The organism is Leptospira weilii (genome assembly GCF_006874765.1).
Classification (GTDB): Bacteria; Spirochaetota; Leptospiria; order Leptospirales; family Leptospiraceae; genus Leptospira; species Leptospira weilii.
Map to the genome: position 1 here is coordinate 2,557,501 of NZ_CP040840.1, position 57,671 is coordinate 2,615,171.

Annotated in this window: 38 protein-coding genes and 1 pseudogene (1 of these 39 running past the window's edge); 15 read left to right on the forward strand and 24 right to left on the reverse strand. The window is 40.0% G+C overall.

Annotated features, from left to right (window positions below; translation table 11 throughout):
- Positions 1–143: 143 nt before the first annotated feature.
- The 3 genes from FHG67_RS12375 to FHG67_RS12395 all read right to left on the reverse strand — a co-directional run bounded on the left by FHG67_RS12375 (position 144) and on the right by FHG67_RS12395 (position 6,056).
- Entirely contained in the window at positions 144–1,148 is a 1,005-nt protein-coding gene (locus tag FHG67_RS12375; protein WP_004495719.1) for an LA_2444/LA_4059 family outer membrane protein, read from the reverse strand.
- A 1,361-nt stretch (positions 1,149–2,509) separates the two neighbouring features.
- On the reverse strand, positions 2,510–4,594 hold the full coding sequence (locus FHG67_RS12385) for an enterotoxin A family protein (RefSeq protein WP_061231011.1): 2,085 nt from the start codon (positions 4,592–4,594) through the stop codon (positions 2,510–2,512).
- A gap of 1,177 nt (positions 4,595–5,771) precedes the next feature.
- On the reverse strand, positions 5,772–6,056 hold the full coding sequence (locus tag FHG67_RS12395; protein ID WP_004499860.1) for a hypothetical protein: 285 nt from the start codon (positions 6,054–6,056) through the stop codon (positions 5,772–5,774).
- 610 nt (positions 6,057–6,666) lie between these two features.
- Between FHG67_RS12395 and FHG67_RS12400 the strand changes: the two genes are divergently transcribed.
- Together FHG67_RS12400 and FHG67_RS12405 are read left to right on the forward strand one after the other, a co-directional pair.
- Entirely contained in the window at positions 6,667–9,078 is a 2,412-nt protein-coding gene (locus FHG67_RS12400; protein ID WP_036060142.1) for a TonB-dependent receptor, read from the forward strand.
- Positions 9,079–9,108: 30 nt separating this feature from the next.
- Positions 9,109–9,675, forward strand: coding sequence for an LIC_11695 family lipoprotein (locus FHG67_RS12405; protein WP_004495720.1), 567 nt, complete (start codon positions 9,109–9,111; stop codon positions 9,673–9,675).
- 1,614 nt (positions 9,676–11,289) lie between these two features.
- On the opposite strand, the gene FHG67_RS12410 is transcribed toward FHG67_RS12405, so the two are convergent.
- On the reverse strand, positions 11,290–12,486 hold the full coding sequence (locus tag FHG67_RS12410; RefSeq protein ID WP_002629657.1) for a polysaccharide deacetylase family protein: 1,197 nt from the start codon (positions 12,484–12,486) through the stop codon (positions 11,290–11,292).
- Between the two features lie 45 nt (positions 12,487–12,531).
- Positions 12,532–13,749 (reverse strand): tyrosine--tRNA ligase, encoded by a 1,218-nt coding sequence (gene tyrS, locus FHG67_RS12415; protein WP_004499930.1) that lies wholly within the window; start codon positions 13,747–13,749, stop codon positions 12,532–12,534.
- 33 nt (positions 13,750–13,782) lie between these two features.
- Here tyrS and FHG67_RS12420 point away from each other — a divergent pair, with 33 nt between their 5' ends.
- Complete coding sequence (locus FHG67_RS12420) at positions 13,783–15,435, forward strand: glycerol-3-phosphate dehydrogenase/oxidase (protein ID WP_004498041.1); 1,653 nt, start codon at positions 13,783–13,785, stop codon at positions 15,433–15,435.
- 120 nt (positions 15,436–15,555) lie between these two features.
- Here FHG67_RS12420 and FHG67_RS12425 read toward each other — a convergent pair.
- The 7 genes and pseudogenes from FHG67_RS12425 to FHG67_RS12460 form a co-directional block, all read right to left on the reverse strand.
- Positions 15,556–16,454 (reverse strand): annotated as a pseudogene (locus FHG67_RS12425) (DUF6714 family protein).
- A 267-nt stretch (positions 16,455–16,721) separates the two neighbouring features.
- A complete protein-coding gene (gene rpoD, locus FHG67_RS12430; protein WP_004498056.1) occupies positions 16,722–18,479 on the reverse strand; it encodes an RNA polymerase sigma factor RpoD in 1,758 nt (585 codons plus the stop codon).
- Between the two features lie 15 nt (positions 18,480–18,494).
- Positions 18,495–20,288 (reverse strand): DNA primase, encoded by a 1,794-nt coding sequence (gene dnaG / locus FHG67_RS12435; protein WP_004498061.1) that lies wholly within the window; start codon positions 20,286–20,288, stop codon positions 18,495–18,497.
- 18 nt (positions 20,289–20,306) lie between these two features.
- A complete protein-coding gene (locus FHG67_RS12440; RefSeq protein WP_002633990.1) occupies positions 20,307–20,753 on the reverse strand; it encodes a GatB/YqeY domain-containing protein in 447 nt (148 codons plus the stop codon).
- A gap of 59 nt (positions 20,754–20,812) precedes the next feature.
- Positions 20,813–21,022, reverse strand: coding sequence for a 30S ribosomal protein S21 (rpsU, locus tag FHG67_RS12445; RefSeq protein WP_000232823.1), 210 nt, complete (start codon positions 21,020–21,022; stop codon positions 20,813–20,815).
- 193 nt (positions 21,023–21,215) lie between these two features.
- Complete coding sequence (locus tag FHG67_RS12450) at positions 21,216–21,428, reverse strand: hypothetical protein (RefSeq protein WP_004504856.1); 213 nt, start codon at positions 21,426–21,428, stop codon at positions 21,216–21,218.
- 382 nt (positions 21,429–21,810) lie between these two features.
- Positions 21,811–22,254, reverse strand: a complete 444-nt coding sequence (locus FHG67_RS12460) for a hypothetical protein (protein WP_026054474.1) — start codon at positions 22,252–22,254, stop codon at positions 21,811–21,813.
- A gap of 157 nt (positions 22,255–22,411) precedes the next feature.
- Between FHG67_RS12460 and fbp the strand changes: the two genes are divergently transcribed.
- A complete protein-coding gene (gene fbp, locus FHG67_RS12465; RefSeq protein ID WP_004501452.1) occupies positions 22,412–23,440 on the forward strand; it encodes a class 1 fructose-bisphosphatase in 1,029 nt (342 codons plus the stop codon).
- Positions 23,441–23,746: 306 nt separating this feature from the next.
- On the opposite strand, the gene lvrB is transcribed toward fbp, so the two are convergent.
- The 4 genes from lvrB to mgtE form a co-directional block, all read right to left on the reverse strand.
- Positions 23,747–24,895, reverse strand: coding sequence for a hybrid histidine kinase/response regulator LvrB (gene lvrB / locus FHG67_RS12470; RefSeq protein WP_004498076.1), 1,149 nt, complete (start codon positions 24,893–24,895; stop codon positions 23,747–23,749).
- 16 nt (positions 24,896–24,911) lie between these two features.
- Positions 24,912–27,431 (reverse strand): hybrid histidine kinase/response regulator LvrA, encoded by a 2,520-nt coding sequence (gene lvrA / locus FHG67_RS12475; RefSeq protein ID WP_004499917.1) that lies wholly within the window; start codon positions 27,429–27,431, stop codon positions 24,912–24,914.
- 760 nt (positions 27,432–28,191) lie between these two features.
- Positions 28,192–28,872 carry an LA_2219 family laminin/E-cadherin/plasminogen-binding protein gene (locus tag FHG67_RS12480; RefSeq protein WP_004498044.1) on the reverse strand — a complete coding sequence of 227 codons (681 nt, stop codon included), beginning with the start codon at positions 28,870–28,872 and terminating at the stop codon, positions 28,192–28,194.
- 37 nt (positions 28,873–28,909) lie between these two features.
- Complete coding sequence (gene mgtE / locus FHG67_RS12485; RefSeq protein ID WP_004498051.1) at positions 28,910–30,301, reverse strand: magnesium transporter; 1,392 nt, start codon at positions 30,299–30,301, stop codon at positions 28,910–28,912.
- Between the two features lie 138 nt (positions 30,302–30,439).
- Here mgtE and FHG67_RS12495 point away from each other — a divergent pair, with 138 nt between their 5' ends.
- Both FHG67_RS12495 and FHG67_RS12500 read left to right on the forward strand, forming a co-directional pair.
- Entirely contained in the window at positions 30,440–31,462 is a 1,023-nt protein-coding gene (locus FHG67_RS12495) for an OmpA family protein (protein ID WP_004499945.1), read from the forward strand.
- Entirely contained in the window at positions 31,462–32,424 is a 963-nt protein-coding gene (locus FHG67_RS12500) for a cation diffusion facilitator family transporter (RefSeq protein ID WP_002631529.1), read from the forward strand. Before FHG67_RS12495 ends, FHG67_RS12500 begins: the two co-directional genes overlap by 1 nt.
- A gap of 40 nt (positions 32,425–32,464) precedes the next feature.
- Here FHG67_RS12500 and FHG67_RS12505 read toward each other — a convergent pair whose 3' ends face one another.
- Complete coding sequence (locus tag FHG67_RS12505) at positions 32,465–32,797, reverse strand: hypothetical protein (RefSeq protein ID WP_002631531.1); 333 nt, start codon at positions 32,795–32,797, stop codon at positions 32,465–32,467.
- Positions 32,798–32,951: 154 nt separating this feature from the next.
- On the opposite strand from FHG67_RS12505, the gene FHG67_RS12510 reads away from it, so the two are divergent.
- Entirely contained in the window at positions 32,952–34,463 is a 1,512-nt protein-coding gene (locus tag FHG67_RS12510) for a 2-isopropylmalate synthase (protein ID WP_002631495.1), read from the forward strand.
- Positions 34,464–34,508: 45 nt separating this feature from the next.
- On the opposite strand, the gene FHG67_RS12515 is transcribed toward FHG67_RS12510, so the two are convergent.
- Entirely contained in the window at positions 34,509–35,075 is a 567-nt protein-coding gene (locus FHG67_RS12515) for a peptidoglycan recognition protein family protein (protein ID WP_004498046.1), read from the reverse strand.
- 837 nt (positions 35,076–35,912) lie between these two features.
- Here FHG67_RS12515 and FHG67_RS12525 point away from each other — a divergent pair.
- The 8 genes from FHG67_RS12525 to FHG67_RS12560 all read left to right on the forward strand — a co-directional run bounded on the left by FHG67_RS12525 (position 35,913) and on the right by FHG67_RS12560 (position 45,514).
- Positions 35,913–37,922 (forward strand): oxidoreductase, encoded by a 2,010-nt coding sequence (locus FHG67_RS12525; RefSeq protein ID WP_061230734.1) that lies wholly within the window; start codon positions 35,913–35,915, stop codon positions 37,920–37,922.
- 83 nt (positions 37,923–38,005) lie between these two features.
- A complete protein-coding gene (locus FHG67_RS12530) occupies positions 38,006–40,384 on the forward strand; it encodes a SpoIIE family protein phosphatase (protein WP_061230733.1) in 2,379 nt (792 codons plus the stop codon).
- 252 nt (positions 40,385–40,636) lie between these two features.
- A complete protein-coding gene (locus FHG67_RS12535) occupies positions 40,637–40,996 on the forward strand; it encodes an LIC14007 family protein (RefSeq protein ID WP_004498077.1) in 360 nt (119 codons plus the stop codon).
- A gap of 110 nt (positions 40,997–41,106) precedes the next feature.
- Entirely contained in the window at positions 41,107–41,580 is a 474-nt protein-coding gene (locus tag FHG67_RS12540) for an FKBP-type peptidyl-prolyl cis-trans isomerase (RefSeq protein ID WP_002631490.1), read from the forward strand.
- A gap of 19 nt (positions 41,581–41,599) precedes the next feature.
- Positions 41,600–43,597 carry an ATP-dependent helicase gene (locus FHG67_RS12545; protein WP_004499920.1) on the forward strand — a complete coding sequence of 666 codons (1,998 nt, stop codon included), beginning with the start codon at positions 41,600–41,602 and terminating at the stop codon, positions 43,595–43,597.
- Between the two features lie 5 nt (positions 43,598–43,602).
- Positions 43,603–44,352: a SprT family zinc-dependent metalloprotease gene (locus FHG67_RS12550; RefSeq protein ID WP_004499932.1), complete on the forward strand. Its 750-nt coding sequence runs from the start codon at positions 43,603–43,605 to the stop codon at positions 44,350–44,352.
- Between the two features lie 39 nt (positions 44,353–44,391).
- Entirely contained in the window at positions 44,392–44,580 is a 189-nt protein-coding gene (locus FHG67_RS12555; RefSeq protein ID WP_002631496.1) for a hypothetical protein, read from the forward strand.
- 10 nt (positions 44,581–44,590) lie between these two features.
- Positions 44,591–45,514, forward strand: a complete 924-nt coding sequence (locus FHG67_RS12560) for a ketopantoate reductase family protein (protein ID WP_004499916.1) — start codon at positions 44,591–44,593, stop codon at positions 45,512–45,514.
- 420 nt (positions 45,515–45,934) lie between these two features.
- Here FHG67_RS12560 and FHG67_RS12565 read toward each other — a convergent pair whose 3' ends face one another.
- From FHG67_RS12565 to FHG67_RS12590, 6 genes are all read right to left on the reverse strand, one after another.
- Positions 45,935–47,128 carry a hypothetical protein gene (locus tag FHG67_RS12565; RefSeq protein ID WP_004499918.1) on the reverse strand — a complete coding sequence of 398 codons (1,194 nt, stop codon included), beginning with the start codon at positions 47,126–47,128 and terminating at the stop codon, positions 45,935–45,937.
- 1 nt (position 47,129) lies between these two features.
- Positions 47,130–47,927 (reverse strand): AAA family ATPase, encoded by a 798-nt coding sequence (locus tag FHG67_RS12570; RefSeq protein WP_004498043.1) that lies wholly within the window; start codon positions 47,925–47,927, stop codon positions 47,130–47,132.
- A 60-nt stretch (positions 47,928–47,987) separates the two neighbouring features.
- Positions 47,988–50,069 (reverse strand): penicillin-binding protein 1C, encoded by a 2,082-nt coding sequence (gene pbpC, locus FHG67_RS12575; protein ID WP_004499881.1) that lies wholly within the window; start codon positions 50,067–50,069, stop codon positions 47,988–47,990.
- A gap of 7 nt (positions 50,070–50,076) precedes the next feature.
- Positions 50,077–55,737 carry an alpha-2-macroglobulin family protein gene (locus FHG67_RS12580; protein ID WP_376767578.1) on the reverse strand — a complete coding sequence of 1,887 codons (5,661 nt, stop codon included), beginning with the start codon at positions 55,735–55,737 and terminating at the stop codon, positions 50,077–50,079.
- 451 nt (positions 55,738–56,188) lie between these two features.
- Positions 56,189–57,523, reverse strand: a complete 1,335-nt coding sequence (locus tag FHG67_RS12585; protein ID WP_061231119.1) for a TldD/PmbA family protein — start codon at positions 57,521–57,523, stop codon at positions 56,189–56,191.
- Positions 57,520–57,671: the final stretch of a TldD/PmbA family protein gene (locus FHG67_RS12590; protein WP_004499856.1), read on the reverse strand. Its footprint extends 1,234 nt past the window's final position; only the last 152 of its 1,386 coding nucleotides appear in the window; its start codon lies beyond the right edge, outside the window; it ends in the stop codon at positions 57,520–57,522. The genes FHG67_RS12585 and FHG67_RS12590 overlap by 4 nt, the downstream gene beginning before the upstream one ends.

Here is a 57,671-nt window from a genome sequence, read left to right on the forward strand (position 1 = left end):
AGAATCTAAACTTCGGTTGAATCATAAAAGTTAAAATTGATTTTTCTCTAATTTCTACTCGTGGTGGATCAAGTCATTTTTCAACGAGATTATTTGTCGGAATAAATAAAAGAAAATAATTGCCGGAACAACGTCCTCTCATTCTAAAATCCCACCGAAACTCCAAAATAAAATCCCTGCAAAATATCATGATTTCCCGAACGAATGGGACGAGTCATAAAAGGGACATCATTTGTATGCATTTGAATCGGAGATACTTGAGAATTCCCCAATACAAAATCAGTTTGATTGAATCCAAGATAACTGAAATAAGAATAGATATAATTGTAACCGACGTAGAGTTTTACCGTTTCAAAAATTTTATAACCCAAAGAAAGATCCAATTCATAACCTCTGTAAATTCCTCTTACACCCACGGTTCCGTTCGAGATCGTCACGGAATCCAATGAGACCGTCTTCGGTTTATAAAAACGATTGCCTTCCGTATAAAAAAGATCCGCCGCAAAACTCAGAGAAAAATTCTCCATAAATCGATAGTCCGTCCTAAAGACGAACTGAGGACCATAGGTATAAAAATATTCCTGATAAGCGCCTTCCTGTAAAAAATACCCGTATTTATATTTATTGATGTTTCGAATTCCCACACCTGCGAACAGATCCCAATTTTCGCTTAAGTTTAGAATTTTATAATAATTGAATTCCGCCTCGGACCGGATCATCGGATTAAAATAGTGTCTTTGAATCTCAATCCCTCCGCCTCCCGCCTTGGTCACGATCGCATTCGGATTCGCCAACTCTATTTCATACGCGGAAAGTTCGATTCTGTATTTTTTATCGTGACGATCGTATCGAAATGCGAGTGGAACCAATACCTTCTGATTTTGTTTTACAGAATCCGTTTTGTTCGAACTTTCCAAGGGAGAATGTTCCGAAAAGGAGGTATAATCGTAAGGAGTCCATCGGTAGGTCTGACGTTTAATCCAGAACTCAAAAACAGACTTTTTCTTTTCTCCTTCTTGATTTTTCTCTTTCTGCTGCGAAAACGTCGGATCCGTTTGCAAAGAATAGATACAAAGAAAAATCCAAATTCCAAAATAACGTTTCCGAAAAAGGAAACAGAGTAAATTTTCTCTCATCTTTTCCCCCATCGTTTGATTTCCTCGAAAAAAGCTGCGAGCGCCGTTACGAGAAAAATTCAATATTAGAGTTGTTGAAAAATTAATTCTCCATTTGTTTTTGTTTCACTGAAATAGAAGCAGTTTTGTTGATCCTCACAATTGAATTTTTCAACAACTCTATTAATAATTTCTTGAGGATTTTGGAAATCATTTATTGAGTTTGTATAGGCGCCCGGCTCTTTTTCTCATTTTTTCGTGAAAGAAACAATTAAAAAGAAGGGTATATTTTTTTTGAAAGCTGAGCGGAATTACATAATTGGATTCTCCAAATCAGAAGTATATTTTGATTGTGGATAGGATCGAAAATTCGAACAACTTCTTTTTAACTTGAATTCTATCAGGGAAGATGTCCAAAAGCCTTTTTCGATTCAAGAACCTTTCGCATTTTCGAATCAAACAGATCGTAACGTTTTGAGGAAGCAATTACTTTCTTACTTCGAAAATCAACTTTGCATTTTGAAAGAAAATTTGGAATCCTTTCTTGTTTCTTGGGTGAGATAGAATTCGGGCCCAAAAATAAGGTTTGTAAATTCTTGAATTGTCCGATTTCCTTAAAAAGAATTGTGAATTGGCTATTACGCGAATACAAAATTCAAGTTCTTGTTAGGCTTTTATAAGATCCAACTTCAGCTTCTTATGTACAAACGCAAAAGAAAAAAGTAAAATGAAGATTTTGATTTTATGTAAATAATTGTGAGTTAAGCGAAATTCAATTTCACATTCTCCGCAATATCCTTATTCCACTCAGAATTATATAATAGAGTGTTCAATAATTCGTGATTCTATCACCGACCTAAATTTTCACATTTTCAAAAATTCGATAACTCATAGAAAAATCGGTTTCCTTCCATAAATATATTCGTATCCGAACCTTTACAACAACTTCATTTTACCCGTTATGATTCCGATAAAAAAACGCCACATCGGATCCCAAGGGACCCGAAAATACGAAGAGCCAAAATCCCCTTATATTAAAGTTTTAGAAAGAAAAAGTTTTGAAAATTACAAAGAAGGAATTGATTTCTTTCTATTCGTTCTTACATATTATAGAACTCAAAGAAACGATCAACTCCCTAAACACAGATCGTTCGTTCGGCTGAACCTATCGGAAATTCGATCGAAAAGTTAAAATCCAAAAAAAGAATTATTCATACCATCCCTTTGGAAAATAGAATACCATTAATTTGAGCACAAAGTTTAGACGCAGGATTTTGGACACTCTATTATGCAGAGATGAATAAAAGCTACTTACTCTGATCTAGTTCTTGCACAAACGTAATCTGTAAGAATGAATTTCTAAGTAGGTTCTAGCATAATAACATTAGGAACTACTAATAACCCCACTTGTAACAAATTCCATTTTTATTAAAACATCTGTCTTTATTATTTAACGCCAAACATTCATTTTTTCCTTGAAAATTCTCCAATCCTGTAAGACCACTTTTAAGGGTTTTCACAGATCTTGTATGAGCTTGTACCACACGTTGGCAAGTCGGACCATCCTGATTGAGTGGAATACATTTTACATCATTCGCTCCGATCGTACAAAACAAACTTCTTCCGTTGGAATAAACGATTTTTGTCTGCTTTTCATTCAAAATATTGTGATAATCTTCAAAGTCCACCGTCGAAAAAACGGGAGTAAATCCAAGATTGGATTTAGCAGAACCTTTTGAAACGCAGGAAAGCCTCATCGTTTTTCCTGGATTTCTGACTTCAGTAGCACAAAGAGAATAACCATCCTTTCTCATCAGGCCCTTAGCCTCCATGAGTCGGGTCACATAATTAAATCCAGTCGATGATTCGTATTGTTTCTGACTTGGAAAATTGTAACACCGAACGGAACTCTTGAGCTGATTCTTAGGAAGGTAACAAAAATCTTGTATCAAAGGATTCATAATTCTTATACTAGCGATTACGTCGCTGTTGCTATTCCCCATCAGATCTGTTATTTGTACATGATTAGAAAATTGCTGATTACCCAAAGACCACCAGCAATTCAAATCAAATTTATCATATCTCTGATTCGTAATACGGCACCAATCTGGAACACCATCCTGATTAGAATCCGTAAAGATACTAAATTGTTTCGCTAAATTAAAATAATAATGTTTCCCTTTTGTTATTCCGGATTGTCCTAAAGTAAAAATAACCTCACTTCCGTTGCGCTTTTGAACCAACTCCGTACAAGCTATCTCATATCCATCTATAATCCGGCAAAAAAAAGACCTTCCGGAAATTCCTTTAACAATCATACGCTTGTTAGCCGCTCCACCGGATGACCAGCCGCCATCCACGGATCCAAAATTAACTTCAGTGGGAAAATTTCCTTCCCCATTGCCTAGATTACACTTTAATAAAGGATATTTATCTGTCCCGACCACTAAACGACAAAAATCGTCTTTCCGATCGTTATTAATATCCGCAAACATATACGAATCCTCATAACCAGTATCGCTCATTGTAGTTTCTGCGACGAAACCAAGTTTTCCATTGTTCAGTATAGGCCTACATTCCATTTTACTTTTCGATGTAACATAGCATAGACCGCCCACATAGTCCGATAAACTCACAAAAGTTCCATTACTAGACGCAGCTTGAGAGATGAGAGTTTTAAAAGGTGGAAGAATCGGTATTTTACTTTTCTTTCGACTTACATTGGAAATTTTTTGAGCGGTATTTAAAAATGCCTGCTTCAAATAACATCTTCCATTATTAAGTCTACGCAAAGGCGCATCACACCCTGCGACATGTACAAAAAATTCATTCCCCCATCTAGGATCGCCTTGAGGAAATCCAGCTAACTCCGGAAGTCCGGGCGAAGAAGTGGCATTCGCAAACGTCTCTCGATCGAATATAGGATTATGTTCGAATAAACCGGGGTCATCTAAACTAAAATTAAAATTACTCGAAAAGCGAGTCCACCCATAAACTTGATTCCAATAAATTCGATTCAACGCAACAGACTCTGCTGTCGAATTAGAAGGAGTATAAGGACCGAGAGAACCTTGTACATCCACAATATTAAATCCTCCGGCAATCTGATAAATGTAATAATCTCCAGAAATATTCGATTGTGCAGAAATAAGTGCGTGTATAAAATTCCTGAACAAGCTAATATAACCTGATCTTTCGCTATTAACTCGGGGAGTAACGTGGTTTAACAATGAAAAGTCTATATTTGTAGAATCGATAGATGCTCCAGCCGACCAAAATCCATCCGAAGCGCTTACTTGCTCAGGAGTTAAAGCAGTAGCCAGATAAAAAACCTCCGCAGGAGGCGTAGCGACCTGATTTTCGTGCGCTCCCTCAACAATATTGACCGGATCAGGAAGAGGTCTTTCCCGATTTGCATACAGATTTTTTAAAGTCCCTAATAAAAAGGAAACGATTAGAATCATTAAAATTTTTTGCATAATTTTTCACCTTTTATCATTCTTTTAACTTCCCAATGAAAATAGAATTCTCATTGATCTTGGGATTATAACGTGCTTAAATTATAATCTACTTATTTTTAAGATATATAAGGTTAAGATTCTAAGGATCAAATTTCCGCACGAAATCATCGTGTTCTGACCGTCATCAAATCAAAAATGATTTGATATGAAGTTTCCATAAGATATATATAATCTAAGCTTTTACTACTCGGACGTGTGAAAATGATACTCGAAAATAACTATTCCTTACGTTCGAGTGGTAGCAATTCTTCATACCATGAGTCTTGAATACTCGGAAGGCTTATTCCCAAATGCGGTTGATTCATAAATAACCTGAGTTTGGCGTAAGAAATCCATGATTCATTTTTCTGAAAAGAATCGGAATTTGAACTTTGTAAATCTATTCTTAAAATGCAGGAATCACCACAAATCACGATCTTACAAACAAATTCTGAAATTGTAGGAATTTCTACTTTTAGAAAATTCTTTCTTATTTTCTCCAGGAACTCACGTTAATCTATTACTAATCCCTATAAAATAGAGTACCGTTAATTTGAGTATAAATCCCGCGTTTAGACACAGAATTTTAGACACTCTATTACGTAGAGATGAGTAAGTGGGTTAATTGCATATTCCTTTTTTCCAAAAAAACCTTCTTTGAATTTGAAATCCAAATACAATTTACAACTTCTACTTTCTCCCTTACGCCGAACTCACGTTAAATAGAAAATTTTTCTAATTACAGAATTGAAATTTTACAATTTATCAATAGAGTTTTTGAAAAATTAATTCTCCACTTGCTTCCGTTTCATTGAAATAGACCATTGAAACGGTTTTGTTAAACTTCATCATTGAATTTTTCAATAACTCTAATGTACAAAATATTTTACAATTACATGGTTTATATATGAATCAGCTAATGTTTTAAAAGAAATTCGTGAAAAAGAAGGCTGCTTAGAAGGAATTGCCTACAGTAATCGTATAGAATTGATCCCGATAGGAATCTATACCGGTACTCAGTACCATGAATTTTGAGACAAACCTCCCATTTAAAGACCGAATTTTGGTACTTTTATAGTTCCGAATAAGAAATTTAAAAGGGTTTTAAGCGAAATGGAATTAAAACGTATAACCATTCACCAAAATTTAAAAATGTTTAATAATACTGACCGAGAGTAATTGTAACGATAGTCTTATTATTGTCTTTTTTATTAATGCACTCACACTTGATTTGGGCAGATTGAGTGTAATATCCTTGATGAGCTGAAAATCCCGGAGCCGCTTTACAACTTTTGTATATTCCCTCGTTTACTAGACGATTACAAGCTTCTTGAATTGCAGCGGCAGCATCGTTTGCCTGAGAAAATATTTTTCCTGGAATTAAAATTCCCGCTAAAATTAAACTCCCAAAAAACACTGTTTGAAACCATTTTTGAATCACGGAAATTCCTCACTTATGAAGAGAAAATAAATATCCCATCTGTTCAAAATTTCAAGAGATAATTTTCGGAATTATTAATTTAACGCAAGTTCGGCGTAAAGGGAAAGGATTTTCTAAAAGTAGGAGTTCCTACTTTTAGAATTTGTTCGTAAAATCGCGATTTCTTGTAATTTCCACATTTTAAAAATAGATTTACAAAATTCAAATTCCAACAGAAAAATGAATTGCCGAACTTATGTTAACTTACTAAGCGGTTTAGTTGTATTTTCCTTTTTTCCAAAAAAACCTTTTTTGAATTTAAGATCCAAAAACAATTTCCAACTTTGGCTTTTTCATTAACCCGAACTCACGTTAAAATACAAATAAGAGCTTTAATTTTCGCCACCAAAGATAATCAAATTGTAAAATGAAATATCTGGTGTGATTTTTGAAACGCATATAAAAAAACAATTAATGCGAACAATAGAATGTTATTTAAACAACAATTTCATCATTTCAATTCTCTCCTCTTGAAAGCGTTTCATTCCGACTAATTTTTTTCATAATTGATTCTGAGTCCTGAAATCAATTACACCTTTACAAAATACAAACCCTAATTCTAATATGCTCTATGAGATATGAGCCCTTTATTTCGCCTTGTTTCATAAGTAATATAGTTGAATTTCTTTTTTCAAATCGAGAATCGCTGAAGCATAAAATTCAAAGTAGAATTTCCCATACATGCTTCACAAATTTCGAAACCTTCTCCCACCTCTGCAAATTCTTTATTAGAATTTTATTCTTAATGGCAACATCGATTCTCTATGCACAAGGGTCTTCACGTTCCATACCTACCGAAACAAACAGGGAAACTTCAAACAAAAAAAGCGAAATTACCGTTCAAGGTAAAAAAGATCGAAGAGACTATGAAATATTCAAAACCCCAAGTAGCATTTCCAGATTGAATGAACAGGATATTTTAGATACCGGCATATCCAGAGCAAACGATATAGACAAGCAGGTTCCAAACTTTGCAATTATAGATTCCGGTGCCCGTAATTTCACATATTATAATATTCGAGGAATGAGAAGCACGTTATTCAGTGACCCCTCCGTCGGAATGATTGTGGATGGGGTTCCTCTTGCAGATAATGTCGCATTAAATACAGAACTATTTGCTTTGGAAAGCATAGAAGTATATAGAGGTTCCCAAGCCACTGTCTTTGGAAAAAATTTTCAAGGCGGCGTAATTGAAATTAACACTAAAAAACCGAATAACATGCCTCAAGGAAGAGTTACGGTCGATTTGGGGAACTATAAAAAGAAGGAATATTCTTTTTTTTACAATACACCCCTGATCAAAAACAAACTTTACATAGGTGTTTCTGGAAAATCGACCCAAAGGAGCGGGTACTTAAACAATATAATGGGATTCAATTATCCTAATAATCTCACTTCAGACATACCTATCGAAATTCGTAAAACTCATCCCGATAGAAGGAGGGGGAAATCCGGAAGATTCAGACTGTATTGGACGCCTACAAAAAATCTTGAAATCGATCTGCAGGCAAACGCCGAAAGTTTTGACGACGGTTCTTTGAATATAGTCAATTATCTTGCCTCTAAATCAGAAAGAAAAAAAAGTTTAATAAAAGGATGCGCTGTAAGTCCCGAGAGCTGCGAAAAAAATTTTCGAACTTATCTCAATCGTACAAAATCGGTTCGAAAAGTATATTGGGATTACGAAGGAGTCTCAAACACAACTGGAAAAACATATTCCAGTAATACCATCTATAAATTGCCTAAAGCCGTTTTTAAAACAACATCTAGCATTAGAAAAATGGAAATCGACCCTCTAATTGTGGACGGGGACTTTACTATAAGTGCATTCTCTAAATCCGAATATATCGAACATTCCACTACAAGGACTCATGAGGCAAGCCTCGAATCCAAAAACCAAAGAGAACCTTTCCAATTTAAGATCGGAACACTGTTGTATCATAAAATATCCGACAAGGAATTTACTCAAGAGCATTTAACACAAACATACACGTATAGCGTTCTTAAAGGGTTAAATGCTCCCGCAAGAGAAACACACCATTCAAAAATTGAAGATAAATCCTTTAGCTTTTTCACCCACAATAGCTACACGTTTTTTGAAAAATTCACGATTACATTAGGAGCCAGAATCGAAACCCAAAGAATCGGTATAGGCCATAGCCGAGATGCAAAGGGAACTCTATTAGATAATCCTTATGGAGACGTGAGGCTTCTGTCTCCCCACTATGTTCGAAACAATTCCTATCGTTACAATGTTTCTAGATTCATTTTCGATTATAAACCTATCGAATCATTAATGATTTTTACAGGTATAAATCGCGGTTATAAAAACGCCGGATATAGTACAGTGGTGAATCAAGCATCCTTAGCGGCTTTTAAGCCAGAAATCAATGACACTATCGAAGTAGGAATCAAATCGAAACATTTCAAAGACTCTCTCGGAATCAATCTCACCTATTTTTACACGGAGGCGACCGATTTTCATGTAATCAGAGCCATTTCCATCGCCGAAGCTGTAAATTTGAATGCGGAAAAAGTTACAATTCGAGGTGCCGAAATCGAATCCTATATGAAACCGTGGAAATACTTAAGACTCGGTTTTTCCGCCGGTTATACAGAAGGAAGATTCAATAAATTTTATGATCGAGTTCTAGATACAAACTTTGACGGAAAGCATGTACATTTTATACCACAATACGATGTCGTAAGTTATCTGCAATATCGTTCCCTACTCGGCTTATTTTTCAGGTGTGAATTTCAGGTCGTAGGGAAAATGTACTTTGCTGCAGATAATACGATCTACAGCGCCCCTTATACTGTGACGAATTTGAAAATCGGATACGAAGAGGAACGCTTATCTGCTTACCTATATTGCAATAACTTGAATAACGAATATTACTTTACTTCCTATATAGACGGAACCTTCCAAGCCGTTCCCGGAGCCCCACGAACTTTCGGATTCATTATAAATTACAAAATATAAGAATCAAATTTTAAAGATATGGAGAAAAAAATGATAAAAATAATAAAAATGGGGCTGGTTGCTTTGGTAATTTTCACCCTATTACCCTTTTGCAAAAACGAAGAAAAAGTGGATATGAACGAGATTCTTGGAATTTTGCTTTTGAAAAAAAATTCGGAAAGCGAAGGGGAAAGTTTGGGACTTAAGATTGCATTTAGCACCAGATTTAAAAAGTCAAGCGGGGAAATTCTTTCCTGTCATGAATGGACCGCCGCCTTTTTGGATAAAAAAGCGCTTTGGAACCAATCGGGACAAACTTTTGTAGATAGAATGAAGGCGATATACGGGTATGATATGGCTTACGATATCATCGATGGTCCTTGCGTGGTTCCGAATAAGGTTGTGGCTTGTAATTACGAAGGTTTTATGGGTATCAATGAGCCGGTACCAAACGTATATTCTTACGACGGAGAAAGAGATTATTTTGTTCCTATATGGCGCTCCTACGATGGCTTTGCGGATGTCAAAAATGGAAAGGATCTTTGCAACAAACTTGGTAGATACGGACATGCGACTCATTACAAATGTTTCGCTCCGGGAAAGTGCTGGGAAAATTGAAGACTTCTCTCAAATGATCTTGTCTTAAAACAAGATCTCACGATAAAAATATTTTCGAGATGAGGTCTAATTAACGTGAGCTCGATATAACAAATGCGAAGTCGATCCTATGTTTCGGACCTGAATGCCGATCCATAGAGAGGCATTCGCTGAGTTTAGCCGATCCATAGAGAGGCATTCGCTGAGTTTAGCCGATCCATAGAGAGGCATTCGCTGAGTTTAGCCGATCCATAGAGAGGCATTCGCTGAGTTTAGCCGATCCATAGAGAGGCATTCGCTGAGTTTAGCCGATCCATAGAGAGGCATTCGCTGAGTTTAGCCGATCCATAGAGAGGCATTCGCTGAGTTTAGCCGATCCATAGAGAGGCATTCGCTGAGTTTAGCCGATCCATAGAGAGGCATTCGCTGAGTTTAGCCGATCCATAGAGAGGCATCCAGGGAGTCGTTGGACTTTAGTTTCTTATTCGCCCAATTTTTCTTACGCCGAACTCACGTTAATTATAATTTAATTTTTAAGGGATCTTATCAATGATAAAAATACGAAATTATTGCGTGTTACTCATCTCTACGTAATAGAGTGTCTAAAATTCTGCATCTAAAGGTGGGATTTATGCTCAAATTAACGGTATTTTATTGTATAGGGATGAGTAATTTCAATGAAACTTCCAATAAATGGTATTTTTGGATTTAATAAGATCTCTTAATTTTAAAAATCCTGATTCAAAATATATTTTATTTTTTGAATATTTAAATTGTGGATTTCATCCTGTTTTTTTCGTTATCTCTGTTTTTCTAAAAGCTTCCCAAGTGTTTTGAGATGTTCCTTCTAATTGAATTTCTTTAAAAAATACGAAGAAACTGAGCTGTTTTACGAACAAATTTAGAAAATCTCTTCTCCGAGAACTTTACTACTCGGACATGTGAAAATGATACTCGAAAATAAGCGGGCGGTTTTGTAAAAGTACAGCAGTTCTCAAAAATTAAGTCAAATCGGGAAATCCCAACTTTTTAAAGGAATATTCCAATATTCTAATTTTCGAAATAAGTTTGTCATAGTATTCTATTCTTACGTTCGAGTAGCAACAAAGCTGCTCGTTCTTAAACGCCACTCTTTAGAATCTGCTCTAAAATTTAAGAAAAAATAGAAATTTCTAAAAACACTTTATTTCCGTTTAGAATACCGAGTTCCGACCATTTTAAGATATTTTCGAAATAAATTATATTAAAATAACGTGAGTTCGGTGTAACAAAATGCGAAAGCGATTGTAGCGGAAATTCCGAAGGAATTGGAGCATTATGTTGCGACCATAGGCAGCAACATTGAGTTAAGCGCGGTCGCGAGCAATTTTATCTATGAAACTCCTGAGCGATTCGCCCAAACTTTCAACCGTCGAACTCACGTTAAAATATGCAAAAATTCAAACAGAACCGTTCTTTGGAGCGCTTATAAACTTTCTAATAGACTTTATTATTGTCAAATCCTCGCGAGAATTAGCCTAAGACTTGGGAACAAAGTCTTGATACGTTCAATTTGATTATATATATTAGTATATTATAATTTATATAAGTTTTTGGAAAAAGAAGCGCCTATGATTGTAATTCTTTCAAAGGAAATCAATCCTGGTGATCGTTGATAATTTCAGGAACCGTCACAAAACTATAGCCCTTGGAAAGCATTTCCTGGATGAAATCTGGAAGAATATAGATGAGCTTTTCCGATTGCCTTGGGGAACCTAAATGCATCAAAATGATGGCTCCGTTCATACCATCCTTATCCGCCTCTTCCCAACGATAAAGAAAATCAAGCGCTTCGGCTCTCGTCTTATAATTCGGATTCGGCATAATCCTCGTTTTGCCCGTTCTGGGATCTTTTCTATAAATAAATTTCTTATATACGAAATCAGGAATATCCAAAGAACCGATCGAATTATTGCTCCAAAAAATATGATGCGTATAGCCGAGTTTTCCGAAGGTTTGAATCACCAGGGGGTCAAAACCTCCGTAAGGAAGACGATAGTATTTAGTCAATTGTTTACCGGTAATAGATTCGAATTTTTCTTCCACCATTTTCATTTCTTGTTGGAGAAAATTGGCGTCCGGAATTTCATCAGAAACGTAACTAAGCAAAATTCTTTTACGTAAAGAAGTTTCGTATAAACTTCTTGGAATATTATAATGACTCCAAGTATGGTTTCCAAAAACGACTCGGTCTCCGAGTTCGGAAAGTTTTCTCAAGTAGCGTAGATTCGTGTTACTGAAAAACGACCCGTTTTTAAGCGCCGGGTTTTCGTTTGAAACAAACAACGTGATTTTGATGGGAAACCGTGAAAGATATTCGTAAATCAATTTGAGATCCTCCCCGGTACCCAAATCGAAAGTTAAAGCGATTTCTTTGAAACGAACATCTCCCCGATTGATGTTTTTACCTACGTCGGAACCTGCAAGAACTTCCAAGCTTATCTTATTTTCAGAAACCTGGTCGGATAAATCTCCGTCGGGAACCGCGTCATAAAGATCCGATTTGAACTTGAGAAGCTCTTCTTCCTGTTGTTGTTCCTCGAGACGAAGCGAGGTTAAACTCTCTTCGAGATTGGTGATATGAACCGTTTGTTTTTCTACAGTCGCTTCCAATTTAAAAATTCTATGCGCTAACGTAAGAACGGAGGCCACACTTAAGAACGTAAAAAAGCCGACGGAAAAAAGGATACGAAGAGTCCTAAATCTTCGTTCGATCACTTCGGATTGGATCCCACTTTTTTTGATTTCAGAAATTGTCTTGGAAAGTTCCGACGATTCTTCTTCGCTTAACATGAGGATTTGATTGAAATAAAAAATTTCAAAAGCTTCAAATCATTTTTAGGAAAGAATTTTTAAAAATTTTCCCTTTTTGCCTTGTCTCACTAAATATTCCTTACCTTTCTGTATCGCAAATTTTTCGTCGGTGATTTTATCTTCGAAGAGGTACAACCCTCCGGCTTTGATGAGTCTCCTTCCTTCGGAAACAGAAGGAACGAAAGAAAGTTTACTTAAGACCCAGACAAGCAAGGGTTCCGGAGTTTCCGAAAAGAATTCTTCTCCAAGTTGCACTTCTCTGATATCGTCCGGAACGGCTCTCGACTTTGGATTATGAATTTTTTTCCATTCTTCGATTGCTTCTTCGTTTTCGGAAGAAGAAGAGAGTTGATCCATAATGAATTTTGCAAGTTCTATCTTCACTTCTTTCGGATGAAGTTCTTTGCTTTTCATTCCGTTCTTGCGAGCTTCAATTTCAGACAACGGAAGATCGGTCAAGAGTTCGAAATAATTCCACATCAGATCATCACTGATCGACATGAGTTTTCCGAACATGTCGATCGGAACCTCGGCGATTCCCACGTAGTTACCGAGGGATTTGGACATCTTTTTATTTCCGTCAAGTCCCACAAGTAACGGAAGAGTCAGAACACACTGAGCTTCCTTTCCGTATTCTCTCTGTAGGTCTCTTCCCACGAGAAGATTAAATTTCTGATCTGTCCCTCCGAGTTCCACGTCACATTCCATCGCTACGGAATCGTAACCCTGTATGAGCGGGTACAAAAATTCGATCATGGAAATCGGCTGACCGGCTTTGTAGCGTTTGCTGAAATCGTCCCTTTCGAGCATTCTTGCGACGTTGTATTTGGAACTGAGAACCAAAACGTCCTCGAAATTCATTTCGGAACACCAACTTGAATTGTAGACGATTCTTGTTTTAACGGGATCTAAGACCTTAAAGACTTGGCTTTGATAAGTCTTGGAGTTTTCCAAAACTTCTTCTTTCGAAAGTCTCTTTCTGGTTTCGGATTTCCCGGTAGGATCTCCGATCATCGCCGTAAAATCCCCCAGTAGAAAAAAAACTTCATGACCTAAGTCTTGGAAATGTTTTAGTTTTTTAAGTTGGACGAAATGTCCGAGATGAAGATCCGGGGCCGTAGGATCAAAGCCCGCCTTGATTTTAAGTGCTTTCTTTTTTTGAAGCTTGGATTTTAATTCGTCTTCGCTGATTAGATCAACGGTACCACGACGGATGATTTCTATTTGCTTTTGAATGTCCATGAAAGAAAAATCCGGATTGGATTGTGAAACTTAATGCAAATTTGTAGGGAGAAAGAAACCTGTAAAGCAGGAAGAGTTTTCAAAATGGAAAAACAAAACCGAACCGAACAAATTTTGAAATTACAAAAAGAATCCCTGGATATTCTCATAATCGGAGGCGGATCCACCGGAACCGGAGCCGCTTTCGACGCCGCGAAAAGAGGCTATAAAACAGCCCTTATAGAAAAGAAAGATTTTGCCTCGGGAACTTCTTCCCGTTCTACAAAACTAATTCATGGAGGAGTTCGTTATCTGGCTCAGTTCCATTTCAAATTGATCCACGAAGCTCTGACAGAAAGGCAAAGACTTTTGGAAAACGCACCTCACCTGGTGAAGCCTCTTAAATTTTTGCTTCCTGCGTACCGTTTTTACGAAAGGCCTTATTACGGAATCGGGCTCACTCTCTATGATATACTCGCTTCTAAGGGAAAACTCCCCTCTCATAAAGCCGTTTCCAAATCCGAAGCCGTTTCTGAATTTGCAGCGATCAAAAAAGAAGGTCTCTTCGGAGGAATCACGTACTACGACGCTCAATTCAACGACGCCCGTTTGAACGTTCTTCTTGCAAGATCCGCTAAAAAAGAAGGAGCCATTGTCGCCAATCGAGTCGAACTCGTTTCCTTCATCAAGGAGAATGGAAAGCTCATCGGCGCCAATCTCAAAGACTTGGAGACCGGAAAGAATTTTCCAGTCTATGCAAAGGTAATTGCTAATACGACGGGAATTTGGGTGGATCGCGTTCGTAAGCTCGATGATCCAAGAGCATTTAACGTTCTTTCTCCGAGCCAGGGAATCCATCTTGTCTTTTCTAAAAAAAAGATTCCCTGTCAATCGGCGATAATCATTCCAAAAACAAAGGACGGAAGAGTCGTCTTTATCATTCCTTGGGAAGATCACGTGATTTTAGGAACAACGGATACTCCGATTGAAAATCCGGGAGACGAACCTCTTCCGATCGGAAACGAGGTTCAATTCCTACTCGATACCGGAAACGAATATCTGGAAAATCCAGTCGCCGAAAAAGATATTCTTTCCGTGTTTGTGGGGATTCGTCCTTTGATTTCTCCGGAAGGAAATCAGGACACGAAAAATATTTCGAGAGAGGAAGTTATTCTCGTTTCCGATTCGGGGCTTGTCACTATGGGCGGGGGAAAATGGTCTACTTACAGAAAGATGGCCGAAGATCTAGTAGATAAACTAATCCAAGTCGGCAATTTAGAAACCAGGAAAGAATGTTCAACGAAATCTTATTTGTATCCCGGAGCCGAGGGTTATTCGGAATCTCTCTATCAAGAAATTGAAAAATCGTATCAGATTGATATACAATTCGCCAAACGGTTGCAGAACTATTACGGGACGGAAGTTTTTGAGATCTTAGGTAAAAAACCGAAACTTTTAGGCAAAGGTATCCCTTACTTTGAAGAGGAGGTTTTATTCGCCGCAAAGGAAGAATTTGCGTTAGGCGTCACAGATATTCTCGCGAGAAGATTTAGAATTCTTTTCGTGGATTTGGAACTTGCCAAAAAGATGGTCGGTCCCGTTTCCGCGATTTTGGCAAAGCAGCTCAAGTGGAAAGACAAAACGAAAAAAGCGGAAGAATCTGCGGCGATCGAGTTGATCGAAAGTTTAAAAAAGTCGTATGCTTGAGTCAAAAGTGTTGGCTGGAAATTTAGAGTCGTCCCAAAACTCAAAGTAATCACAACGATTCATGAGATTCTGATAATCGGATGGTTTTGGAACAAGCTCATGCCGTTCTTGTTCTTCGGTTCAGTCCGAACCGGCTAAGGTCCGCCACTTACACATTGCTGGATATTGATCTTCATCTACACCCTCCTCTGCTTCGATAGCCATATAACAAGCGAATCGATAACAGGAAATGATTTGTGCTTGTGTCAAGTTGAGATTATTTGCGAAGGCGGCAACATCGAACCTTTCACCGTAACCTTTGCCGGCATTGCGAGGAGCTATATTCGGTAAAAGAATCCAATAAGCGCGCTCGGATGTCCAATCTTTGCGATGATTGAAATTCAACGCAAAGATCATGACTGCAGGTAAATAATAACGAAGCCCTTCGAAATCGAGATAAGTCAAGAATTCCGGATGATTTGCAAGATGCTCCGACGGCAATCGCGCCAGTGAAGTTCCGTGTCCTCTTTTCGAGCGGCAAGGACCTCCTCCTCGCTCAAATAATCGTCTTTTGCCACTGCCTCGTGAAGTGTGGTACCGTTTCCTCGAACAACAGTTTCGAATGCGGAATCGATTAGGATACGCAACTCTTCGACAGGGATTAAGTCCTTTCGAAACTCATCGCGAAAATCGAGATCGGTATGGATAAAAAATTGATTGAGTTCTTGCAACGCCTCGGATCGATTGCCTTTGTCAAAAGCTTCCGTTACGCGTGTTTCGACGATTTTTTTAAAATCATTTTGTGAAATAGCATCGCTTATTACCAAATAGCCGCGTTTCCCTTCTAAGGGAATGTCGAGTCGATTTGCGCCTTCTTCGGAAATAATATTCATCTTGAAAAAAGCACAATGTCCCTTTCCTTTCGGAATATCAGGAAAGCAAAGTGAAAAAACATTATGGATCTCTTTCTCAGCGTTCAGATGTTCTCTCGAATCCGATAATTCCTCTAGATAAAGCCATCCGATTTGATATTGAATCATTGCTAAATTTACCTTCTTGTATATCAGAAAATTATAACTCTTGCTGAGAGATTTGAATGCAACAATTCTCTAATGTACGAACCCCTTCGCAGCGTTTCCCTTTTTTGTAGGAACTCCAACAAATTTGGCTCTCTATGAATTGCTTATTTCAGCTACGCTGAAAAACAACGACGACGTTTCACTGCCTTTTGTTTGCGTCGCTCTCTATGAATCGCTCCGCATGTAGGAACTCCCACAAATTCACCTTTTTCGAAAGGACAACAAAACTCAACCGTCGATATAGTCCTTCAACTTTTTAGAACGAGACGGATGTCTGAGTCTTCGAAGCGCTTTTGCTTCGATCTGACGAATTCTTTCCCTAGTTACCTTAAATTGATAACCGACTTCTTCCAAAGTTTGCGGATAACCGTCGTCCAAACCGAAACGCATTCGAATTACTTTTTGTTCGCGCGCAGGCAAAGTATGAAGCACCTGACGGATCTGTTCCGCGAGGATACTAGACGCAGCGGCATTCACAGGAGTTTCGACTTCCGTATCCGGGATAAAATCTCCGAGTTCGGAATCTTCTTCCGAGCCCACAGGAATTTCGAGAGAAATGGGTTCCCTGGCAACATTTTTGACCATTTTGACTTTTTGAACCGGCCAACCGAGTCTTTCCGCAATTTCCTCATTGTTTGGGTCGCGTCCGAATTCTTGGATGAATAACCTGGTTTCACGAATCACCTTATTGACTTGTTCGATCATATGAACCGGAACGCGAATCGTTCTAGCCTGATCGGAAATAGCCCTTGTGATCGCTTGACGGATCCACCAAGTCGCGTACGTGGAAAATTTATAACCTTTCTTATACTCGAACTTATCTACAGCTTTAATAAGGCCTATGTTTCCTTCCTGAATCAGATCGAAGAAGTGCATTCCGCGATTCGCATAACGTTTCGCAATGGAAACCACGAGCCGCAAATTTGCCTTGACGAGTTCCTTTTTAGCCTGGGAGATTTCCCTTTCGCCCTTGATGATCTTTTCGCCCCAATCCTTGATTTCTTGAACCGTGGAGCCCGCTTCCTGTTCCATACGACGAAGTTTTCTTTCGTTGTTTCGAATGTCTTTGATGACCTCTCGAACTTCGTCGATATTGACTCCCATCTTGACTTCGATGTCGTCTAACTTCTCGTTCTTTTCGATAAATCTGTTAAATGCTTTGATATCCCGAACGTCTTGGCCGTATTGAGCCTTGATTTTCAAAAAGTGGCGATCGATTTCCTTGATTCTAAAAACCATGGATTTGATCTTTTGGGAAATTTTTTGAATTTCTTTTTGGGAAACTCCGAGTTCTTGGATCGCATTATGAATGATTTCCGTGGAAGCGTCTATTTTCTCTTTAAACTCTTTGTATTTTTTGGAAGTTTCAGAATACTTTCGAATTTTGGAAACGGCTTCCTGAAGAACCTTTTCCTGTTCTTGGATCACTAGAATATTTTTGAAAAATAACTCTTCGAGTTTATGAGCTTCCTCCGCATTTAAAGCGTACATTTTATCGACGCGAATCAGATCGTAGACCTTAATCTTTTTGCTTCGAATTTTTGGTAAAAGCTTTATATAATTCGCTCTGAGAATGGAAGAACTAAGAATCGTCTCTTCGATGATTTTCTCACCCTTTTCGATTCTTTTCGCAAGAAAGACCTCGGTCTCACCCGAAATTAAACTCACTTTACCGATTTCTCTCAAATACAGTTTGATCGGATCTTCGGAACCGCTCGTAGAAGCGGAGGACTCTTTTTTCTTTCTTACTGGTTTGGAATCATCTTTAGGAACAAGGGTGGAAGCGGGTTCCAGAGTATTTCTGGTATATTCTTCCACGATTTCGATTCCCATTTCGTGCAATAGGGTAAAAAAATCGTCTATCTTTTCTGAGTTCAGAATTTTGTCGGGAAGTATCTCGTTGATATCATCATAAGAAACTTCTCCATTTGCCTTTCCAAGAGATATAATCTTCTGAACCTCAGGCATGCTTTGCAGATTTTCCATTCCATTCCCTCTAAATTATGTGGTAGCCGATTGATTCCGGATATGCTCCAGAATCTTTTCTTTTTCTTTACGATAGAAACTCAGTTCCGTAAAAATTTCGGGTGTAAAAAAACGTTCTCTTTTTTGATCAAGTTCCCGAATTTTTTCCTCAATTCGAAACTTCTTCTGTTGTAAAAGAAGAATTCTAAAAACCTTATGTAATTCTTCCGGATCTCCTTTTTCGTATTCTTCCAAAAGATACGGAGCAAGGATTTGTTTCAGATCCTCGGGAAGTTCCGAGGATAAAATCTGTACGGGAGAAATCTCACCTTCTCCCGTATAGACTGTATACAAATAATCCCAAAGATAGGAACTCGTTATATCCATGAATTCCATCGAAGAGATTTCCTCCGCGTACGAAAAAAGTCCCGTATGTTTGACCAGCATAGAGATAATTTTTCTCTCACAGTCAAGCGCAGGAGCTGAAATCTCTTGAACTTCCTTTACGTTAGAACTAGTATCGGCATTTGCAGGCCCATTCTTTGCCGTTCCGCCTTTAAAATCCCGAAGAACCGCATCCATACTAATTCCGAGTTTGTTAGCACCAAGCCCCAGAAAGAACTGCTTATCCGTTTCCCGATTTAAAGTTTGGGTAAAAGAATAAAGATTTTGAAGAGCTTTTCGCTTTCTTTCAGGCAAAGTTCTTGAATCCGCGCTTTCCAGCAATTCTCCTACTACAAATTCAGAACCTTGAATTTGTTCCGACAAAAGTTTGTTCAGTTGAGATCTGCTCAAGGATTTTGCCAAGTCGAATGGATCTTTTCCTTCGGGAAGTAGAACGATGGAACATTCCATTCCCTCCTTAAGGCAGATTTCAGCCGCTCTGAGAGCGCCTTTCTTTCCTGCCAGGTCCCCGTCCAAAACGAAGGTAACACGTTCTGCAAATTTTTTAAGAGTTCGAATATGATTTTCCGTAATAGCGGTTCCCATAGAGGCGATTACGTTTTGATAATCTCTTCTTACAAGCCCGATCACATCCAAATATCCTTCGACGAGCATAGCCTCGCCGGTCTTACGAACCCCTTCCCTAGCTCTGAAAAAATTATAAAAAGTACGACTCTTATCAAAGATTACGGAAGCAGGACTGTTGATGTATTTTGCTTCCTTTCCAGAACCTAAAATTCTTCCGGAAAATGCGATCGTTCTTCCAGAAAGATCCAAAACCGGAAACATGATTCGATCCCGAAAAAAATCATACGGACGTCCGTTACCCGCTTCTTTTTCCCGAAGAAGTCCCAACTGAATTGCTCCGGCGATTTCATCTTTGGTTTTTAAAACTTCTTTCGTAAGTGTTTCAAATCCTTCCGGCGCATAACCGAGACCGAAAATGCGGATTTCGGAATCTTCGATTTCTCTGGATTTTAAATAATCGAAAGCATTCTTTCCGATCGGAGTATGCAACAAATGTTGGTAATATTCGGAAACCTTTTGATTGATCTTATAAAGAAAGTCGGAGATTTCTGCGTTCTTAGAGTTTTTTTCTTGCAGAGGGATTCCGGAGTATTCGGAAAGAATTTCCAGTGACCTGGAAAAATCCACTCTCTCATAATCCATCACAAATCGGATGAGGTCGCCCGAAGCCTTACAACCAAAACAGTAATAGAATTGTTTCTCCGCGGAAACGTTAAAGGAAGGGGATTTTTCCTGGTGAAACGGACAAAGTCCTAAAAAATTCTTTCCTCGTTTTTTGAGCGGAACAAAACGGGAAATATAGGATTCGATGGGGACTTCCCGGTGAATTCGATCGATGAAATCCTTTTTGTTAGACAAAGGGGTCTCACTTAAAATTCAGGAAAGCCTGGATTTCACAATTGCCGAAACTTTAGTACCGTCGATGCTTTTTCCTTTGAATGCGGCCATGACTCGACCCATAACTTTTCCCATATCCTTTGCGGTCGGTTGTAATTCCGCAAAAATTTGATCAATCGTTGCGACGATTTCCGATTCCGGAAGTTCAGGTGGAAGATACTCTTTCAGAACGGAAGCCTCACCTTCTTCCTGAGCTAAAAGATCGTTCCTTCCTGCCTTTTGATACATTTGAATCGCATCTAGACGTTTTGCATAAGCCTTTTTGATAACGGAAACAACTTGGTCGTCCGCGAGCTCTTTAGCTCCGGTTTTGGTTAATTCGTATTGAATATCGGATTTGAGAAGGCGAAGCGTGGAAAGATGAGGTTCTTTTTTTGCTTTCATCGCCTCTTTCAGATCGTCATTGATTCTTATCTGCAGGGACATAAATTTTTAAGATTTAAATGAATGAAACGAAAAGATTTCGATTCAACAAGATCTAAACTTTAAGCCTTATCTTTCTTTGAGAAAAGACGCTTTTTCTTTTCTGCTTTTCTTTTTGCGGACTCGATCGCTTTTTTCTTTTTGATACTTGGTTTTTCAAAATATTCTCTTCGCTTGATTTCGCTCATAATACCTGCATTCGCACAGTCGCGTTTGAAACGTTTCAAAGCAGATTCGATCGATTCTCCGTCTTTTACGATGATTCCTACCATTCGATTTTTAGATTCCTTCGTTGAATTGGATTTCTCCAAACGATTTTATTTGAAGACTAAATTGTATATAAAACAACTATCTATTTCTGCACAAAATAAATAGACAGTTTAACAATACCAGAAAAGAGGGGTATTATGTCGAGAGTTTTCCGATAAAATCTCAAAAAGAAGTCGTTTTTCCTACAATTTCGGCTCAAGCGGCAAAGAATTCCGCTTTTTGGATCTCGGAAATTTCGATTTGAGCGACAATCCCGGACTTTCCATTTTTAATTACTACGTTCCCGTTCAACCTTCTATTTTTATCTAGTTCAATTACGGTTCCGTTTTTTAAATGAAGAATGATGTCGATTCCTCTGTAATCGATGTATCGTGCCAAGGTATTCTTAAACTTTTCTGCTTGATCCATTCCTTCCTCCGAGGGATTGTCCTCGTGAAAATTTACGGTACAAACGTTCATTCCCTGAAGAACTTTTTAAAAAAGATTGAACTTACGGCGCATCCGAAACCTGCGAAAGCGATCAATCTGCCACCGACCTCCTTCGAATCAAGAATATCACATTCGGAACTGTCTTACGTCCAAGGATCGTACAATCTATTGGCGCTCGAGAAAACTAAAGCGTCTCGCTTCTATTGGCGCTCGAGAAAACTCAGCGTCTCGCTTCTATTGGCGCTCGAGAAAACTCAGCGTCTCGCTTCTATTGGCGCTCGAGAAAACTCAGCGTCTCGCTTCTATTGGCGCTCGACAGGTTCTTATGTACATTTGTTTGATTCAATTCGCTTAACAAACGTCATGTACTTTTGGAAGAAACGAGTAAATGTTTCCAGATTGGTTCGATAGAATCGATGGGAGAATCTAGTTCCATAAATTGAATCTCATAATCCACAATAAGATGATTTACTTGAAAGACAACTTCATCAAATCTCGCCTCAACAACTTCCGTTTTACAATCGGGAGATAAGGTAAGGATCGATCTCGGCCCGAGGACATACAATTTATCGTAAGGGCGAAGATGAGCTTGAATGATCGATTTTAGCTCTTTCATGATTTCGCCGGATCTCTGCTCCCCGAGTAGTTTGAAATAAGAGTACAAATCCTGAAAATGAAAATGTGTAATCACAATTTCGTTACTCAAAGAATTCCGAATGTCTTTTATAATCTGATCCGAAAATTCTTCAAAGGGATCTTCTGCAATTTTATACTTATACGCGATCGGTTTGATTACGGATTCCATGGGAGGCTCCTTCTTCTTATCATAGTATCGGATGAGAATCTTCCCGAAAATCGCAAGATTCTTTTTTTCAACCAAGAATGGACTTCTTAAAAAGCTTTTCGCTTGAATTCGAGGGCACTCGAAAAACTCTGTTGGAATCATTTTCCAAGAGGAATCTATGTCTGTTCACCCTACACAAACATTGAGTCTTTCTCAATACTTGATCGAGGAACAACTCAAATTACCCCAAGCAACCGGAGACTTTACGGCTTTGATGAGTCATTTGGTCTATGCGGCCAAAATCGTTTCCAGAGAGGTTCGAAAAGCGGGACTTTTAGAAAATATTCTCGGTTCTAACGAAACTGTAAACGTTCAAGGGGAAACCCAAATGAAATTGGACGAATATGCGGATAAGGTTTTCAATCACACCTTGACTCGTTCCGGTCATCTTTGTATCTTAGGAAGCGAAGAACATGAAGAAACCGTTTCCGTTCCGAGCGGGTATAAAATCGGAAAATATACGATCGCAATTGATCCGCTCGACGGTTCCTCCAATATAGACGCAAATGTTTCGATCGGAACCATTTTTTCCGTTCATTTGAGAAAAAGCCCAGACGGCACTCCTGGAACGTTGAGTGATCTTCTTCAACAAGGTTCCGGCCAAAGAGCCGCCGGCTACGTTTTGTACGGATCCTCCACAATGCTTGTTCTCTGTACGGGTAAAGGAGTTTCCGGATTTACGTTAGACCCCTCTTGCGGAGAATTTATCCTTTCGCATCCCGACATGCAAATGCCCGAGACCGGGGGCATTTACTCCATCAACGAAGGAAATTATAACTATTGGTCCGATGAAGTGAAAAATTATATCCGAGACATCAAATCAATCGAAGGTGGGAAAAAACCTCAGTCCGGCCGTTATATCGGTTCCTTGGTTGCGGATTTCCATAGAAATCTTTTGAAAGGCGGCATTTTCCTTTATCCAAACGACACCAAGTCCACAAAATATCCGAACGGTAAATTAAGGCTCCTTTATGAAGCGGCCCCTATGGCGTTTATCGCAGAACAAGCAGGTGGAATGGCCGTTACCGTTTATGGAGAAAGAATCTTGGATCTCACTCCGAAAGAACTCCACGAGCGCACAACCTTGGTCGTCGGAAGTAAAAAAGAAGTGGAACATTTCTTAAAGTTTGCTTCGAAAAAACCTTAGAGCTATTGGCGCTCGAGAAAACTAAAGCGTCTCGCTTCTATTGGCGCTCGAGAAAACTCAGCGTCTCGCTTCTATTGGCGCTCGACAGGATTTGGGACAAGTTCTCAATGAAAATCCTTTTCGGTTTTTAATAGAAAGCCGTTGAGAAATTAAATTGTTTTCATCTGTGTTTTTAAGTACAATCGCTCTTGCCAGCGATTGCAAAACAGGTAATCTTCCACAGATTTAATCGCCAAAATGGGGGAAACTCCTTGTTTTAAGAAAAAGTTTTTCTTGCTTAAGAAATACAGAATGCTCTGACAAAGCTTATTGAATGCTCGGGTCAAAGACTGGAATTCGTAGATAGAAACGAGTATATCTACCAGGCTCGCTTTCAAAGTTAAGATTCCCTCCGTGTTCCTTTGCGATTCCTAAACTGACTGACAAACCCAGACCAGTTCCTTTATCAGCTGCCTTCGTAGTAAAAAAGGTTTTAAAGACGGATTTTTGAATATCAATCGGGATTCCCGTACCGAAATCCTGAACTGCAAATTCCGCATATTTCTTGTTATCTTCTTCTACGATGGAATTTTCTAAGATAATTCTCTTTTCTTCGTCATATTCCGGATATTTTTGATTCAGACTGTCTACGGAATTATTCACAAGATTTACAAGAATTTGAAGGATCTGCCCTTCCCTACATTGAATCAAATGCCCCGGTTCAACGTTTTTCCAAGAAACGTCAATTCGATTCATTTTAAAAATTTGTTGCGTGATCGACTCCAGTTTCACAAGAATCTCGCCTACTTCCACGGGACGAAGCGAGCCCTTATCGTCTCTGGAAAATCGAAGAAGATTTTTCATAATGGTAGAAATTCGCGCGCTTTCGTCCCGAATCTTGGAAGCCAATTGTTTTGTTTTATCGGAGTCCACTTCCCCTTTTGCTATTATTGCCGCATATTCCGAAATCGCAATCAAAGGATTGTTGATCTCATGCGCCATGGTTCCCGCCATTACGCCCATTGCTTCTAACTTTTGGCTTTGTCTAAGTTGTTCTTCCAACTCGTATCTTTCTTTTTCCGCCTTGATTCGTAATTCATGATCTTCTAATTCGTGCAAGGCCCTTTGTACCGCGGGAAGAAGTTTTTCGATTCTGTCTTTGAGAACGTAATCAGTCGCACCCATAGTAAGCGTTTGTATGGCCGCATCCTCTCCATAAGTTCCCGAAACAAATATGAACGGCGTTGTAGGACAGATTTTTTTAGCCAATTTCAAGGCTGAAAACCCGTCGTATTTCGGAAGACTGAAATCGGATAAGATTAGATGAGGTTTTTGATCCAGGATCGCCTGTGAGAATCCTTCCGAATCGCTGACATGAATCGGGTAGTAATCAATCTTAGCGCGGTTCAACTGTCTTTGAATTAATTCCAAATCAACTAAGGAATCTTCTAAAAAAAGGAATTTCCATCTATTCATGTTTAATACCGTTTTTCTATATTTTTATGATGCCTTCATAAATATTTTCGTTCTCTGAAAGTTTAGGAAGAGTAAATGAAAATTTGGAACCTTTGTTCACCTCTCCTTCTGCAAATACTTGTCCGCCATGACGTTGTACGATTCTCGCTACAATTGCCAAACCGACTCCGGTCCCTTCAAATTCTTCCTGTGTATGCAGTCTTTGAAATACCTTGAATAACTTGTTCGAATAAGTCTTATTAAAACCGACCCCATTATCTTCTACAAAATAAACGTTAAATCCATCGACTTCCTCGAAACCAATTTTGATCATAGGACGTTCTCTCGTAGACGAATATTTGACAGCATTTGAAATCAGATTCATCCATACCTGTTTCAGAGTGCTTCCGTTCGCAAGAGCGTTCGGCAATTCATTCAATTGAAACGAATAATTTTTTTTCGGATAATTCTGAAGGACGGCTGCGATCACCTCTTCGACCATCTTATTCATATCCACGATTCGAGTATTCAAATCTATCTTAGAAATCTTATGAAAGTTCAAAAGATCTTGGATAAGATTATCCATAAAGATCACGTTTTTTTGCACGGTCTTCAGCAATCTTAACGCTTCTGAATCCATTTTTTCGGAAAAATCTTCCAAGACGATCTGGAGAAAACCTTCTATGCCTAAAATCGGAGCGCGAAGATCGTGCGATACGGAATAACTGAAAGACTCCATATCTCTGTTCGCGTTTTCTAAAGCTTCGATCGTTTTTTTTAACACAGCAAAATTGTGAACTTTTATGCTCAGCTCTTCAGGAGTGAACGGTTTGATGAGATAATCCTGCGCCCCTTCCTGAAGAAGTTTGATCCTGAAATTTTGGTCTGACTTTGCGCTTAAAAAAAGAATATATGTACCGGAAAGTTCCGGAATCTTTCGGATCTCTTTCACCATCTGATCTCCGCTCATCACGGGCATCATAATATCGGTAATGATAACATCCGGCTTTTCAAGAATCGCTTTTTCTAAACCTTGTTGCCCGTTCGAAACAACCCAAAGATTAAAATCAGAGGATAACGTATTGAAAATATACTCCCTCATTTCCGCGTTGTCTTCCACAATCAAAACCTTGGGACGATTATAAATAGTGGACGATCCTTTCGTTTCGATCTTATTTTTCTTCAATTCATTGATATCACTCATCAAAGCGGGAATCAATTCTTCCGTTTCAATCGGTTGCTGAATCTCTTCGACATGAATCGGAGCATAAATCGGAATCTGAACTTTAAAAAGAGCTCCGCCTAAAAAAGAGTCAAAAACTCCGATAGAACCAAGATGTAGATTCGCAAATTCCTTCGCAATTGCAAGCCCAAGCCCCGTTCCTCCGAAAGAACGGGAATCTCCCTCTTCTCCCTGTCTGAACTTTTCGAAAATTTGGTCCCTCAAATGAACCGGAACTCCTGGACCATTATCGGCGACATAGATGGAAGCCATCGCACTTTCCGCTTTTAAAGTACAATGAATTTTACCGGAATCGGGAACGAATTTAAACGCGTTTGAAATGAGATTCAAAATGATCCGCTCCATTTTAGGAACGTCTATTTGAATTGGAAAATTTTTAGGAAGATCCAACACAAAATCTATATTTCTTTCGTTGGCTACGGAATTGAAATGGGCAGCTATGTCCTGTATCATATCGGATAGATTTGCATTCGAATATCGTAATGTCATCTTACCGGCTTCCAATTTGGAAAGATCCAGAAGATCGTTTACGTGTTTTAAAAGTGTATAGGAATTTCTCTCTATGGTTTCTAAAAATGCGCGCTCAGTCGCGGAAATTTTTTGATCTTTCAACAGGGTTCGAGTCGGACCTATGATTAAAGTCAAAGGTGTTCTTAGCTCATGACTCACGTTGGCAAAAAACTGAGATTTCAATTGATCTATATCAAACAAACGTTTGTAAACTTCCTGAATCTCTCTTTCTCTCTGAGTCAGCTCTTCATTGAGTCTGAGAAGTTTTTTATTGTTATTCTGAATCTCCTGAGCCCTTTGGTAGATCTCGGTTTCCATGGAAGCCGTCAGATTTTTAAGTTCCTCCGTGAGTTTATTTTGCTCTTTCCCCTTGTTCTTGAGTCGAACAAACTCGGTAACCTCTTCCACTTTATGAACGATATAAATCACTTCTCCTTTTTCGTCGAAGATAGGAGAATTCATCGGGCTCCAGTATTTTTCTTCAAATCCGCCCCCTTCCGATTCGGGCCTTCTAACGTCGTATTTTTGAACTGCCATTGTGTTCGGAGCTTTATCCTTCAAAACGAGTGAAAGAGAAGCGTACAAATTACCCGCGCCGTCCGCATTCGGATCCGAAGGATTGTCTGGAAAAACATCAAAAATTCCCCGACCGAGAATCTCGTCCCGTTTTGTATTTGTTGCTTTCAAATACGATTCACTTACCGCGACAATTCGAAGATCGGGAATCAGGATCAAATAAAGTCCGGGAAGCGACTCAAAAATGAGCCGATATTCACCTTGTTTTAAATCGGTCGAATTCATCATAAATTTCTAATTCCATCCCGAAATCACTTCAAAGTCATACCCAACTTTATCTCGGGTCATGAGGACATAAAAGTATCAAAAATTAAATGGAATTTCAAACTCTTTTTGCTGAAATTTATAATTAGATTCGTTTTAATAAAAAAGTGTAACATAATTATTTCAAAAGAAGTCGATTTTTCTAAAATAAACAATCTATTCTTAATAATTTTTCCATACTCGTGCAGATATATTTTTATAAAGAAATTATCGTCTAAAGTTCAATATTTTATCTCATTTAAGGCACAATAACGTTTTAAGATGAAATAAAGTATCCGATTCCATTTTTTGAAAGAGACAAAAAACAAAGAATTTTGCAGTATACTAGTATGCTTTTTTTTTGAAAAATATAATCTTCTATGATTCAAGTAACCTTTTACAATCCAAACTTTACAATGGAAGCCCACTTTTTTATTGAAGGGCTATTTCAAACTCGAAAAATCCGAAAATGATAGGAAATCTCTTTCAAGAATCGTCGGTTTGCAATTACGTTTAGAAACGATCTTGATGAGTTTATAAATTCGTAAAGGTCATCGAATTGAAGTGAGAAACTAAAAAATGCAATGGAAACCCAAAGTGATTTCAGTCGAATATATTCAATCAAAACAAACCGTTCGTTAGACTTGATACTTCCGATATGTAGACATGGAATTTATACTTAAAAATCTCGCAAAATCGAAGAATATTAGAGTTTTAGAATTCTCTAAAACGTAATTTGAAAGAATTATTTCCTACGAATGACTTCCTTTTTCAGTTCCTCTTTGACTGCATCACGAGTGCTACCCGTTTTATTTTTTAACTCCAAAGAATAATGGATCTGAAATTTGGTAACGACTGGCTTTTCTTCAGAATGTTCCATAATCCAACGAGTCACGTCGTTTTGAACGATCTTAGCGAGGTCGTTGATTCTGGGTACCCTAGTATTAAAGCGAATTGTCTCAAAAGCCCCTGTATTTCCATTTAGCACGACGATGATAATCCCATCGTCTATAAAATTAACTTTGTTAAAACGGACCAATTCTTCGCTGATAAGGGCGTCTCCGCCCTTATCCACTTTTCTTCTGATAAATTTGGAACCCCTCAATTGACGAAGTTGATAACTGTCGCTTGAAATATAGACTCGAAAATATTCCAAAGGATCCTTAGACGACCTCAAAAAAGAATCAGGATCACCCGTGTTCAAAGTAACTTCTTTTCCTTCCTCGTCTAATACGATCTCGTTTTCTCCGGCAGGATTTGGAACCGATTCATATCTTGTCTTCTTGTCTTCCGAAATTTCTGCGCTGGAACAAGAAAGGACCCAAAATAAACCGAAACTCGTTCCCCAAAATAGGATTATTTTTTTAAAAATGGACATTGACTTCTGTTTCCCAAAAACCGACTTCTGATTAAAAAATTCGAACATGACTAAGACAAACTCCGATTATCTTTATTTTAAAATATCACAATATTTGAATGAAAATTGTAGCCAATCCCAAAAAACAGAAAAAACCAAACACATCCGTAAAGGTAGTTACAAAAATCGAGGAAGCGATTGCAGGATCGATTCCCAAAACGCGCAATAGCAATGGGATCGAAGTCCCGATCACCGCCGCAATCGCCAAATTCGCCTGCAAAGCCATAAACATAACCATAGAAAGAGTGAAATTTCCGGTAAAAAAATAAACCATTAGACCCGCAACGATTCCAACCATAAATCCGTTGAGAATTCCCACAAGTCCTTCCTTTCTTATGGCGGATTTCCAATTTCCGGTGGTAAGATCCCCGGTCGCCAGATTTCGTACGATCAAAGTGATCGATTGTGTTCCCGCGTTTCCTCCCATACCCGCGACAATCGGCATGAGAGAGGCCAGGAGCACGTATTTTTCAATCGTCCCTCCGAAAAAGGAGACGACCGATGCCGCAAGAGAAGCCGTTCCCAAATTGATCAAAAGCCAAACCATCCTCCTTCTCACGGAAGTAAGAACGGAAGAAGATAATCTCTCCTCTTCGGATACTCCTCCCAAACGAAGAATGTCTTCCGAAGCCTCTTCATGAACGATATCCAAAATATCATCCACCGTAATTCTTCCCAAAATTCTTCCGAGATCGTCGAGTACTGCGACGGAGACCAGATCGTACTTGCGAAACATCTTCGCGACTTCCTCCTGATCGGTATCGTAATGAATCGAGGTGAATCCGGTTTTCATCAGACGATTTACTTTTACATTGAGCGGCGCCAAAAATAAGTTCTTTAGTTTTACGTAACCTTTGAGTATGTTATTCTCGTCCGTGATGTATAAATGATAGATATCGTCCGTATCCCTCGCGATCTTTCTGAGTTTGATGATCGCCTTTCGAACCGTATCGGTTTCCATAGCAGAAGCGAACAAAGTGTTCATCAAACGTCCCGCGGAATATTCCCGAAACGTAAGTTGCTTTCTGACTTGGGAAGAATCCTCTTCGTCGATGGAATTTAATATTTCTTCGGCCTTGTCTTTTGGAAATTCGGAGATCAGACTTGATAGCTCATCTGTCTCTAGATTTTCCAAAATCGGAGAAATTTCTTTCACTTGGAAGCGAGAGATTAAGTCCGCTTGGAATTCCTCGTCGAACTCGACAAGAATCGAACTTTGCAACTCGGAATCGCACCGTTTGAATACGGAAAACGCCTCGTCTTCCTCTAATTTTTCCAAAACCTCCGCTATGTCCGCGGGATGATTCTGTTTGAGAAAGCGATCTAAGAAAGAATTTTCTCCGGCTTTGATTTTTTCCGAGAAAAACTCGATCCATTCCTGAGAGGAAGGATTCGCTTTTTCCGAAAATAATCCGTGTTCGATTCCTCTTTCTTCCATAAACTTCTCCCCAAGAAATGGTTTTTAGTGAACAGAATTGAAAACCGAACAGACCGATCAATGAATTTCCAAACAAGCCCCAAAAAAGGAGTGACCCGATCGCAAACCGCTTCATCTTAGAAAGAAAGTGCAATCACAATGAAGACATTTCTGAAATTCCATTTCCTTTTTTTCTTCTGTTTAATTCTTTCCATAAATGCAGTTTCCGCGGACGCGTTTTATTATCCCTGGGAATACAACAAGGTGTATAACGAGAAAATCGCCTTGGAAATCGAGTTAGATTCTCTGAGAACCAGATACAGAAACGAAACCGAAAATTCCAAAAAAGAACGTTTGGAATTCGATTCTAAAATCCGATCTTTGGACGAATTGCTTTCGAGAGAAAAAGAATTCAGAGAGAAGGACAACAACCTGAACGAAGAAAAACTCAAGGTATTGGAGAATCAAATCGCGGTTTTAAAATCGAAAAGTTCCAGTAAAGAAAAAGAACTGATCGAGGAAAGTGAAAGACAAGGCAAAAAATTCAGAGATCTTTTGAATAGCTTAAAGGACGAATTGGAACAAGAAAAAGCCGCTTGTCAAAAAAAGGTCGAGGCTCTTCAAAAAGAATACGAGAAAAAGGTTGCGAATCTTGAAGCTAGAATTCTTGCATTAAACGACGAAATTTCCAGATTGAAAAATCTTTCGGAAAATCAGAAAAAAGAATTGGATCGTCTGGCGGATCAGGCGAACGAATTAGAGAACAAACTCGGCGACGAAATCAAAAAAGGACAAATCCGCCTCAAACGATTCCACAATCGCCTCGTCATCAATATCGACGATAAAATTTCCTTCGATTCCGGCTCGGCCGACTTAAAAAAACAAATCCTCCCGGCGTTGGATAAGATCAAAGAAATTTTGGGAAATTATCCGGGAAATCTGATCATCATAGAAGGTCATACGGATAACGTTCCGATTCGAACCAGAAAATTCTCCGACAACTGGCAACTTTCCGGAGAAAGGGCCCTTTCCGTGCTTCATTATTTTTTAGAAAGTAAAATCTTAGATCCGAGAAACTTTTCTTTAGCGGGTTATGGAGAATTCCAACCGATCGTTTCCAACGACACTCCCGAAAACAGAGCTCTCAATCGTAGAGTGGATATCGTAGTAGTTCCACGTTGATGGATGATTTTTTTCAACTTCATCATGCAGAAAGAAGCCAGGAGAAAGGTCTGAAGAGATCGATCCTGCTTGCGATTCTGGTCTCTTTTTCCATCTTTCTCGTAGAGTTGTTCGGGGGGATTCAAAGCGGAAGTATCGCCCTTCTTGCGGACGCGGGTCATATCATTACGGATGTGATCGTCTTGTCTCTATCTCTGATCGCCGTGCTACTCGCTTCCCAAAAACCGAATCATCGATTTTCCTTCGGTTATTATCGAATCGAAATACTGACTTCTCTCCTCAATTCGATTTTGATTTTCGGGATTTCGGTTTATATTTTTTACGAGGCTACGGAAAGATTTCAAAATCAAAAAGAGGTTTTGAGTTTTCCTATGATCCTTTACAGTGTTTTAGGAATCGCTCTCAACCTAATCAGCGCTTGGATTTTGTTTCGTTTTAGCGCCGAAAACATCAATATCAAATCGGCTTATATCCACGTTCTAAACGATCTCCTTTCGACCGCGGGTGTTTTAATCGGTTCCATTTTGATTTTTTTTACAAACTGGAACTGGATCGATCCTTTGATCAGCATCTTGATTTCGATTTTGATCTTACGTTCCGCTTGGGGGATTTTTCAGGAAAGTATTTCCATTCTCCTGGAATCTTCCCCTCAAACATTCGAAATTTTGCATATTCTAGAACACATTCGTGAAATCGAAGGAATCCATCAAATTTTGGATTATCATTTTTGGGCTATCACCAGAGGAGTTTATGCCTGTACTTTAAAGGTTTCGGTTGCGGATATAAAACATACGGAAGGGATCATTTTCAATTCCAATCGAATCTTAAAATCTGAATTCGGGATCGATTACGTTACCGTTCAATGCGAGACTCCGAATCTAACTGAAAAAATCCAAGCATTACCGCTTGCAGATTCTCATGGGATCCATGAGCACGATCATGGACATTCCCACCCACATTGAATCTATTACATACACTTGAACTCTAAAGAGCGCCAATCTCTTACATTTCGAAATAAAACCAAAGCCGATTTTTCCAAGGATCTAAAACAGAAATATACTTCGAATCCAGAACCTCGATCGTAAATCCCCTGGAAAGCAAAAGAACCTTTAAGTTCTCCCACTCTTCTTTCCCGATTCGAAACGTTAAGGTTCCGGGATTGACGGGACAATTTTGGGACTCTTTGCTGAAGATTAAAATTCCTGAATCGATCCAGATAAGCTCAGCATGAGAGCGGGAACTCGAAAGAATCTTCCAACCGAAAAGTTCAGAGTAAAGGTTTGCGGAAACGGAACAATCGGTGGATTGAAAATTAGAAGCGTAAAATCGGATCATTTTTTTAAGAAAGACGATCATCCTAAAAAAGGAATCGCGATTTTTCAATTCATTATTTCCATTTTAAAAGAATGCGAATTCCTATCCGTTTAATTGGTTGTCTAAGGAGTAAAACCCGAAAAATTGGAAGAAGAATTTTTTTTGCGAGAGTTATATGGCAGTAAATCAAGAGGACCACGTTCGCATATTTGATACCACTCTCAGAGACGGAGAACAATGTCCCGGAGCCGCGATGACGGAAAACGAAAAATTGGAAATCGCCGCTCAGCTCGCGGCGATGAAAGTGGATATTATAGAAGCCGGATTTCCAATTTCCTCTCCCGTTCAATTTCAAGCAGTGGAAAGAATTGCAAGAGAAACGGAAGGGCCGATCATTGCCGCTCTTGCCAGAGCCATGAAAGCCGATATTGAAGCCGCATTTAAAGCCCTACAACCCGCAAAAAAAAGAAGAATTCATACGTTCCTTGCTTCCTCTCCGATCCACATGAAATACAAACTTGGAAAAGAACCCAAAGAAGTTTTAAAAATGGCCGTAGAAGCCGTGACTCTTTGCAGACAATTTGTGGATGATGTGGAATTCTCCCCCGAAGACGCGACCAGAAGCGAACCGGAATTTTTAAGAGAACTCTGCGAAGCAGTCATCGCCGCCGGTGCAACCACGATCAACATTCCGGATACGGTCGGTTATACTACCCCGGCCGAATATGGCGGTCTTTTTAAATTCTTACTCACAAACGTGAGAGGGGCCGAAAAGGCGATCTTTTCCGCACATTGCCACAACGATTTAGGACTTGCCACCGCAAACTCTTTGGCGGCGGTTCAAAACGGCGCTCGCCAAATAGAATGCACAATCAATGGTATCGGAGAAAGAGCTGGAAATACCGCCATGGAAGAAGTTGTCATGGCAATGCGAACTAGAAAAGACACGTTCGGGATTCAGACTCGGACCAAAACGGAAGAAATCGCACGGGCTTCCTATCTTGTAAAGACGATTACGGGAATGCCGGTTCAGCCGAACAAGGCGATCGTAGGAGCAAACGCTTTCGCACACGAGTCCGGAATTCATCAGGACGGAGTCATCAAACACAGAGAAACCTACGAGATTATGAAACCCGAAACCGTCGGACTTTCTTCCAACAGAATGGTTCTTGGAAGACATAGCGGTCGCGCAGGATTCAAGGACAGAATTGTAAAATTAGGTTTTTCTCCTCAAACGGAAGAATTAGAAGCCGCTTACCAAAGATTTTTGGAAATTGCGGACAGAAAGAAAGAAATCTATGACGAAGACATTCGGGCTCTTTTTTCCGAAGAAACCAGAAAATCGACGGGAGACCGTTTTCAATTGGAAGGTTTTACCGTTTCCACAGGAACCAAAAGTACTCCAACCGCAGGTGTGAGAATTTTGATCGACGGACATATCAGAGAAGAATCCTCTACAGGAGACGGCCCGGTGGACGCGATCTATAAGGCGATTCAAAAAACGACCGGAATGGACCCGGAAGTTTCCAGACTCGTTATTTCTCCCGTCACTGAAGGACAAGACGCAATGGCGGAAGCTTCCGTGACTTTGCAATACAAAGGAGATCGTGTCGTCGGCAAAGGAAGCTCCACGGACATCATCGAGGCCTGTTCCAGAGCCTATATTTCTGCGCTGAATCGATTTTAAGCGTTAGAGTATTCAAAAATAATTATTTTTGAATACTCTATTATTTTAATTTTCATGCCGTTTTTTCAATAGATCATCCACCCTTTTTTTAAAGCCAATCCAATCCTGCGGGTGAGTGTTATACCAGCGAGGACAATCTTTCCATCCGACTATACCTTGATGGGTCCACAGATCGTTTGCGTCTAAGTTGTATTTAAGGCATAGCTCAGCTGTAAGTCTAGCCGCACTATCTAGAGTTTTTTCGGTAAACTTTCCCGTCATATCCAGAACGCACTGCTCGATTCCGATCGTATAAAAATTAGGACTATCCGGACCTAAACGTTTTTCCTTTTCAGGAGTGTACGTTTTACTACCGCAATGATACGCGATTTCATCCAAAGGAATACATTGTACAATCTCCCCAACGAGTCCTACTGCAAAATGTGCGCTTGCAAAACGACCTTCCGGAGCTTTCAAACTTTCAAAATAATCGCGAATGTTCTGAGCCGTGGCTTTCGGTAAAGCCGTCCAATGCAACACGATCCCTTTCACTTCTTTTATTTTATCCCCCGGTCTGCTATGCGGGTTTGGAGTCAGAAAGTCCTGTTTTATATGCAAGTCGGTTTGAATCATGCGTAACCTCTCTACAATTGGAATTATAATAAATTATAAACCATAAATGAATCGATCACAAGTTACACACTTTGAATATCTATAATATTTTAACAAAAAATACTCTATAATAAATTACTTAAGTATCCATACGTGCCTCTAAATTTAATCGGAATATTAAACCAACTTCTCTCACTCCTCTATAAATTTTTCGAAACCAGGAACGAACGCAACAAAAGAGATACAAATTGAAAGACTCGGAAAAACAATGAACAAAATCCCCTCCTTGAAAACAACATAATCAACCGCCAAATCAATATTTTAATAAATTCAATATTTATAATATATAAAATCCACTTGAACTCGCTCGAATTTCATGGCCAATGTGGCAAAAAACCAAAGAGTTATCATACGGAAAGCCGTCCTACATGAAACGAATTTTAACGTCAGAACAGAAGCTTAACTTTTACTCATCTCTACATAATAGAGCGTCCAAAATTCTGAATTCAAACACGGATTTATGCTAAAATTAACGGTACTTTATTTTATAGGGATCAGTAATGCAGATGACGAATTGCGATTCTCAAAAAATTATCCGATACTTCGATAAGATAACAACTATTGATCTCGTTTCTGGTTCTCGCGCTTCGATCGGCACGATCCTAATCCGGAAAAAATGCGTCTCACCGAACAAGGTTCAAACAAGGTATTCGATATCGAATAAAATCGGCATAAAATTCTGCATAAAAATCGAAAACGATTTTTAAAGATTAAACCGATGGTTAAATAATTCTCTTGCCCGTTTTCTAATCCGTTTTCAAGATAGAAAGGAAAGATTCTCCATAAAAAAGGTTTGTTATGAAATATTCAGAAATTTTCCAACCGATCCAAATCGGTTCGATCACTCTTCCGAACAGAGTCATCATGGGCTCCATGCATTTAGGATTGGAAGGAATGCCGATGCCCGTGGAAAGAATGATCGCATTCTACGGTAGACGTTTTGACGGAGGCGTTTCTTTTATCACGACGGGAGGAATCGCCGTCAACCACGAAGGAAGAGGGGCCAATATTTTCTTTAATTTTCAGAAGGAAGAGGACTGTAAGGAACTATCCGTCGTGGCAAACACACTCAAACCAAAAGGAATTTTTTGCGCTCAACTCTTTCACGCGGGAAGGTATTCGTATCATAGAGACCTAGTCGCTCCTTCCGCATTAAGAGCGCCGATCAACCGCTTTATTCCAAAAGCCCTTTCCGAAGAAGAAGCCTGGAAAACCGTAGAAGATTTCGGAGACTCTGCGCTCAAAGCGAAAGAAGTAGGCTTCGGTGCCGTGGAGGTAATGGGAAGCGAAGGGTATTTAATAAACCAATTTTTTTCTTCCGTTACAAATCATAGAGAGGATTTCTTTGGAGGAAGTCCCGAAAAAAGAATGAACTTTGCGGTCGAAGTCATGAAAAACGTACGCAAAAAAGTGGGAAAAGATTTTCCGGTGATTTATCGTATGTCTGGAATTGATTTGATTCCAGGCAATCCGACTTTCGAAGAAGTGATCATTCTTGCCGAAAAACTAAAAGCGGCAGGCGCCGATGCGCTTAACATAGGAATCGGTTGGCACGAATCCAGAATCCCTACAATTTCCATGCTCGTTCCCAGAGGAGCCTGGGCAAAAATTTCCGGAAAGATCAAAGAAAAAATCAAGGATATTCCGATCATCGCATCTAACCGAGTCAATATGCCGGAAGTTATGACTCGGATTCTAAAAGATCGAGAAGCTGATATGCTAAGCATGGCAAGACCTTTTTTAGCAGATCCTGATATTGTAAACAAGATCCGAGCGGATCAAGAAGAAAGAATCAATACCTGCATCGCCTGCAACCAGGCCTGCCTGGATCATACATTCAAAGAGCAATTGGTCTCCTGTTTGGTCAACCCTTCCGCCAACAGAGAACTTGAAATCGGTCAATTGAAAGTAGCGGACAAAAAGCACGTGGTAGTAGTCGGTTCCGGGCCTGGAGGACTTGAATCGGCAAGAATCAGTGCGATCCGAGGCCACAAGGTAACCGTGTTGGAAGCAACCGATAGGATTGGGGGACAACTCAACCTCGCCGCACAAATTCCGGGGAAATCGGAATTTTTTGAAACAATTCGTTATTTCAAGAACGAACTTAAAAACTTAGGAGTGGAAATTCAATTCGGTCATCATGCTACGTTAGACAGCATTATAGAACTCAAACCGGACGCCGTCATTTTTGCGACCGGGGTAAAACCAAGGGAATTTTCCCTTCCGGGAATGGAAAAAAAGAAAACGGCTTCTTACGCGGATTATCTTTCCGGAAAATTCAAGCCGGGAAATCGTGTGGCGATTATCGGAGGAGGAGGAATTGGTTGTGACGTAGCCCATAAGCTTACGGAAGAGGATTCTCCTACGATCGATTCCTACTTCCATCGCTACAATGTAAAATCTTATACGAACGCACAGATCCGAAAAGAAAAACCGAATCGCAAGGTATCCATCTTTCGAAGATCCGGAAAAATCGGATCCGGCCTTGGGGCGACAACCGCCTGGGCCTTACTTCAAGAACTGGAATCGAAGGATGTTGGATTTTACACTTCTCTCAATTATAAAGAAGTTACGGATCAGGGCCTGGTCGTTGAAACCAAAAAAGACGGACCGATCACGATCGAATGCGATTCTATCATTCTTTGCGCGGGACAACTCAGCGAAGTTTCTCTTTACGAAGAATTCAAGGCGAAATCCCCGGAAATTCCGTCGTATCTGATCGGAGGTGCAAAAGATGCTTCCGGAATCGATGCGAAGCGTGCGATGTTGGAAGGATTTGAAGCGGCGATCGGAATCGGAGTAAATTAAAACTACCGTTTCCGACTTTTTTCATTTCATTTTAGTTCTCCTCTTAGGTCGACAAAAACCGTTACGAGTAGGAGGAGAATTCCTTGTTCTACAAGCTTATCTTTGTCCTTTCCATCTCAACTTTCGTCGAATGTTATTCCGATTTGGAATCCGCAATTCACGAGAAAGATTTTCAGGATCTTTCCGGTTCCTGGGAAATATACACCGGTTCCGCTCAAAGTCTATTTAAAAACGAATCCGATTTGGATCTTTGGAAAACCGTTCCCGTTCCGTCCAATCTAAAAAATTTCGTAAACTCTCCGACGGATTCGATTGTACTTCGAAAGCGTTTTGAACTGAAGACTTCCATCGATTTCCCGCTTTCCATTACTTTAGGAAAAATTTCGGATCATGTACAGGTCCGATGGAACGGACAAGAGCTTTCAGAAGAGTTGTTTGCGGATTATCAAAATTCAACACCTCAAGGTTACGATCGAACCAGAATCTATTCAATTTCCGAAAAAAGAATCCTACGAAAAAACGAAATACTCGTTTTCGTTCGACCTTACTTCGACTATGAATACGGGATTCTTTCCGGACCGATTGAAATCGGTCCCTCCGGGACAATCTGGAAAAGATTTTATCTTCGCGAAATCGGCGGACTTTTAATGTCAGGTTCCTTTTTGCTAATCGGCGGATTTTTTTTATTTCTTTCCCTGAGAGAAAAAAAGAGAGAAGAAAATTTTTATTTCGGATTGTTTTTGATTTTATTCGCCTTATTTCAGATTTTCCTTTCGGATTTAAAATATCTCACCGGATGGAAAATTCTTTACTTAAAGAAAATTGAATATTCTATTCTTGTGTTCTTATTTCCCCTTTTTTGCAGATTTCTAAACTCTCTTTTTAAAAAGGCGCGCACCGGATTTCACACTCTTTTGGAAATCGGAACCTTGGTGATATTCATCTGGATCCTGTTCTCACAAACCGTCTCGCATTTAGATACAATCAACCGATATGTTCTTCAGGTTTCCTGGATCGGGTTCGTCTACTTTAGTTTTAAAATTCTCTTTCCTAATCTGAAAAAAAATTTCGAATCCAGGATGATTCTTTCTGGAATACTATTTTTATTGATCTGCGTAGGAATCGACGTATTTTCCCAAAGGGGAATGTTCGAAATTGCCCGTCTTTCCGGATTGGGAGTTTCTGGGTTTTTATTTTTTTTAACTTTGATTCTCGCGAACAAATTCGTAAAAATGAAAGAGAAATTAAGATCTTGGAATCGGGTTTTGGAAACTGCGATTCGAAATAGAACCCAAGAACTTTCTTCTAGTCTGGAAGAAATTCGAAGTCTTAAAGAACAACAAGACGGGGACTATTTTTTAATCACCCTTTTGTTTCAACCCTTTCTATCCAAAAGTCTCAAAACAGATCTCGCGCGGATTGACGTACATAGAAAACAGTTTAAGAGTTTTCAATTTAAGAATCGGTCTTACGAAATCGGAGGGGATATTGTGTTAAACGAGCAAGTCCTCATATCGGGTGTTCCGTATCAAGTTTTGATCAACGCAGACGCGATGGGAAAATCCCTTCAAGGCGCAAGTGGAGCGTTAATTTTCTGTTCCGTCGTAAAAAGTTTTCTACAAACTCAGGATTATGAATTCAGAAATCCAGAGAATTGGCTTTTTCTTCTGCACTCCAATCTTCAGGCAGTTTTCGAATCTTTTGACGGAAGTATGCTCGTTTCCGGAATTCTTTCCTTATACCAAATCGAAACCGGGGACTTATTCTTTATCAATTGCGAACATCCTCCGATCATTCTCTCTCGAAACGGGAAAACGAGTTATATTTTCGAAAGAGCCATTACACGAAAGATCGGCTTTCCCGATTCAAATACGAAGGTAAAAATCGAATACTACAAACTTTTGCCGGAAGACACAATTCTTTACGGTTCGGACGGAAGAGAAGATTTATATATGCAAGATCCATTGTGTTCTTCTCGAAAGTTAAAATCTTCGGTTCCGGATCTATTTTTCGAATTGGTCCGACATTCCATACCGGAGCCCAAAGATCTGGAATTTAAAATTACCGAAAAAGGTGTTCTTTCAGACGACTTGAGTTTTTTAAGAATTCAAACCGGCTTCGAAACCGGTTCCAACAAAAGTCTTTTCGAATGCAAAACATTGGTCCGAGAAGGGAGTAAATTCCTTCAAAAGGGAGAATTTCAAAAGGCTTGTTTTCAATACGCAAGGGCTTCGATCCAAAATCCCGGAGATTTGAAGTTATCCAGGCTCGTTTTACTTTTAGCGAAGAAATCCGAGAATTTAAGACTTGTTCGTTTCTTTTCTGAAAAAATTGCCTTGAGGACCGATGGACTTGAAATTCAAGCACCTAAAAATTCCCCAAAAAAAGAGACCTGTTTACAAGTTGAAAGTATACGGAATTCAAAAATAGACCCAAATTTAAAAAAAATAAAATATCAGTAAAATTATAAGAAAATTTTGTTGAATTTATTTCAAAATAAATCAAAAAGACACAGTTAATCCATTCTTTAACGAAGATTCGGGCAGCTTTGCAGGAAAGAATAATTCCGGAAAATCAATTGTTCCGCTCTTCCGGATATCTCTTAATGCCAGCTCGTTTGCTGGGATAGAATCCGAATCCGATCTTTTTCTGCGAAAGGAGAGGGTTTGGATTCCATCCCGGAATTTTTAGCTTTTTAGGATGAAGAGAACGGCATGAAAATATATTCGGGCGCAATTAGTTCCTCGAAATCAAATCAACCGTTTCTATTCGTAACGAAAAACGGATCCAAAAGAAAAATTCCAATTTACGAACCTCAGAAAGTTTTAGAAAACGCTTTGGCCTACGGTTTTGAAAAAAATGTTTTAATCATTTCCTATAACCTACTTTTAGATCACACTGGGGATTCGAACCTTGCAGAAAACGGTTATCTTCCATTTTCCGCAAGGTTTTATGAAATCTTCATTCAAGATTCTTGGTTCTTTTTATCCAATCGAATCGAAACCTTTCTCAGAGAACGAGAACAAATGAATCTAATTTTCACGGTGATTCCAAATTCTAAAATAAAATTCTGATTGAGTTAAACCGCACTCAATTTACTCTGAAAATGGTCGTCTACATTCCGGTATTTTTCTCTAACTGATTCCTACCAGAATTTTTATTTTATCCCCACTTGGAGCTATCTATGAAAACTAGAGTGATTACTTTCCATTACATCCTTCACGATACCGAAGGCAACTTAATCGATTCTTCCGAAGGTAAAGCTCCGCTTTCTTATCTGGAAGGAGTCGGGCATATCATTTCCGGTCTGGAAGAAGAGATGAAAAAAATGGAAACCGGCGAAAAGAAAAAAATCAACGTTTCCGCAGAGAAGGCTTATGGCATAAAAGATCCCGATCTTGTTTTTGACGTTCCCAGATCCCAATTCCCACCCAACGAAGATTTACAAGTAGGAATGATGTTTCAAACCGACGAGCCGGATAAGGTTTTTACGATCACCGAACTTCAGGAAGAATCAGTTATCGTAGATGGAAACCATCCTCTTGCAGGAGTAAATCTAGTTTTTGACGTCGAATTGACTGGAATTCGCGAAGCCACCGAAGAAGAAATCTCACACGGACACGTTCACGGAGAAGGCGGTCATCACCACCACCATTGAGAGCCGTTACAATTCATTCATGTCCTGGAAAGAAGAATTAAATGCCGCTCAATTGGAAGCAGTCCTTACCCAGAAAGGACCGGTGCTTGTTTTAGCAGGCGCCGGAACCGGCAAAACAAAAACCATCGTTAGCCGATTGGCGCAGTTAGTTTCCTCGGGCGTTCCGACCTCATCCATTCTACTTTTAACATTTACTCGCAAAGCCGCCAGAGAAATGCTTCTCAGAGCATCTTCTATCGGAGACAAAAGATGTGCCGAGGTTCAAGGCGGAACTTTTCATTCTTTTTGCAGCGGAGTTCTACGAAGATTTGCCCCGGCTCTCGGAATATCCTCCGGTTTTACGATTTTGGACGATTCCGACACCTTAGACGTGTTCCAATTTTTAAGAAACGAAAAAGATTTTGGCAAAACCAAATCCCGCTTTCCTTCCAACGAAACCTTAATTTCCATTTACGGTGAAATTCAAAACACTGGAAAAACTCTCCAATCTATATTAGAAAAAGATTATCCTTTGTTTTTGCAAAGAACGAAAGACATCTCCCAAATTTTCGAAGACTATAAATCATATAAAACAGAACGATCTCTTTTGGATTACGACGATCTGCTCTATTTTACTAGAGACCTTCTTACCAATCATCCGGGAATCAGAAGCGCACTTTCCGAAAGATACAAATTTATCATGGTGGACGAATTTCAAGATACGAACAAGGTCCAAGCACATATCGCCTGTCTTTTAGCTTCGGAACATTCTAATTTGATGGTGGTCGGTGACGACGCTCAATGTATCTACACGTTTCGCGGAGCTTCCGTACGCGGTATTTTAGATTTTCCTAAAATATTTCCGAATACAAAAACGATTTTTTTGGAAAAAAATTATAGAAGTACAACTGCGATCTTAAATCTCGCAAACGAAGTCCTTCAAAATTTTTCCGAAAAATACGATAAGTATCTTTTTACGGACAACGAAAATGGATCGATTCCGAGCGTTCTGCAATTCGAAGACGAATTGGAGGAAGCCGAAGGAATCACCGAAATTCTCCTACGAAAAAAAGAAGATGGTATTCCCTTTAAAAAAATGTGCGTCCTTTTCCGCGCCGGATGGAACTCGAATCAGCTCGAACTTGTTCTCGCAAAACGGAATATTCCATTCGTAAAATTCGGGGGAAGAAAGTTTATAGAAACAGCTCACATCAAAGATCTGCTTTCCTTTTTAAAATTGCTCCTCAATCCCCTGGATTCAGTTTCTTGGGTTCGAGTTTTAAAACTGATCCCCGGAATTGGAAATTCTAAGGCTAACGGCATTTTAGATAAGATCCGGAAATCCTCCGGCTCTTTCGAAGTTCTTTTAGGAGAAAACGAAACCGCAATCGACAAATATATTTCTCCCCTTTATCATCTCTATCAAAAACACAGGGAAATCAATTCGGAGGTAAAAAAAATCACTTCCGATTTTATCGATTACTATCGAGTCCTTTTGGAAAAGAATTACGACGATTCCAAACGAAGATCCGAAGATTTAGATTCTGTTCTAGGATTTTCTTTGAAATATACTTCGCTTGGGGATTTTTTATCGGATCTTACGATGGATCACGCGTCCCTAAGTTTGGATAAAATCAAACCGGATAACACCGAAACCGATTTACTTCATTTATCCACTGTACATTCCGCAAAGGGATTGGAGTTCGATCTCGTTTTCATTTTAAATGCAACCGAAGGTATTTTTCCCTCAAGCAAGAACACCGACACCGAAGAAGAAAGAAGACTTTTTTACGTGGCGATCACAAGAGCCAGAAAAGAGTTATATTTCACAAGACCTTCTCTGGCTCATTCCAGGTCCGGGCCATATTATACAAAACTATCCCGTTTTTTGAGCGAGATTCAATCTCCGGAGAAAGTCTACGAGTTAAAACTGATGCCCGGGAAATCCGCGCCGCAAAATTTCTTTTCGACTAAAGTCTCGTCCTCTAAAACCGCAAACGACTCTTTTTCCAGAATACAGGATTATTTCGGGAATTAAAATTCATGTCTTCCGTTTTCGAAAAACTAGACGAAGAATCGATGAAATCCACTGCGCTGAATCTGCTGGAAAAAAGAACATTCGAATTTCGTAAACTTCCAAGAGGCAAACTTTTAATGGGGAAGAAAATCGAAGCTAAATTTTTTCCCTACTCTAACCTAGGAAGTTCCATCCGTATTTATCCCGAAAAACTCGAATTCAAAATTCATTCGTTTTATTTGAAGTCGGAACCGGAAAATTTGGAAGCCATAATCGACCTTCTTCTATATAAGTTACTAAAACAACCGATCCCGAACGAATTGGAATCCACGGTCCGAAAATTTTACGAAAGTCATACAACACAAAAAAATCGCGCAAACAAAAATAAAAAGAGAATCGAACGTTCCCCTATTCAAAATCAAAAACTAAGACTGATCCTGGAAAACGTGAATCAATCCTATTTGAGGATAGATCTTTCCGATCTCGAAATTTTTTGGGGAAAATCTAAATCGACCACAAGACTCGGGCACTATGATCCGACACATAAAATGATCGTAATTAACCCGATTTTATCCTTCGAGTCCGTTCCAAATTTTGTTTTAGAATACATCGTGTTCCACGAGTTGCTGCACGTTTACTTTCCGGTCATGCGAAAGAAGGGAAGAAACGTTATCCACAGTAAGGAATTCAAAATATTCGAAAAAAAATTTTCGGATTATAAACGGGCAAATGCGTGGCTAAAATCCGAATTCCACCGAACGATGATTTTACATTGAATTCTCTGATTTTATTATATTCTAAAAAAGAGGTGAATGATGCATCCTAAAGTATTTGAAACTCTTTATATACGTAAGAACTACGTGTACGAGGAATTAAGGAGCCATCTAAAAGAAATGCAAAGCCTGAATTACCATTCTCTCGGAGAATACGACCGCGGAGTTTACGACGGTTACGTTCAGGCGATCACTGAAATCTTAAAGAAAATAGAAAGAAAGTTCTCCTAGGCTGAATAGATTGTTTCGAATTTTAGTTTTAGGGGCCGGAGCCATTGCCGGACTTTACGCCGGTAAACTCAAACAAGTCGGCTGTAGAATCGATTTCTGGGTTCGAAGAAATTCTTCCGAACTGGAAAAGAACGGCTTTCTGATAGAAAGCTCTCTTTGGGGAAATTTTCGATACAAAGCAGATCGAATTTTAGAATCCGTTCCTGAGGATTTAAAGGGGTACGATCTTATTCTCAATTGTTTAAAATGTCTTCCGGAAATTCGTCTTGAAACGATCTTAGGAAAACATATTCCAAATGATTTACCGATCCTACTTTTGCAAAACGGAATCGGAATCGAAGAAGCGATTTCTTCTCTTTATCCGGACAATGAAATTTTAGGCGGACTTGCTTTTGTCTGTGCCAATCGTATCGACAATGGCAAAATCCTTCATTTGGACTACGGAGAATTGACGATCGGATCTTGGAATCGGAATCCTTCTTCCATTTGCAGTCAAATCGTGGAGCTTTTTAATAAGGCCGGAGTTCCGACCCAAAGTACAGAAATGATCCGACAAGCCCGTTGGAAAAAACTGATGTGGAACGCTTCCTTTAATCCGATCGGTGTTCTTTCCGGCGGAAAAAACACTTCCGAAATATTGGCTCAAACTTTTGGCCGTAAACTCGTAATCGAAATCATGAAAGAAGTTCAAAAACTTTCCAAACTCGACGGAGCGGAAGTTCCCGACATTCAAATAGAAACTTTTCTCCGAATGACTGAGACGATGAAACCATATAAGACAAGTATGCTTTTGGATTTCGAGGCTGGGAGGGTTTTGGAACTGGAAGCAATTCTCGGAAACGCAATTCGAATCGGAGAGAAAAAAGGTTTAGAAGTTCCACACATTCAAACCCTTTATTTTCTTTTGAAATTACGAACGGGAACCCATTCATAAATTCAAAAATCGTAATTTAACGTGAGTTCGGCCTAAGAAAGTTTGGGCGAATCAGAAACTAAAGTGTTGCTCTCTAATATAGCCAACCCCACAAATACTTGGATCCGAAGATAAATCTGTCGGAATTCCGACAAATCCTCTGTGAAACTTAGTTCCCACCCTTATTTTTGGGTGGGGGTGGAGGTGGAAAGGTTCGGGAGATTTTTCTCTATCAGAAAATCATACTTTTTGCAAGTAAAAAGTCTCATTCTTGTCGGAACACTTGAAAAATATCAGTTTTTAATCCTTATTATCTCAAAAGCCTTCTTAACTTGTGGGGTTGGTTACGGCTCTCTACGATCGAAACATATAATCGCTTTCGCATTTTGTTATACCGAATTCACGTTAATTTAATTGCTCTTCAGACTTTGAGACAAGTTTTTAGAGCGAATTGAGAAGTTTTTTAATTCCTTTCTCCAATCCGTCCAAGGATAAAAAATACATTGGTACTTGATTTCCGATTTCTCGAATCGTAGGCGCGTCCCAATATTTGATCGGCTCCGGATTCAACCATATCGAATCCCGAAAATGTCTTCGGATTCGTTTTAAAGAATCCAGTCCGGATTCCGGATTTTCGGGAAGTCGAAAGTCCATCCGGAATCGACTGTGATGAAAACCATATGCGGGATCGAGCAACTCATAAGGCGCCATGTACGCGTCACCGATAAGAATCAACTTCGTGTCATCACTGTGCTTTTTAAAAATTCTCTGCAGAGAAATCGGGGTTCTCATATTCGCCTTCGGATAAACTGCATCGTAGACGATATTGTGAAAGTAATAATAATGAAATTCCTTGAAATGATTGATCTGATGACTTGCCGAAAAGAGCTTATTGACCCTCTCCGCATGGGAAGTCATACTTCCTCCCGTATCCATCAGCAAAAGAACCTTGAGTCCGTTTTTTCGGGAACGCTCGAACTCAATCTGAATGTCACCCGCGTTTCTACAGGTGGAATCGATCGTTTTCGGAAGATGAAACTCGGATATGCCCTCTTTTCTTAAGTTTCTCAGTTTTTTGAGAGCGGTTTTGATCTGACGCACATCAAGCTGTTCGTCCGTCCTATATTCTTTATAACGTCTTTCTAATGCTTGAAAAACCGCGGAACGATTTCCCGCCTCCCCGCCCACTCTGACTCCTTCCGGATTTTTTCCTCCGTGTCCAAAAGGTGACGATCCTCCGGTTCCAACCCACTTGCTTCCTCCGTGATGTTCTCCCCTTTGTTCTTCGAGACGTTTTTTAAATTCTTCCCAAAGTTGATCCGGCGGAATCAGGGAAGGAGGAAGTTTATTCGGATTATCGAATATCTGATTCAGCCAATCCAATAAATCTCGTTTCAGTTCGGGTTTGAGCGCGCCCTTTTCCCCGAAAATTTCGGAAAAAACGAGATCGAAGGAATCGAAATACTTGATGTCTTTTACCATACAAGCTCTGGAAAAGCGATAGAGTTCGCTCAGATCAATCCATGCCTTCTGATAAGTTGTATAATGATCCACAACTTTCAAAAAGTCCAAGAACTCTCCCGTCGTAACCGGTATCCCTTCCGCCTTAAGCCTATAAAAAAACGGGATAAACATTTTAATTCCTGAATAACCTCAGATCCTCCTCGTTTTTTATAAGCGCACCGAGAAACGGAATCCGAACCTCGTCTTTTAAGACCGCTCCTTGGTGTACTAAAATCTGAATCCAATCCAAAAGTTCGCTTGTCCCCGGTTTCTTTTTCAAATCGTCCATTCTCCGAATGAGATAAAACATCTCAAGAGCTTTGATAAGCAACGTATGACCCACCCCCGGATAATGAGAAAGAATGATCTTTTTCATAAATTCTGGATCCGGAAATTCTATATAATGAAAAATACATCTTCTTAAAAAAGCAGCAGGTAGCTCCTTTTCGTTATTGGAAGTGATAATAGTCAAAGGACGATGTTTTGCTTGAATACGTTTCGAAATTTCGGGAATGAAAAATTCCATTCGATCCAACTCTAAAAGTAGATCGTTCGGAAATTCAATGTCGGCCTTATCTATTTCGTCGATGAGAACGATCGATTTTTTATCCAGACTAAACGCCTCCCCAAGCGCACCAAGCCGAATATAGTTTTCTATATTCTTTACTTTTTCGGAGTCCTCCGAAAAACGAGAATCATTCAATCGAGAAACCGCGTCATAAAAATACAAGCCCTCTTTCGCTTGGGTGATAGATTTGATATGCCAAGTATATAGAGGAAGCTTTCTTTGGTCCGCGAGATATTCGGCTAAAAGAGATTTGCCGGTTCCTGGTTCTCCCTTTAAAAGTAAAGGGCGAGAGGTTACTTCGGCGAGAAGGATCGCCTCTTCCAATGCGGGAGATAAAAGATATGTTTCAGTGGATAGTTTCATGAGAAGTCTGGAATTGATTCTAACGCGAAGACGCTTCCCTGCAAGAGAAAAACTTTTTCTCTATCTGACTTCGAAAACGACACTATCTATGATTTTTCCATCCTGATCTTGTAAGGAAAGAATATGAAATCCGCGCTCGGGTTTCCAAAATACATTCTTTTGTTTGGCTTCCTGAATTCTTTTTCCATCCAAGACCCATCGAAATCCGGACATAAACGCAGACGCAGAAAAATAGAGTTTCTGTCTTCCTTCGGGAATATCGGGATCCAACGCGTAAATTGTTTCGTTTCCGGGAATCAAAATCTTAGGAATGGAAGACGATTCCGCAAGTTGCCGCACGTGCGAATCACGAAAAGTCTCAAAGAACGTATTACCCGGTTGTTTTTCTCTTTCCTGAAGTAGCCCGATCACCGCATTCCAAATAGGAGCCGCCCCCGTAACGCCGCTAACGTCCCACATAGGGCTTCCGTTCATATTCCCAACCCAAACACCGACCGTATAATTTTTAGAATACCCTACACACCAATTGTCTCTCATGTCCTGGGAGGTTCCAGTTTTTACCGCCGTAAAAAATCTCGTACTTAAATGATTGTTGAGACCGAAAGATAACGATCTGTATTCTCGATCGGAAAGAATTTCAGATAACGTGTCCGCGGCTTGTTTCGTATAAACTCTACTCCAAAAATTTCCTTCTCGGAAATTTTCTTCGAATGTTTGTTTTGCTTCGTGGAGATAAAAGGTCGGTCTCGAACTCATCCCTCCGTTCGCAAGAGTTCTATAAGCGTTGGTCAATTCAAAAAGCGTAACGTCCGCGCTTCCGAGAGCCAGTGAAGATCCATAAAAATCCGCCCGCTTCAGTCCGCTCAAACCAAGGTCCCGCAATCTTTCTACAAATCCTTGTACGCTTACGAGATCCAATACGCGAATCGCGGGAATGTTCAAAGAAGAAGCAAGCGCATATTTCGCCTGCACGTTTCCATGATACGTGTCGCTGTAATTCGAAGGCCTGTAAATTCCGGAAACCGCGTTCCATTCAGCGGGAATATCTTCCAAAATGGAATTCGGCTTTAACACTTCCTTTTCAAATGCGAGTCCGTATAAAAACGGCTTTAGAGTGGAACCTGCCTGTCTTTTGGATGAGATCGAGTCCACATAAAAAGAGGAACTATCTGGAAGATTTCCTACGTAAACCAAAATTGCGCCAGATAAGTTATCTAAAACGAGAATTCCGGTTTCAGCCACGTTTTGTTTTTTCAACCCGTCTATGATGTTTTTTGCAAGTTCGGTAACCTTCCATTGAAGATCGAAATCCAAGGTCGTTTTGACTTTCCCGTCCCTGGAAAGAAATTCCGGATTTTCTCTGAAAATTTTTTGAGCCGCATGAAACGCGATTCCTTCAATGGCGGGCAAACCGCCTGCGTTTACGGTCATCCGATCAACCGCCCTTTCAAAAAAATCGCAAAGTTCCTCTCTTTGAATTTTTTTTGCAAGGGCGCAACTTCGTTTGACTAAAGCGGAAGAACTTGCTCCCGGAAACGGAAGCATCGCAACGAGAAGAACGGACTCCGCGTCGCTCAATGCGGAAGGCTCCTTTTGAAAAAGTCCTCGGCTCGCCGCTCTGAGTCCCTTGTGCTCCCCACGAAACTGAATCAAATTGAGATAGCCCGTGATAATTTCGTTCTTGCTCCAGGTCTGTTCTATCTTTTGAGCGAATCTCATCTGTTCCCATTTATCGAAAATGTTCCTACGTCCCGGTTTACTTCCGAGAAAAATCCCGGCGAGTTGCATGGAAAGTGTACTCGCCCCTCTCTTTGAATTTCCCAAGACTCGATCCTTCATTGCGCCTAAAATCGCAAGTAGATCCACTCCCGAATGTTCAAAGAACCGTTTGTCTTCCTGCGCAAATAAGGCAAGTAATAGGGTTTCCGGAATTTCTCCCTCTTCCGTCCAGGCAAGTTTTCTTTCCCGAACGTTCAACCGGATCGTCTGCAAAAATCTTCCGTGGAGATCCAAAATTGTCCCGTCAGAAAGATGATACGAATCTCGAATTTCCCTATAGGAGTAAATCCCTTCGGAAAAGACTACATTTGAATAAAAGAATATACCAATAAACAAAAATACAGATATATTCTTCTTATACATCGGGAGTTTATTCCTTCGTCACGATTTGATCCGGGTTCGGAATTTCCGCAAACTGATCCGGAAGATACATCGCTTCGACCCTAGTGGGAGGTAAGACGAACTTCCCGATATGATTGATTCGATACACGTATTCGAGAGTCGCGGAACCCGCGGGCAAATATTCAAAATACGCCGTATAACCTTCCCATTTTCTTTCCACAAAAGTAGGAGAGTTATCGCCTTTTGCAAGTTCGGCGCTGATTCTTGAATCGTTTCCGAGTCCGGTACCTAAAATGTTAGCCCCCGCGGGAATTGGATCTTTGACGGCAATCCAAGATAAATCGGATTCGGTATAAATTTTCAGACGAACACGCACCAAATCTCCTTCTCGAAACGAAGACTTCTTATTTCCGGACTCATCCAGAATTTCTTTCTCCATTCTCATCCCGCTTTCCAATTTTTCCTTCAAAGGCAAAGCGGCCTTTGTATGAATCACCGCGTACGGTTTTCCGTTTCCGTTTTGGACGAATTTTAGATTTTGTGTACTTTTCGGCATTGGAATCAAAATCGTGGGGGGATCTTTTTTGTTCTTCCACTCCAAGGTGCTTGAATTGTTTTCCAAAGTGATTGTAGTTTTTCCTTCCACGGAATCTCTTTCAAACTGTTTCGAATATGTTTGAAGCGCGAGAACTCCGAGAGCGTTTGCAGGCGTGATATCCCAGTGTCCCTTGGATTGTCTTGCGATCGCTCCGCGGATCAATCGAGGAAGATCCTCTTTCCAACTTGGATCTTTTGCGACGGAAAGGATTGTTTTCATCACTGTCGAATCGTTGGAAGACAAAAGCCACCAAAGACTGGGTTCGTCCGTAAAGTTATAAGAGGTTCCTTGGATTCTATATCTTGACTTTAAAAGGACGTCTAACGCAGGAACCCGATTCTTAAAAGAATTGGATCTGGAATAGAGATTTCTAAGGCTGATTAAAATATCGGTAGGAAGAATTTTCGGATCCGTCTGAACGGATAGAATTGCATCGTCTCCGACTTGTTGAAAACGGGATATCGCGTCTAGGACGAGGATCTTTTTTAAAAGAAAATCCGTATTCGAGATGTAACCGTTCCTATAAATCAGACCTTTAATATATCGATTCAGCGCCTCCAAAAAAGTTTCCCGCATCGAATCCGGAATTTTATAACCGGATTCGGAAGAAAGAATCAGCGCATAACTCGTTAAGATTTCGCTTCCATGCCAAGACATCGGAAAAAATTTTAAAAGCCCATCCCCGTCCAGATAAGCGTTCAATTGATTCATAATCCGATCCCAATCATTCTGAGATCCGACCGAAACCGCTTTGGAAAGTTTTTGCTCCAAGCAAGAATACGGATAACGACTCATATGTTCTCTGGAAGAAAGAATCGCCCCTCCGGTGAGAGAGGATTTTAAACTGATCTCAAGTTCTCCGCCTCCAGAAATCGCTTCCTGATTCTCCTGAATCGGAAGACTGAGCGTTCCGTCTTCCAAACGTCGAAAAGTGGATTGCAAAATCCGAACGGGAACCGATTCCCCTACCTTCTGACGAAAACGAAGCGTATCCGTAAAAGGTCCGTTTTTCACTTCCTTGGTTTGGAATTCATAGACGATTTCTTCTTTCTTACTCGGAATGGAAAGATTCCAATGAACGTTTGTGGATTCTCCCGGCTTTAATTGAATATTCTTAATTTCTAATTTAAGATCGGGTAAAGTTTTCGGACTGATTTCAAGCTCTAAGGTTTTTTCCGTCGTATTTTTGAGAGAAATACCGCTCAGTACGTTATCTTTTTCCCTAACAAAAGGAGCGATCGAAGGATAAATAAGAACATCCTTTGTGGTTTGAATCTGAGTCGAACCGGAACCGAATTTATCTTTTCCCGAGTGAACGATAGCGACGATCTTAAACGAAGTCAGAGAATCGTTCAAAGGAATTTCCGCTTCTAAAAATCCATTCCCGTCCGGTTTCAAATCCGGTTTCCAATAAAGAAGGGTATCAAACAACTCTCTGGTTGTCGCTCCACCGCCTCCGCCTCCCGACGGCAGGCTTTTTAATCCGAAATGCCTCCTACCCACCACCTGAAGTTGAGCGGTGGAAGTTTCCACCGAGTTTCCTCTCTGGCGCATCATGGCTCGAAGTAAATCCCAAGTATCGTTGGATTTTAATTCCAAAAGACCCTGGTCGACAGCGACTAACGTGATTCTTGAATCTTTTTTTACCTGTATGGAAGGATGGTTAATCTGAACTTTTACTTTCGCTTTTTGTCTCGCCCCATAAACGGTCTTATCCGTTTCCACGCGGACAGGAATCTCGAAAGGTTTCCAGCCGACTCGAATTTGAGCCACTCCCAATCGAAAAGAAGGTTTTGCTAAATCGACAAGCGCGGTTTCCTTCGGATTATCCACTCTTCCACGAACCGCCAAAACAGAAACGAACACATTCGGAGCAAACGAACTCTCCACAGGAATTTCGACGACCGGTTCTTTACCGCTGAGAGTTTTGATATACGAATTGAGAATTCCCTCCCTTTCCACAGTGATGAGAGCGGTTGCCTCTCGAAACGGCATTCTCACTTGAAACCTGGCTTTTTCACCCGTCTGGTATTCTTTTTTTTCGGGGAGAAGATCCATACGATCGTGATCGCTCGCCGCGAACCAAAAATCTTCCTTACCGCTGATCCAAACGGAGGAATTCGCTTTCACATCTTCTCCGGAAAGGGAAGCTTCGAAATGAACTTCTCCGGTCGTATTTACGGGGCCGTTACAAAATACAATCCCTTTCGCATTCGTTTTACCGGAACAAAATTCCCCTAATTCGTTCACTTCGTATTTATGTTCGTAACTGTAGAAGCCTCCGACCAAACGTTTACGATTGGAATAATATTTTTTCGTAAATGCGACCACATTGATCTTCTTTCCCTCTATCGGAGTTCCTTTTAAATCAAGAACCGCAACCTTCAGCCGAACCGAGTCTTGAACCGCGGCCCAACTTTCACGGGCGATTCCGATATGATATTCGGAAGGATAAATCGGAAAGGATCTGAATGCGCTTTGAATCTCTCCATTCGGATCTTTGTATTCGAGTTCCGCTTCGAGCTTTTGAATCGTGTTCGATTCCGGAATGGATTTTACGGTCGTTTCAAAAAAACCTTTTTCGTCGAGAGTGAGTTGCGTTTTTGTAAAACCCATCACGGAAATCGGTTCTTCATTTTCTTCGGATTTACGACTCACCAAACCGTTGCTAAATGAAAAATCGGAATAATCGGGAAAAAACACTCCGCCCCCGACCGTAACCCGGGTTCTCAAAAGAACCGGAAGTTTACCGGCTCCTCCGCCTGAAAGATAACGAACGTTTCCGGAAAGTTCTAGCTGAGACGGACCGACATTTGGACCGGAAACTTGAAAATCCGCTTTCATGAGCGGAATTCTAAATTCTTCCACTCTGAATTCTCCGATGGAAACCAAATCGTTATTCTTATTCGCAAATTCGCTTAACAAAATCTGATAAACACCCAGATTCGCCTCTTTAGGGATTTTGAATTGAAGGGAACTCGTTCCTTCCTGGTTCCATTTTAAGGAAATGGAATATTCTTTATCGCTACCGGAATGAACGATTTTCGCAAACGCCGGATATTCGTTTCGTGTTGGAACCTCGAAACCGAGCTGTCTTTTGGTTCTTGAAATAAGTTTTATGGAAACGGTTTCTCCGGCGCGAAACAAGGTTCTATCTAAAATCGGGTGAAATAAAACGTTGTTGTCTCCAGAATCTCCCGGAAGATTGAATCTCCAATTTTCGATTCCATTCTGCCAACGAGTATGAGTAAAAGTAAAATCGTCTTCGAAAGCTGCAGTTAAAAGCAGACCATTTTCATACGCTTTCCAAGAGCAATATGGAACTTTATTTCGGGGAGGAATTCCTTTCACGAGGAGAATTCCCTCAGGTCCCGTTTTACCTACAAAAATTTTTTCGTTCTTACAATTGAAAATCTGAATGTCGGCACCCGGTACAGGCTTAGCATCATTCAGCTTTGTCACCCAAACGAGAGAGGATTCTCTTCCCCACTTAAAATGAAGGGAAAGGTTGGTCACCAGAGCAGCCGTACGGACATAAAACGGTTGATTGATTCCTAATAAAGAATTCCCTAATACGTCCGATTTCATTTCGACCACGTGGAAACCTGGTTTATTCAAGGGAATTCCCACAACTTCAAAACGACGAACTCCCTGTTTGCTCTGGAGTTTGATCTCGTTCGTAGGAGGTGGGTTTTGAGAAGAATCAAAGATAGAGTGACTGTGTTCCAAACTTTCAATCGTTTTTAAGAATCGAACGATTTCCGCGATCTGTCCCGATCCAAGAATCAATTCTTTTCCGGTGAATTGTTTTGGGAGATTCGGTTTCTCCTCCTTTCCGGTAGCCCAGTTGAAAATTTCCTTTCCCTTTTCTTTCAATTTATCGAATTGTTCTTTGATAACGTTCTCCGTGTCGGGACTCGTTTTCACCTGATAGAGACGCACCGGATTCTCTGCTTCCAGGTTTCGAATCGTAACGGGGAGAATCGCTTCCGGAAATCTTTCTAAAATTCCGAACTTGGAAGAAAATTTCAAAAGAGGGGGATAATCGTCCGTGGAAACCAAAAGAGGAAACGAGGATTGATTGGCAAGAAGTCGTCCCGCGTCGTCTTTTATGCCGGATGGAAGAATGATTTGGAATTTGGACTTTGGAGGAAGAGGAGCCGGAAAACTGACCCCATAGTCATAATTTCCGTTCTCGGAGAAAACCTGGGAGGGAATTTTTTTTCCATCGCTTGTTTGAAGCTGAATTTTTCGAAGAATTTCTACGGATACGGGAGAATTAAAATTCAACCTCAACGGCAAAGAGGGAATACAAGCGGCCTTTGCGTTGACTCGATCGCAGTTGAATTCCGCTCGGAAAGGTTGCCTTACAGTATATTCAATTTTTCTTGTGGAGCTTCTCGGGATTCCCGATTTTGATTTCAGTCCTTGTTCCAAAATGAGATAGACTTTTTTTCCGCTCGGAAACTTCTGATCTGGTTTGATAAGAATCGTCTTTTCGGTTTTTCCTTCCCTGTAATTTGCTTTCAAAATTTCACTTTCGATCGAACCTTTGACTCGGCTAAAGCCTATCTTATCCTTGAGACCTTCGGTCACGAAATAAATATGTTCGCTTGCGGAAGAAAAATCAGGCTCGGAATCCAAATCCAAAATAAAAACCTGATCCTCGTCGATGATTCCTCCTTCGTAGGGAGAGGAAGAATCCATTTCGGGACCTCCCGTATTGAAAGAAAATTTTTCTCCCTCATTCAAAGAATTTCCTGCGACCGATTTTAACTTCTTCGTTTCAAAAGTACATTCCACTCCGCCGGGCAGAAGTTCGGTAAATTCAAAAACCCAATTTTTATCATCCACCCAACGTTGCGCACCTTGTAAAGGACAACGAACCTCGAACGGATACAAAGAAAATTTTGGATTTCCCAAAGGAATCATCGATTCAGAAAAACGAGCTCTTACTTGGGAAGGTTTTTTGACTTCTCCGATTGGACTAAATTCGATCCTTACTTGAGCGTTTAAACTGGAGAACCCAAAAAAGAGAAAAATAATTCCCCAAAAAAATACAAAGATATTCGTCTTTAAGGATCGTTGCATTTGACACAAATTCCGTTTAATTATAGGAAATAAAAACTTCCGTAAGAAAAAATAGAGAGAATTTAAAAAGTTTTCTACGAGGTTTCGAAAATAAAACAGTTTCCGTCTTTTAATTTTAAAATGTTCGAAATTGAGCTTCCGAATTTGAATCGCGATAGAATAAAAATTAAGAAAATAGATTTTAGAGTCCGTCCCAGAACCATTCGATCTTATCGGAATTTCCGCGGATCGCTGCAATTGCTTTGAGTTTTGGGACAGACTCTTAATTAAAAACCGAATCATCACTCCAATACGAAAGGAGTTTTTTCCACGAGCGCTTTCGATTCGTAAAAAAAGAAATTGGGTTTGTAAAAGGCAAATCCAAGAGTTCAAAGAGTTTCTCCCAAAATAGAAAAGTTTGTTTCGGACAAAAAATCCTAATTCAAAAAGAGAAGCAAGTGAAAACTCTAATTCAACCCGCGATGCTTGCTTCCCTAATGAGAATATCCGGAACCTTGATGGAAGAGTAGGAATCATTGTACTGGTTCGAAATTCCCTCGATTCTAAAAAGAAGATCGAAAAAATTCAGATTCATCGTTATGCTATCAACCGGATGAACGGGAATTCCATTTTTATAATAGATTCCTTGCACACCGATCGAGATTTCTCCAGAAACCGCGCTACATCCAGAACCTCCTTCGAGCTTTAGAACGTAAATACATTCCGGAAAGTTACCCAATAATTCTTCGAGAGTTTTATCTCCCTTCGGTACAACGTAATTGTTAAACGAAGTGCCGACCCTGCCTCCGTACGAACGAACCGCATTTCCGGTAGGAACGACTCCCTCCTTTTTAGCGGATTCCAAATTATAGAGATAAGTTTGCAGAACTCCGTTTTCGATGACTGCTTTTTTACTCGTCAAAACCCCCTCCGCATCAAGAAGTCTCGAACCTGGATAATCCGAAATGTGCGGATCGCAAAACACGTTCCAATTTTGTGAGGCGATTTGCGAACCGATTTTGCCTTCCAGTCTAGACAGACCTTTTTGCACGCTATCCGCCGAAAACGGAGAAGAAAACATTCCAAAAATTTGAGGACTGATTCGATTAGAAAGAACGATATTGTAGGAACCGCTTTTTACAGGCTTTGCTCCCAAAAGAGCCAAAGAACGTTCCGCCGCCGTGGATACGATCAACTCAGGACTAATACGATCTAAATCCAAACCGGAACGAGTATAGCCTCCCATTTTTTTGGTCTTTCCGTCGGTTGCAACCAATGCAACTCCAGCCGAAATCAGGTTCGATTTTTCGCTATGGTAAAGTCCATTCGAATTTGCTAATATGAATCGGTTCCAGGTTTTACCCGCATAAGAATAGGGAACATTCTCGATTTTACCCCCGACCGACCAAGCAAGATCATCCAACTTCTCACCCGTGGATTTCAACCATTCAAAACCGAGAGATTCTAAAGATTCTTCGTAAGAACGAATGTTGATTTTGGGAAGTTCGAACGATCCCGGAAGATCAATATCAAGCGGATCCGAAATTTTAGACTGCGCAAGCGCATCCTCCACCATCTGAAACAACGCTTCTTCGGATAATTTCTCACTGTAAGAATAACCCGGTTTTCCGGACTGGATGAGACGGATTCCAATTCCTCTGGAATTGGAAAGTTCGGTATTGCTCACTCTTTTTCGAAAGAGTTCGATTCCCACCTCTTTCGATTCGGAAGCGACGAGATCGTACTGATCCAATCTTTTCTTCTTACAAACGTCCAACACGAATTCAACGGAACGATCCAAATTCATGAACGACCTCCCACGAGAATCTCGTCCACTTTCAAGGAAGGTTGTCCCACTGTGACCGGAACCGATCCCGAAGCCGCACCGCACATTCCGGCAGCAAGTTCCAAGTCGTTGCCTACCATACTGATCTTAGGGAGAATCTCGTCCCCTT

Bases quoted from the DNA above. Each gene is read 5' to 3' on its own strand.
- FHG67_RS12375 (WP_004495719.1), bottom strand. From the start codon at position 1,148: ATGGGGGAAAAGATGAGAGAAAATTTACTCTGTTTCCTTTTTCGGAAA.
- FHG67_RS12385 (WP_061231011.1), bottom strand. From the start codon at position 4,594: ATGCAAAAAATTTTAATGATTCTAATCGTTTCCTTTTTATTAGGGACT.
- FHG67_RS12400 (WP_036060142.1), top strand. From the start codon at position 6,667: ATGAGATATGAGCCCTTTATTTCGCCTTGTTTCATAAGTAATATAGTT.
- FHG67_RS12405 (WP_004495720.1), top strand. From the start codon at position 9,109: ATGATAAAAATAATAAAAATGGGGCTGGTTGCTTTGGTAATTTTCACC.
- FHG67_RS12410 (WP_002629657.1), bottom strand. From the start codon at position 12,486: ATGTTAAGCGAAGAAGAATCGTCGGAACTTTCCAAGACAATTTCTGAA.
- tyrS (WP_004499930.1), bottom strand. From the start codon at position 13,749: ATGGACATTCAAAAGCAAATAGAAATCATCCGTCGTGGTACCGTTGAT.
- FHG67_RS12420 (WP_004498041.1), top strand. From the start codon at position 13,783: ATGCAAATTTGTAGGGAGAAAGAAACCTGTAAAGCAGGAAGAGTTTTC.
- rpoD (WP_004498056.1), bottom strand. From the start codon at position 18,479: ATGGAAAATCTGCAAAGCATGCCTGAGGTTCAGAAGATTATATCTCTT.
- FHG67_RS12440 (WP_002633990.1), bottom strand. From the start codon at position 20,753: ATGTCCCTGCAGATAAGAATCAATGACGATCTGAAAGAGGCGATGAAA.
- rpsU (WP_000232823.1), bottom strand. From the start codon at position 21,022: ATGGTAGGAATCATCGTAAAAGACGGAGAATCGATCGAATCTGCTTTG.
- FHG67_RS12450 (WP_004504856.1), bottom strand. From the start codon at position 21,428: ATGGATCAAGCAGAAAAGTTTAAGAATACCTTGGCACGATACATCGAT.
- FHG67_RS12460 (WP_026054474.1), bottom strand. From the start codon at position 22,254: ATGGAATCCGTAATCAAACCGATCGCGTATAAGTATAAAATTGCAGAA.
- fbp (WP_004501452.1), top strand. From the start codon at position 22,412: ATGTCTGTTCACCCTACACAAACATTGAGTCTTTCTCAATACTTGATC.
- lvrB (WP_004498076.1), bottom strand. From the start codon at position 24,895: ATGAATAGATGGAAATTCCTTTTTTTAGAAGATTCCTTAGTTGATTTG.
- lvrA (WP_004499917.1), bottom strand. From the start codon at position 27,431: ATGATGAATTCGACCGATTTAAAACAAGGTGAATATCGGCTCATTTTT.
- FHG67_RS12480 (WP_004498044.1), bottom strand. From the start codon at position 28,872: ATGTTCGAATTTTTTAATCAGAAGTCGGTTTTTGGGAAACAGAAGTCA.
- mgtE (WP_004498051.1), bottom strand. From the start codon at position 30,301: ATGGAAGAAAGAGGAATCGAACACGGATTATTTTCGGAAAAAGCGAAT.
- FHG67_RS12495 (WP_004499945.1), top strand. From the start codon at position 30,440: ATGAAGACATTTCTGAAATTCCATTTCCTTTTTTTCTTCTGTTTAATT.
- FHG67_RS12500 (WP_002631529.1), top strand. From the start codon at position 31,462: ATGGATGATTTTTTTCAACTTCATCATGCAGAAAGAAGCCAGGAGAAA.
- FHG67_RS12505 (WP_002631531.1), bottom strand. From the start codon at position 32,797: ATGATCCGATTTTACGCTTCTAATTTTCAATCCACCGATTGTTCCGTT.
- FHG67_RS12510 (WP_002631495.1), top strand. From the start codon at position 32,952: ATGGCAGTAAATCAAGAGGACCACGTTCGCATATTTGATACCACTCTC.
- FHG67_RS12515 (WP_004498046.1), bottom strand. From the start codon at position 35,075: ATGATTCAAACCGACTTGCATATAAAACAGGACTTTCTGACTCCAAAC.
- FHG67_RS12525 (WP_061230734.1), top strand. From the start codon at position 35,913: ATGAAATATTCAGAAATTTTCCAACCGATCCAAATCGGTTCGATCACT.
- FHG67_RS12535 (WP_004498077.1), top strand. From the start codon at position 40,637: ATGAAAATATATTCGGGCGCAATTAGTTCCTCGAAATCAAATCAACCG.
- FHG67_RS12540 (WP_002631490.1), top strand. From the start codon at position 41,107: ATGAAAACTAGAGTGATTACTTTCCATTACATCCTTCACGATACCGAA.
- FHG67_RS12545 (WP_004499920.1), top strand. From the start codon at position 41,600: ATGTCCTGGAAAGAAGAATTAAATGCCGCTCAATTGGAAGCAGTCCTT.
- FHG67_RS12550 (WP_004499932.1), top strand. From the start codon at position 43,603: ATGTCTTCCGTTTTCGAAAAACTAGACGAAGAATCGATGAAATCCACT.
- FHG67_RS12555 (WP_002631496.1), top strand. From the start codon at position 44,392: ATGCATCCTAAAGTATTTGAAACTCTTTATATACGTAAGAACTACGTG.
- FHG67_RS12565 (WP_004499918.1), bottom strand. From the start codon at position 47,128: ATGTTTATCCCGTTTTTTTATAGGCTTAAGGCGGAAGGGATACCGGTT.
- FHG67_RS12570 (WP_004498043.1), bottom strand. From the start codon at position 47,927: ATGAAACTATCCACTGAAACATATCTTTTATCTCCCGCATTGGAAGAG.
- pbpC (WP_004499881.1), bottom strand. From the start codon at position 50,069: ATGTATAAGAAGAATATATCTGTATTTTTGTTTATTGGTATATTCTTT.
- FHG67_RS12580 (WP_376767578.1), bottom strand. From the start codon at position 55,737: ATGCAACGATCCTTAAAGACGAATATCTTTGTATTTTTTTGGGGAATT.
- FHG67_RS12585 (WP_061231119.1), bottom strand. From the start codon at position 57,523: ATGAATTTGGATCGTTCCGTTGAATTCGTGTTGGACGTTTGTAAGAAG.